Here is a 57,671-nt window from a genome sequence, read left to right on the forward strand (position 1 = left end):
AATAGAAAACCCGCCTCTCCACGGCTTCGTCTCACCATCTAATGGGAAAGTTTCTGGAATCCACAAAGGCATTTCTGTCCAAGGCTGCACATTGTGTTCACTCATAAACGATTCGTCTACCCAAACAAATTCAGCATCGCTATTCGTAACTTTTTTACACGTATTTAACAGCTCTTCCATCGTCAATTCATCATTCGGACCTGTTATATTGAATGTACCTGCTTTATTATTTTCTGCCATGTTGAGTCCAAATCTCGCGACATCTTTTATATCAACTATCTGCACTGGACGATTTTTTCTTCCTGGAACTAACACGTTACCTCCTTTTGCTACACGCCCGATCCAGTATGGAAGTCGATCTGTATAATCGAACATTCCTGAAAGAAGTCCTGCTCTTACGTGTAAAACACGCCCCGGCCAATACTTCTCTGCTTCTTTTTCGCATAATACTTTCAGCGCACCATAATGCTCATAAGGAGATATTTCACCATTCTCTACAGCCTTTATTTGCTCTTCCGTCGGTTCAGGTTGTAATATATAGTCTTCTTTTATGTCATGCGGAATCCAATCTTTATATACGGAAAGGCTTGAGATGAATATATAGTGTTCAATATTATCTTTAAGTACTTCTCCAACATTTCTAATGTGATGCGGAGAAAACCCACATGTATCCACAACAACATCCCATTTTCGATTTTCTAAACTTGATACATCACCATTTCTGTCACCGATCAGCTGCTCCACTTCAGGAAAAACTTCTTTGTTTGTTCCGCGGTTAAATAATGTAACTTCATGCCCTCTGTTCAAAGCCTCTTCTACAACAGCTCTTCCCAAAAATCGTGTACCACCTAGTATTAAAATTTTCATTGTTCTCCCCCATTCCTCATTAAAAATCGTTTCTTTTGTTAAACGAATTTCTATCATAAAAAGTTACGGGGGATTTGTTGTTTTACTTTAATCCTACAAATAAAAAGAATCCATCTTGAAAAATTAATCAATACGGATTCTTAAATTAGATATAATTGTTGAATTACTAACTCCGCACAACTTCCCCATCAACTAACTCAATAATTCTAGTACACTTATTCGCTACTTCTATATCATGGGTTACAATAATAATCGTTCGTCCTTCTTCATTCAGTTGTAATAGCAAATTCATAATTTCTTCTCCTGTTTTTCTATCTAAATTCCCTGTCGGTTCGTCAGCCAATATTAATTCTGGTTCACCTACTAACGCTCTTGCAATTGCGACGCGCTGCTGTTGTCCACCTGATAGCTCGTCCGGTGTTTTATGCATATGTTCTTTTAAACCTACTTTTTCTAAATAGAACTTCGCCTTATTTTCTCTTTCTCGTTGCTTTAGCTTTCTATATGTGAGTGGTAGCACTACATTATCTAGTACAGTATGTTCTTTTAACAATGCAAAATATTGAAATATAAATCCAATCATTTCATTTCTTGTTTTATGAACTTTATTTGCTCTAATTTCAGTTAATGATTTTCCATTTAACATATATTCACCCTCATTTGGCATATCAATTAACCCTATAACATTTAGTAATGTACTCTTCCCTGAGCCTGATCGCCCCATTACCGCTATAATTTCGCCCTTATTTATCGTTAAATTTATACCGTTTAACGCGAACGTATTATGATTCTTATTACTATACACCTTCTTAATATCTTTTAGTTCAATTAACCCCATTATTCCATCCCACCTATTAATGTTTTCGGTTCAAGCTTTCTAATAAATAAGAAGACAATTACATTCGAGACAACGATGATTAATAATAAGAATAGAAATACTAAAAACAATATAGGCATATCCAATTTAAAGTCTAATACCGTTGCTTCCTTTAAATCCTTCGACATTTGTAATAGAACCCCATACCTCCATGAAAAGTAAGTTATCGACATTCCTAAGCCAGTTATTGCTACAATAATGTTCTCTAAAACAATTTGAATAAACATATCAAATTTACTTTCGCCAAAAGCTATTTTTATACCAAATTCCCGCTTTCTCATCAAGATAGAAACAATGGTCGTTACTACAATTCCGACGATCGAGAATACAACGAATAAGATTCCTACTATAAGTTGAGGTATTTCCGAATAGCCGTTAAGAGTAACATCTTCATTTATTTCATCACCTAAACTTTTTAAATGAAACGTACCGCCGTTTCCTTTAAGTTGAATTGATTCTTCTAGTTTCTTTACATCTGCACCTTTTTGTAAATATAAAACTGTACTTTGATGTAGTCTTAAAAACATTGCTTCATATTTTTCAAATCTATCAAATGACATAGGCATTATCATTGCGTAATCCAACTTCAAATATGTGTTCGTCGTATTATTATTTACGATAAATTTATTTTCTGGCAAAAACCCTATAATTGTATATCGATCATTAATTGTATCTCCAACTTGAAAATATTTCTTAAAGTAAGAACCCATTAAAACTTTTGTTTTTTCTTCACTATTTTTTTGAAAGTCATCATGCGAGAAACCTTCTTCAGGTTTTAAAGGTAAACGTAACATTTTATAGTAATTTTCATCTACAAAAATTGTTTTAATAGTAGGTCTTTCATCGTGAAACGTTTTATGTTTCAAATCAGTAATCATACTGTTTTGAAATGGTCTATTACTTGACTCTATTTCAATAACTCGCTCCTCGTATGTACCATACGAAATCACATCTTTATTTTGATGAATTGTATTATAAACCGCTTGAATTTTCTCTTTATTAAATTGATTGCTTTGTAATCTATCTGTCGTCATTTCAAAAGTAACTAAATATGTTTTATCCACATTTAATACCGAGCTGGATTTATCGTTTAGATGGTGTAAATTATAAAATACATTAATTGAACTCGTTAGAGTTGCTAATCCAAATGTAATCTGTATTAGAAGAAGTACGGAAAATAGAAATCTCTTTTTTAATGCTATGAACGCACTTTTTATTCTCATCATTTTTACTCCTTTAATGCTTTAGCAGGTTCACTTTTAAGCACATATACAAATGGTATTACAGAGAGGATGAAAGCTATAGTAAGTGAAAGAAATACACACATTACAATATGAGTAGACTGTAAACTAATACTATAACTTGTAAACTCTATAATATTTTCACTCAAAATGCTAAAAATCCATTGTATGCATATTGCACAGGCTGATGCAGTGATTGCACATAAAAATAATTGACTAAATATAAAAATAAAAAGATTTATATTACTTGCTCCCAAAGCTTTCCTTAACGACAAACTTTTTTTCTTCGTATAAATCCAATAATAACTTACTATTATATTGGTAATGAAAGCTATACATAAAAGCCTATATGGAAAACTGAGTAACTCTTCTACGGCTTCACTTGAGTTTTTTTCCTTTTCATAGTTCTCTTTTTCACTAATCACTTTGGCATTTATATCTTTATTGTTCTGTTTCATATGCTGTATGAAAGTTTCTATTTCCTTGATAGGGTTTTCATTAGAACGAACAATCATTTGGAATGTATTATCTTTTTGTATCATCTGTTTCACCTCATCTGGCATGTCATTTAGAGAGACGAAAATTTTAATATTATACTCATATCCAGTATTTTCTCCAGCTACGCCTTTAACTGTATATTCCTTATTAAATAATTTTATTGTTGCCATATCCTTATAAATTTTCTTCCCCACTATTACACTATTTTTTTCATCTTGTCCCATCTGAGAACCTTTTAGCAAAGGTGGAGACCAATTTTTATTAAGGAGACCATTCATTATTACGTGGCCGATATCCGGAATAGTAATACGAATATCATTTGTAATAACACTAGCGTTTTTAAAATCAGATTCTATTAACGTCTGAAATTGTTCGAAATTGATTTCCCCCATATTAGTAAGTTGAACTGAATAGTAATAATTAAAATAACCATTTTTACTATCATAAAATTTCTCATCATAATAATCTCGCGTCGACATTGCGATCAGGATTGGCCATATTGTCAATACAAATCCAATAAATAGCATAATGAATATTGTTTTGTTCACCACTATTTCTTTTAATACTAGATTCATATATCCTCCTCATTTTAAAAACCGTGAAAAAGGTATGTATCCTTTTTCACGGTTTTTGTTGATTTTTATTTAATTACCATTTCCTTAGAAGTGTACGCACTATCCCCTACCATTATCCATTCATGACCCGAATAACCTCTGGTCACCGGTCCTTTGGATGCAACGCTAACGTTTATACGATCTGAAATTTTAGCATCATACAATGCTAACTCTTTAGAAGTCCCATCATCAAAGCTAGCTCTTACAGTCATCTTGTAAAAATGAGGTTCGTCCTTTTTTGCAGTATAGGCAGTTGCCTTAGCTTTTGCTCCGCTTCCTGTCCACGTTGCATTATTATCCCAACTAATCGAAGCAAATGAAACGGAAGAAACCATACCTAATAAAGAAGCAATTAATCCTGTAACAGCTAAAGTTTTTGGAAGTAAGCTTTTCATATATCCTTAATCTCCCTTTTTAAAATATTCACTTAAATATTTAAGTATTTTTAGGCCTTGTCCCCATTATACATAAAGAAAGACTTTTTATATTAAAAAACCCTAATATTTACACTTTTAACAAAACCCTTACATTCCCATGAACTTTACGTCACAAAACAAAAAGATGGTATAAAACCAAAATTCACCCCATCTTTTTACTACCATTATTGATTTGACTGTATGCCAGGAAGAATATATTTCACAATCAATTCCCATCTATCCCGTGCATTCGGCATAGCTTCAGAAGCAATTACTACAACCAAATCCTTCTCTGGAATACAACAAATCATATTCCCACCGTCACCCATAGCACAGTATGAAAAGATTCCATCTTCTTCTCGAAACCACCATAAGTAACCATATTGATTTTGGTTCATTTCTGTTGATTCTTTTATCCATGATTTTGATAGTATTTGTTTTCCATTATGAATACCTTCATTCAAATACAGCTGTCCAAACTTAGCTATATCCCTAACCGTTAACGTTAGTCCCCAGCCGCCCGTCGAAATGCCGTTTGGATCGTGAACCCATCCTTTCACATCTTTTCCGAATAAGTCATCGAATCCAAATGCTTTCATATTGTAGTTTGGAATTTCGCTCATGCCGAGTGGTTGAAATAAGTACTCATTCGCAAATTCACGTGCACTTTTCCCTGTTGCATTCGTAATCATTGCTGATAGTACATGCGCTCCTGCAGATGAATATTTAAAAGCTCCAATCTCTCCACCGTTCCCCATTCTATGAAGTGTATACTGTACCCAGTCTGGTTGTGTACATAATTCTTCTAACGGTTCCTGCCAGTCTACAAAAGGGTATGGAGCTGTCATTGTAAGTAGGTGTCGCACTGTTACTTCAGATGACTTTACTTTATATTCAGGGAAAAACTCTATTACTTTTTGATCAACACTTTTTATATAGCCCTTATCTATACATATTCCAATTAGCGCAGAGATTATCGTTTTTGTAACTGACGCTACATGAAATGTATCATTTTGTCCGTAATCGTTATAATATTTTTCAAAAATAACATTACCTTTCCGCACTACTAACATACCATTCATATTTTCATATTCTTCTTTTATAATCTGATCTAACTTTTCAGCAGTTTTCATTATTCTTTCCCCTTTAACCTATGATTAAAAAGGTTCGATAGGTACATATATATCAACTATATGTTTATGCTTTGGATTATTTCTATATACTTCAAAAGGATACGAGTCTCTCGGTTTATATCCGCTATTTGGCAGCCATTCACCGTATAAGAAATCCCATGCTCCTTTATATTCATCTTGGAATATTTCAAAATGTCCTACTGCATATTTTCCAGAAGGTATTACCATTATTCCAACGTCGTTCGTTTCTACTGTGGATTCATCTGAAATTGTTACACATAGACTTGTTCTTAAATGATGGTCCTCAGTAAATTCATGATGATCGTGGTAAATGGTTAATACTTTCGTATCCTCAAATACATGATCGTTTTTCTTCGCCGCGTAACGAAATAATTTTTCTATCATTTCTGGAAAAGCTATAGCTAACTCTTCATATGTACCTGTATGTCTTATGTATGCGACGTTTATATCGTCCGCTGTTACAATTTCAACATTTCCTCGAACCTTCTTACATTCATTGTATTGAGGAATTCCCCTTACGTCTTTGCAATTCTTGCTATTATCGTTTCGATATTGAGACGGACTTACACCGTAATAATTTTTAAATGTTCGGGAAAAAACTGCTGAATCTGTGAATCCGAAGTGATACGCAATATCTGTAATCGTCATGTCTGCGCGATATGTAAGTAGATGTGTTGCCCTTTCTAGTTTCAAGCGATTCACATACCGCGATAATGGCTCATCAACTATTCCTTTAAAAATCCGATGAAAATGATACTTCGAAAATCCTGCTATATCAGCTAGCTCTTCAATGGATAATGAACTGTCTATGTTTGATTCTATATAATCTTGAACCTTATGTATGCGTCTTACATACTCATTTCTACTCTGTTTATTCTCCATACTCTTTATCTCCTCACAACAAAAAGAACCATCCTAGAATACTTTTAGGACGGCTTTCTATTCGTAATAGATTCTTCCATATTCTATTGTTAAATCGATATAATTTCACTATATTTTTTAAATTGATGGTAATGTGGCAGCATCCCGATTTAATTGAAAGAAACAACTATTTTTTTATAGCCCTACGCAAATTAATAATATTATTGGGATTTAGCTCCCATTGTCTCATAAGTTCTTTTTGTCTTGTTTTTAAGTCTTCAAATGGTTCTTCCACTATGTCGATTTTATTAAATTTCCCTTCGAAAACTAAAGCATTTTTTATCTTTTTATATCCACCAAAACCTAAGTCATCATTTAGTAACCAGACTACTCTCTGTATTTTTGCGAATAAAATACCTCCTGTACACATTGGACACGGTTCCAACGTGCTATAAATAGTAAACTTCTCATTTTTTATTTTTGCATCAAACATTGCTTCCCCTGCATTGCGAATAGCGTCTATCTCTGCGTGAGCTGTTATGTCTTTTTGTGGATGCACTCTATTTCTTCCTCTTGCAATGACATTATTATTTCCATCAACAATAACTGCTCCTACTGGATATGTATTTTCTTTTAATGCCATTTCAGCTTCTTCCAATGCCATCTGTAAAAAATATCTATCTCTTTCAAAATGCATATAAATCCCCTTCTTTTGATGAAATTATTTTACAGAAATTGCTTTTGACATCCCACTCACTTCTATCAAATTAACAAAATAAAAAAAGATATCATTATGTCTGCAACAACAGGGCAAGAATGGTGTTTTGATATAAACTTAATTTAATAGAATTTGTGATACAATCCAATCGCCATTAAGCTAAGAAAAACAAATACCCTAAAACGAGAAATTTTAAGGGATCATAAAATTTTCAAATTTTTAATTCTTGTTTTGACGTTTCTTTTGTATGCTCCCTATAACCCCAAATACAATCGCTACTGCTAAACATACGATTGAGAAAGTTTGTAATACGTTTGTCGAAAAATAGCCTACCCCTAACACTACTGCTAAAACGATTCCTGCTACTAACATTCTCCGTTGCTGCATATCCATGCAATCATTCCCCTTTTATCTACACATTTTTCAAAAATAAAACTCTACTCCCGCCATTCCCATCATAATTTGTATGTACCGATACACCCTCTACCTCATCATCCCCAGCCTCAATTCGAAAACCGATTTCTTGATGAAACTGTATCGACTTTTTATTAGTTGGTGACGTAATTGCTTTTACAACTGTACGATTATTTGCACGAGCGACATCAAAGAAATAAGAATACAATGTCGATGCGATTCCTCTTCTTCTATACTTCGGATTTACACCGATAAAATGAACGTATGCTTCATCTTTATATGTTTGTGAAAAAAATCCGCATAAGAAACCTAACGTTTCGCCCTCTTCTTCAATGATAAAACTCGTTTCTTGAAAGTGAACAAAAAACAGTTTTGGCAACATGGCAACCATGTCTCTCCCGCCCCACCATTCATTTAAAACTGAATGAATCTTTACATAATCTTCCCCTTGGATATTTCTTACTCGCATATGTTTCTCCCTCTCACTCACTTCATTTTTTCATAAATTTTAATGACTGTTTCTACTAATAGGATGAATACCCATATCCCGCAAAATACAAGAACAGACTGGAATATGGATCCAATTATCATAACACCAACTGTACCTGTTATTGAAAAAGATATTCCACCAAGCCCTGGATCTTGTATAAATGCTCCAGCAGAAAAAGCAGTTATAATTGATACTATTAAATAAATAACACTCGTTATTTTTAATATCTTTATAGAAAGATACGAGGTTTTTTCTTGTTCCACTTGTGATAATTCGATTTCCCCGCTCTCAATTCCTTTTTGCAAACAGTCTTCACATAGAAATTCTTCCTTAATTTTTTTACCACCGTGCATCGTACCTGTTATTTCTTTACATCTTGAACATTTTCGATTTATCATGTTGTTATCACTCCAATCTGTTAAGATTATACTTATACAATTCTACGTTTACCTTAATATTCCTTTTATGTATTTTATAGAGAAAGGTCGTGTTTTATGATTTCAAAACTCACATTTGGCTCTAAAAAAATTAACGTTCATTATACATTAAGGCCTAGTTGTTATGCGATTATTTTTCAATCATCTTCTTCAAAGATTGCTGTTATCCAAAAAGGAGACCGTTACTTTTTACCTGGTGGCGGTATGGAAGGTAATGAAACAAAAGAAGAATGTTTGCACCGTGAACTACTAGAGGAATTAGGATGGGCAATTAAAATTGATCAGTATATCGGTAATGCTGCTCGATATTTTTATGCAGAAAAGGAAGATATATATTATTTAAACGATGGATTTTTTTATATTGCGAATATGGTGCAGAAACAAACTGAAAACTGTGAGGAGGATCATGTTCTAAGGTGGATGTCTCCATTGTATGCTATAGAGCTTCTCATACACGATCATCAAAAATGGGCCGTTGAACAAGCGCTTTTATTACAAAAACAAAAAGGATCTCCTTCTATATGAAAGAGATCCTTTTTACTGTTAACTTACTTTTTTCAAATTGAGAGCTGGCTTTTTGATTCCACCTTTTTTTACAACATATAAACCGATGAAGATAATAAGCCCGCCAACTAGTTGCATCATATTAATTTGCTCCCCTATTGTTACTGCCGCAAAGATCACTGCAAACAATGGCACAAGATACATATAAACCATTACTTTCGTTGAGCCTATTTTACTAATACCGACATACCACATTGCAAGTCCGAATATGGTCGCAAAGACGATTGAATATGCTAGTGATCCCCAGCTCGGCATATCTACTGGCCACGTTAGTGTGTTTACATTGAGTAAACAGTATATAACGAGAGGTACAATTCCAATTAAAGTAGACCATGATGTAACTCTCATTGCGGAGTATTTTGTAATGAGTGGTTGCGCTAAAATTGGATACCATCCCCACGCAATTGCTGCGACTAATCCAATTATATTTCCGAGCCACGCATACTCGTAAGTAGCTCCTCCTGTATGTCCTGTTAATAAAACGAATGCTGCACCAATAAAGGCTACGATTGAACCAATTTGTACTTTCATCGAAAAACGTTCTTGTTTGTGCAATACTGCTAATATCCCTGTAAAAATAGGTGACATTGCAATTAATAATGAAGCGTTCGTTGCTGAAGTATATTTCACAGATAGCATAAACATCGTTTGATACATTGTCGTTCCAACGATGCCGACTGCTACTAATCGTAACCAATCTTTTCTTTCAATACGTAATGAGCGTTCCATCATAAAAGTAATAAGTAATAATACCGGTGATGCTACTAAAAATCGTAAACTATTAAATTGAATGGATGACATATATGCCACGCCATACTTTCCTATTGTATAATTTGCTCCCCATACTAATGCAACAGATACTAGGAGCCATTCCATTTGCCATCGTTTCATCCGAATCTCCCCTTCCATATTTAGCATAGTAAAATTGGCTGGATATAACACCGTCCAATTGGCTGTTTTTTTACCCAGCCAATTTGTTATACTGAATGTATATAAGAGATGCGGAGGCGTTTGTATGGAATGGAAGCTAGATAACGACAGTAAAATCCCTATTTATCAGCAAGTTGTTGACTTTATTGAAAAACGTATTACATACGGAGAACTTCCTCCAGGAAGCTTCCTACCTTCCGAACGAAAATTAGCTACACAGTTAAATGTAAACCGAAGTACAGTAACGACTGCTTATAACGAACTACGTGCTATGGGAATTGTAGAAAGTACGACTGGTAAAGGTACACGTGTAAGTACACATATGTGGGGCGTTTCTCCAACATTAACGCCTAACTGGAGAAATTTCGTAGAAGGCGGTACGTTCTTACCAAACTTACCGTTACTTCGCCATATTCGGGCAGAAGTACAACAAAATGAAAATATTATTGATTTCGCAAACGGAGAACTCGGTTGTAATCTCTACCCACACGATCAACTACAAACAATTTTACGAGAACAACCGTTAACACATTCATTAAGTTATGATCATCCGCAAGGCTATCTCCCGCTAAGACAAGCGGTCGTAAAATATATGAAAGAATATTTAAAAGTTGAGGCGACTGAACAATCCATTATGATTACATCCGGCGCCCAGCAAGCACTTCACCTTATCGTGCAATGTTTATTAAATCCAGGTGATGCCGTCGCTTTCGAAAGTCCATCGCACTGTTATTCCTTACCCCTATTCCAATCAGCAGGTATTCGTATTTTCCCGTTACCTGTTGATGAACATGGTATTAATCCAGACGATGTGCAAGAATTATATAGAAAGCATCGTATTAAAATGATCTTTTTAAATCCAAACTTCCAAAATCCTACGGGAACGATGCTTCATCCAAACCGTAGAAAAAAACTATTATCACTTTGCGCAGATTTACGAATTGCAATTGTTGAGGATGATCCATCCAGCTTGCTGACGCTAGAAAAGAAACAACCTTGCCCTACTTTAAAATCGATTGATGAAAATGGAACAGTTATTTATGTACATTCTTTATCAAAAATGATTGCGCCAGGATTACGAGTCGGCTGGCTCGTCGCTCCACAATCTGTAGTAGAAAGGTTATCCGACGCAAGGCATCAAATGGAATTAGGAATGAGTATTTTCCCGCAGTGGCTTATGCAGCAGTTTTTCGAAACTGTACCATTTCAGTCGCATATCGTACCGTTACGAAAACAACTAGCAGAAAAAAGAGACGTTATTGTTCGAGCTCTAAACGAGCAACTTCATGATAAAATCTCTTTTTCAAATCCGACCGGTGGAATATACATATGGGGAAAATTAAAAGAACCGATAAACGAAAAACAACTTATTATGCAAAGCTTAAAACAAGAAATTGCTTTTATGCCAGGTAGTATTTTCGGCGCGAAAGATGGTTATATTCGTTTATCTTATGGAAAAGTGGATATTGATCAAATTGAGGAAGGTATTTCTCGTTTGCGGGAGGCTATTTTGGTTTGTGAAAAATAACTTTACATAAAGCTCTATCGTTTGACAAAAGAAAAATCTACCATTATTATCAACACGAACCTAGTTTTCCCGCATTAACGGGCAATAAAACTCCCACCTCAAAATTCAGCTGTAGCAAAGAAGTTAGGTGAGAGATCAACTGCCCGTAAATGCCCGATTGGTTCAATTAATAATCAGTGGAGGATGAACCCCCCACTGATTAAAGTTTCACTTTATAGGAGTGATAAAAATGGAAATTTATGTTGATGCAGATGCTTGTCCTGTAAAAGATGTAATTATTTTTGAAGCTACGAGTGCAGAAATTCCTGTAACTCTAGTTACTAGCTTTTCTCATTATTCTAATGCTCAGCAGCCTAAAGGTGTAGAAACAATTTATGTTGATTCCGGAGCAGATGCTGCAGATTACCGAATTATGCAGTTAGCAAAAAAAGAAGATTTAATCGTAACACAAGATTACGGTCTTGCTTCGCTCGCTTTAGCAAAAGGCTGTATCGTTCTACACCATAAAGGCTATAAGTATACGAATGATAACATCGAACAATTGTTACAAACACGATATTTAAGTGCAATGGTTCGAAAAAGTGGTAAACGTACAAAGGGACCGAAACCATTTACAGCAGAAGATAAAGAGAAATTTAGAGAGCTCTTTAAAAGTATGATCGCACTTTAAAAATGAATCGTCTATTTGCAAGGAAAACTTCGCAAAACAAAGAAGAGAATATCGTAATGAACATTCTCTTCTTGAGGTTTACCCTTTAAAATGAAGGTAAATTATCTAAATTATTTTCTTTTATTCCATCAGGTTCACTACGTATAATATCTCTGCCATACTTATGAAATACGTCCACATGAGCTAACTTCCCTGATTTTGCTTCACTAAGAGCAGTCATATAATCTAACTCTCTCCCGCTACTTGTTTTAAAAGCAATCAAATCACCTTCATCATTTTTACGAACAGCAACAATTTGTTCTGCTCCTGAAGTAACTTCCTGAGCTATTTCAAATTGAGCTTGCTCTTCCCCTTGATGTAAATAATCATTATATACTTTTTCAAAGTCTTTTTTGTCCATTAAACTCACCTCCAAAACATTTTATTAGTATGGTTGGGAGGTGTTGGTTTTATGTACTTTTCTGTTAGAAAAACGAATTTTTAATACCTACGCAAACCCTTTAAAGTCTCCAATATATCATCTGTAAAGGCTGTACTACCCTCTGTCTCTAAAGCTCTGAAATATAAACTTCTTAAGAAAGCTCTAATATTTTGTACTAAAATATCATATTGAGGATGCGGGATGTCTTCAACAATTGCTATACTATGTAACCAATTGCTCCACTCTTCTTCAGTTAAAAGATTTTGGTTACGTAACGACATAATTGGTGCTACTAATCTCTCATCCTCAAAGTGAATGTATACGTAGTCATGTAAGCGGACCTTCTGACGAACGGCAGCTAGTATTGCATATGAGAACTCACGATTTTGGATTGTACGTGCTAAAGCATCGAGTGCATCTGCTGCATGTGCAGTAGAGTGCGCCCAGCCTTTCCCTTCTACATAGCCCCTTACATCTTCTTCTAAATATACATATTCCAGCACTTGTTCTGCTACACTGTACAGTTGTTCTTCGGATAACAACGGTTCTCTTTCATGAACAGATAAAATAAGTGGTGGAATTAATACGGAGAATGCACGTTTAAATACAGAGTCTGTTCCCTTTTCACCAATTTTATAAAATAAATAATCAGGACTAATTGCTTGTAGCATTAACCCTCGTAATTCTTTTTGTCTAAACACATCATTTGTAATCCATGTATGAAGCGTACTATAAATTAAATCATCACGTAATTCAGCATCTGGTGATCCGATATAATCTAGCATCCACTGCGCATATGGATATGCATCTACGTCTTCTGGTACAGCATAATTGTTATTTTTAATTTGTAGTAGTTCTTCTTTTAGTTCTAGTACTTCATTCATTATATTTCTTGTCCCCTTTTTGCGTTTTTTATTGTCTTATCCCCTTTTATTTGCTTCATAAAATTAATTTAATTATAACAATAAACAAAAGGCTATACATATATTTCTGATTATGTATTACGCTCTTTCATGAAATATAACTTCTGGATTTCCTAAATCACTATTCTTAAATATAACATTCGTACACTCTTTCGGATTATGCTCATCTATATACATTTTACAAGCCGCGTGATACCTGTTTAAAAACATCTTCTCTGCTTCTTCATAACTTCCAAAAGCTTCAGTTTCCCGCTTAGCACCACGTTTTCTCGCAATCTCAAAATTTGTATCTACAAAGATTTTGTAATCAAATAAATGCGCAACGTCTTTTTTCAATAGAAACGTTCCATCTACTATTAATATCATATTTTGCGTGGCCAATAGCGGCTCATTATGTACAGGCATATCCGTTATTAAGTTATGAGAAATCGTTTCATACTGTAAATTTCCGTTAGGTCCTAAAGGCATTAATAATCTTTCTTTGAAAGCTATATAATCGTGTGCATCTTCATAATACCCTCTTGCAGATTCTTTTCCTTTTGCATAGCGAATCACTCTTGGATTATGAAAATCATCAATGCTGGCGCGTGTTACTGGTAATCCTCGTTTTTTTATTTCTTCCGCTAGTTCGTTTGCAAATGTTGTTTTTCCTGAGGCTGTAATACCGCTTACTCCAACTCTTATTGGATGGGTTAAGTTTAGCTTTACAATATGATCTGCAATTTCTTTGATTCGTTGTTTTCGGTTCATGATATCTCCCTTTATAATTAGTTGACATAATATAATTATAGATAATAATTCATGTCACTATTTGTCAGTAAATTGATATCCTTTCTCGAATCGCTGATATCTCGAAAAAATCATTGATATATTTTAAGTTATGATAGATATATTTGAAAAATCGTTGATATATTATTAGCTTACTTTCCCTTAAACCCTCGATATAAAGCAGTCCGTAATTCTTGTTTGTATTCTTCAATTTCTGGCATTTCGAGTTCTTCTGCTAGTCTGATAGCTAATTCAATATCATACGGTACTCGTACAAGTTGAATAGAAAAGCTCGCTGCTTCTTTTTCATTGTAAGTCCCTTCAAATATTAAATAGGAAGCTTGTGTTATTTCAAGTGGGTTTCCTACGCTACCGGCATTACATAACGTTTTCCCTCTGAAATTTTGAACGAATGCTTGGTGAACGTCACCGTAACAAACGACATCTGGTTTTCTTTCCCCTTCTATATTTTCCGTCAGATCACTATTTTCGAACATACTAATACGTTCTTCTCTTGAAGCGTGTGGTTGAATTCTTTCATATAAACTTCTCGGTGAAGCGTGAAACATACGAATGAATTTCCCACTCATATAAAACTCGATTGAAAATGGTAAGTTTCTTAAATAGTCATTTTGTTCTTCCGATAATTGTTTTTGATGCCATTTCAATGCTTCAAATTCAGTCGGCTTTGTAATAAAATCATCCCAGTTTCCCATTACGACTACTTCACATTCTTTACGAATGATTTCAATTGCTTCACTGGAATGAGGTCCTTTTCCTACTAAATCTCCAAGGCAAATAATGCGCTCGATTCCTCTTAATTTAATATCATTCAACACGGATTCTAATGCTTGAATATTACCGTGAATATCTGAAATTACTGCTATTTTATCCATATAAATTACTCCTTTATTTATTAAATTCACTTGATTGATACCATTTTGGAATATAAGATGAAAAATGATTATGATCTTCTAAAATTCCATTTAATCTTTCCTTCATATCATCTAATAAATATGGTGTGCTTCGGTTTGTCCATACGATATCAGCCGGGAATATCATTGCTGCATATAATGAGTACAGTTTCCAAAAATGTAGATCAGGTTCTCCTCCGCAATAACCGTGAACTTGTCCAATCGCGAATGGTTTGCTTATATTCGTTGTAAATAGTGCTACTTTATGAAAATCATGAATAGGATCACCAATATCGAATCTAGCAAAATCAATGACAGCCCGAAACTCATTTTGGTCAATCATTATATTAGCCGGATGAAAATCGTCATGTAAAAATACGATGGGACGATTTTTTAATAAATCTTTATGATTTCCTACAAAATCTATCACTGTATTTAAATGAAAAAAGTCTACTTCATATTCTTTCAACGCTTCTAAGTATCTCTCATATTTACTCCATATAGACATTTCCCATGAATTACTTTTATCTTCTTTTTCAACTAAATGAATCTTTTTTAGTACTTCTCCAGCCTTTTTTCCAGCCCTATACTGCTCTTCTGTAGACAACGTTCTTAATATATCTTCACCATCTAATCCATCAATCCATTCAAAAACTTGTACACATTTATTGAATTTTGTAAGACTAATAAAATGAATTAATTTTGGCATAGGAATATGTAAAGAATCTAGCTGCTGCATATATTCATATTCTTCCTGCTTCCGTTCAAAATATGATGAATCGCATACTTTAATAAAATACGAGGCCCCACTCTCTAATTCAATTTTATATTTCTCATCGAATGAAAAGCCTTTTGAAATAACAGTCGCTTTTAACATACGAGGCCATTCTAGTATTCTCTCTATCTCTCTAAGCATTTCTTCCACAACGTTCACCTCTATCAATATATGTACAAACTCCCTAACACTTCATGCTCTCGTTTATTTCCCCCTTTAAACTCTACTGCAAATGGATATTCGCCATGATTCTTTATGTATTCTTGCACTAGACCTTCTCCAACCGGTTCACAAAACTGTACTTGAATGTCACCAAACGATACACTTTGACACTCGGCATTCCATTTTTCATTTTTCACAACTGAGCTTGTAGATAGCTCCATTACTTCTTTCCATTTCCGTACTGTTTCTCGAACATTTTTTACTGCGTAATGAATCGTTTCAATTTGTTGCACTTTGTTTTTATGTTCAGTAATCGTCCCACTGTTACGTAAATCGTTTCTTCTTTCTTCGTCCGTTTCATTCCACTGTATAAAGAAAGGTAATTTCGGTCCGTTCTCTTCTTGCTTAACGAATAACATTTTCCATTCTAAAAGTCGGCCATCTTTTCTCATACGTTTCCCTTCAAATGGCCCTATCGTATGTAAGCCGTACTTATTAAAGTTAACTGCTAGCTCCTCAATTGCATCTGTTCGGATCGCGATTTGTAGCATTCCTTCTCCATTTTGTAGTTTCACCACTATTTCTTGTACTAATGGATTTTCTGCTTCTTTCGCTTTTTCTTCATGTTGAACTGCTAAAAATTCTATATATGATAAATCAAAATAACTTAAACTATTCCAAGTACCCCAATTCGTATGCTCTCCGCCTAATACAGTATGAAATCCAAGTTCCTGCATTTGTTTTGCCGCTTCCTCCGGTGTACCATGAACTGTGTGAACGAGATGATCAAATCGTAACATGTCTTTCTCCCCTTTCTCTCCATCCTTTTATTGTATATTTTATTTTTCTTTCATTCAATTCAAAAACTTTAAAACCTAGTTGATTTATACGATTAATATGTATTATAATGAAACAAATTTAATTATTGCTGATTGGAAAAACCAAAGGCACTTTTCTCATACGGGAAAAGTGTCTTTTTCATTTATTATTACAGGGGGATTATTTATGCAGAAATTAATTGTCTTTGCTATTATTGGATTTTTCGCTCAATTGATCGATGGAGCACTCGGAATGGCGTATGGGGTAACGTCTACTTCACTATTATTAATGTTTGGTATTGCACCGGCTGTAGCTTCCGCATCGGTTCATTTAGCTGAAGTCGTTACAACTGCAGCTTCTGGCGCATCTCATATCAAATTTGGAAACGTTGATAAATATACAGTTTCCAGGCTTACATTACCTGGGGCAATCGGCGCATTTATTGGGGCATGTTTTTTAAGTAATTTGCCTGGAGATGTAATCAAACCGTACATTTCCGTATTTTTATTTACTTTAGGGGTTTATATTTTATTACGATTCATCATTCAAAAACAAATTGTCACTTCAAATAAGCGTATGTCTGCCAAACAACTTGTGCCGCTTGGTTTATTCGCTGGATTCGTTGATTCAACTGGTGGCGGTGGTTGGGGGCCGATTACGACACCCGTTCTTCTAGCAAGAGGAAATGAAGCTAGAAAAGTTATTGGATCTGTAGATACGAGTGAATTTCCTGTTTCACTCGCTGCAACAATTGGCTTCTTCATCTCACTTGGCTGGGAACAAGTAAGCTGGGTTTGGGTATTTGCCTTAATGCTCGGCGGTATTGTCGCAGCTCCAATTGCTGCATGGTTAGTCCGCATCGTTCCGCCCCATTTACTTGGCGTATTAGTTGGTGGTCTTATTATCTTCACAAATATTCGTACACTGCTTACTACATTTAAAGTGGATCCAACTATTATTTCACTTTCTTACGTTGCAGTTGGTCTTGTCGTTATTATTTCTATTTTCATTGCTGTTCGAAATCATTCCAATCGTCCTAACGCATCAACGGCTGAGTATCCAAATGATCAGAAGCAAATGCTACCATAACTATAAAAAAATACCGCTCAATTTAGAGCGGTATTTTTTATTTTTCTATTTTCCAATTAATCATCGTTTCTGTAGCATTTACTCTCTTCATATGTAACTTTTCTAAAACACGCATCGAACTATAGTTATCTAGGAGTGTCTCTGCAATTATTGTTTCTACCTCTCCTGTTTTGAAAGCCCAATCGATTAGTTCTTTTACAGCTTCTGTTGCATAGCCCTGATTCCAATATTTCTCAATAAATCCATAGCCAATTTCTACTGTTTGATCCTCGTTTGGTTTCCCTTTAAATCCAATATCACCTAAAACGCTATCATCTTCTTTCCGAAAAACATACCACGCCCCCCATGGTAATAAAGCCTCATCTTGTTTCACATTCTCTACATGCACTACAATATGCGGACCGCTATTATATCCTTGCTCGTTAGCGACTTGAATCCTCTCTTCTGTACACGGCACTATATAGAGCCTTTTTGTTTCTAATTTCATTTTGATTTCCCCTTTTTGCTTAAACGTTACTCTAATTATAACAAATAATATGACTTTATTATGAATGTCGAATTATATTTTTCTGAATTTTCTTTTTATTTAGAGGGTTTTTCAATATTTTTTGCGAAACATTTGTATAACAATTTTTTCTTTGCTTATTGCTACATAATAGTAGGTTCGGGTGGAGTTTTGCAAGCGTTTCCTATACAATAACCGATATTTTTTGACTTTTCCTAACAAAATATCTTGCAATATATTCAGAAAGTCATTACAATTGCCATATATTAAAAATCTTAGCAATATATAAATCCTCATCAATCCGATGAGGTAGAGGTTGCGACTTTTAATAGTAAAACGGACGAGACACAGAGAATGTCACTGACTCCGTTTGAAAGGAAAAGTTGCCGAAGTTTATATTTCTTCTCTGGAAATATGAGCTGGGGCTGTCTCCGAAAGGAACAGAACTGTCACGTTTACAAAATTACCGTGTAAACGTGGGGTGCTATCTTAACGGAAGGGTATGATGGGGTGGTTATTTGTGAAACGTTCCGCCAAATTCCTTTGGCGGTTTTTTGTATTTTTCTCCCCCGCTCCTTCCTAACCTACAAGAAAAGGAGTGTTGAACATGAATAGCGCAACAAATCAATCTACCTCTAAAACGCAAACTACACAAGGACAAGGTGAATTAAAACGCGGATTAAAATCGCGGCACCTTACGATGATTTCTCTCGGCGGTACAATCGGTACCGGACTATTTCTTGCCAGCGGTGGTGTCATTCATTCAGCTGGTCCTGGCGGCGCATTAATTGCATACGCCGCAATTGGAATTATGGTATATTTCTTAATGACAAGCTTAGCTGAACTTGCAGCTTACATGCCTGTTACTGGATCTTTTAGTACGTATGCAACAAAATTTGTTGATCCATCACTTGGTTTTGCACTTGGATGGAACTATTGGTATAACTGGGCGATTACGATCGCTGCTGAACTTGCAGCCGTAACATTAATTATGAAATTTTGGTTCCCAGATACCCCTTCTCTTATTTGGAGCGGATTATGTTTAGCTATTATTTTCCTTTTAAACTATTTATCTGTTAAAGGGTTTGGTGAATCTGAATATTGGTTCGCACTTATTAAAGTAGTTACAATTATTATCTTTTTAATTGTCGGCTTTATGATGATTTTCGGAATTATGGGGGGCGAAACTGTTGGATTCAAAAACTTCACTGTTGCAGATGCACCATTTAACGGCGGTATCATGGCAATTATCGGTGTATTTATGGCAGCTGGTTTCTCCTTCCAAGGAACTGAATTATTAGGAGTAGCTGCTGGTGAAACATCTGATCCAGAACGTAATATCCCAAAAGCAATTCGTTCAATCTTTTGGCGTATTCTTTTATTCTATATCCTTGCGATTCTCGTTATCGGTTTATTAATTCCTTATACAACTGAAAGTCTTGCTGCAAGTGATGTAACAGTAAGTCCATTTACACTTATTTTCGAAAAAGCGGGCGTTGCCTTTGCTGCTTCTGTTATGAACGCTGTTATTTTAACTGCTGTACTATCTGCTGGTAACTCTGGTATGTATGCATCAACTCGTATGCTTTGGGATTTAGCTCGCCAAGGAAAAGCACCAAAGTTTCTTGGTAAATTAGATAGCCGCGGGGTACCTGTTAACGCATTAATCGTAACATCGATTGTCGGTAGTATCGCTTTCATTGCTTCTTTATTCGGTGACGGTGTTGTATACATTTGGTTATTAAATGCATCAGGAATGTCTGGCTTTATCGCTTGGGTCGGCATTGCAATTAGTCATTACCGTTTCCGTAAAGCATATATTGCACAAGGAAAAGATTTGAAAGACTTACCATATAGAGCAAAATGGTTCCCATTCGGTCCACTCTTCGCATTTACACTTTGTATCATCGTAATTTTAGGACAAAACTACGGGGCATTTATGGGTGAGTCAATCGACTGGAACGGCGTACTCGTTTCTTACATTGGTTTACCACTCTTCTTAGTACTATGGTTAGGATATAAATTTACAAAAAAAACAAAAGTGATTCCACTTGATAAATGTGAACTAAAATAAAGTGAAACGAGCAAACAAATTTGTTTGCTCGTTTTTTGTTGCAAACCTCTTTGCTTCCCTATTGCTCCTGTTTTTGCAATAATAAAGGAAATATAAATAAAGGTTGGGATACAATGAACATTCGCATTACTGATGAAGCAAAAGCAGCTATACATAGATTAGAACGTGAAGACAAAAAGATCATTCGCATTAGAGGGACAATGACAAACTCTTGTAGTATTTTCGTTGATGTCGATTTAATTTGGGATACATATAACGCAGATGATGTTGTATATGAAGATGCAGATCTTATCGTACAAATGGATTCATTCACGAAAGACTACACTGGTGATACGGTGAAACTTGATTATAAGACGACAGGTTTTAATATTACGACTCCGAGTGAGACGTTAGTTTATGGATTGTCGATTAAAAAATAAAAATTGTTTTCATTTGACCACCGAGGTGAAAAAATGGGTAAATATGTTCCGTTAAAATTTTTATTTAACGAAGAATTAGCAGAAAAAATGGCTGATTCTATTTGTAAACACGATCCTACTTTCTCTAAAAGAAACTTTGTATCTTCCGTAACATGTAAAGTTGAAAATTTAGAGTTAAAGCAGCGTATTGAAATAATAGCAGATGAATTACATAATGCATTACAAAAAGATTTTAATGAAGCAATACATATATTACTAAAAACATTAGGCCCAGAAAATACAACAGAAGTAGGCACATTTACAAACGGATATATGTACATGCCTCTTGCAAAATACGTTGAAAAATATGGACTTAACAATTTTGAATCCTCTTTCAACGCTATGTATGAAATAACGAAAAGAAATACTGCTGAATATGCCATTCGGCCTTTTCTTCAAACATACCATGAAGACACACTAAACATATTACAAAAGTGGATTCATGATAAAAACAGCCACATTAGAAGATTAGTTTCTGAAGGTACGAGACCAAGGCTTCCTTGGGCTAAAAAAATAGGAGCTCTAAAAGATGATTTTAAGTACAATTTACAGCTTCTTGAACCATTAATGAATGATTCTTCTAAATATGTCCAAAAATCAGTAGCCAATCATATGAACGATATTACGAAAGAAGATAAAGAACTTGTTTTTCAATGGTTGCAGCAGTTACGTGATAAACAACATCCTATTAACCCTTGGATTATAAAACATGGGTTAAGAACAGTGATAAAAAGTGGTACTTTGCCAAGAGATTTTTCTTTTTAAGTATTTTAAACGAAACCGCTTATGCTTCAAGAATGAAGTATAAGCGGTTTTCCTTTTGAATACAGAAATAACAAACATAAAAAGTACTTTAAATTTCTTTTTTATATCATTATTTTACTAACTCTTCTATGTTATTACTTTCCTTAATTTTTTCGGATGATAGCCAGAGTGAATAACTTGTTCCATCCTTGTTCCTTAAATATATGTTAAATTCCTTATTATATAGTTCTTCTTTAAGAATAGTGACTACCTTTCTCAAATCATCTATTACATATGGATCATTTCTATATTTTATCTCACTGTCATTGAAAACTAATGTCAATTCATACTCTAGACAATTGCCGTCTTTCGGGTGTGGACAAGTAATATCCTCAATTTCAAAACGATCATTTTGAATTTCATTTAACCTTACGCCTACTTTTGTTTCAGTTTGAACCAAATATGTCCAATAACCGCTTACTGTGTTTTTCATTGTTAAAAGCAGTTCTTCTTTCGTTATAGCTTTTTGCACATTTTGAAAAGGCAAGCCTATAGATTCACCATTATAATCCTCAATTTCAAGTGTTGTTATCTTTCTATTACTCTTCTGAATGAATTGGATTAGAGCATATAAACGATCTAATTCTTTTGATTCAAATTGACTGTAATCAATCTTGTCACTCATTTTTAAAGTTAATAATAACTTATCCGTTGGTTTCTCCTCTATATCATCATCCACTATATATTGAAAAACATTTTTATTTTCAGGTTCCACGTAACCTAATTTTTTAATTTCTTCTAGCATTGGTTTAAATTTCTTATATTCCTCATATGTTTTTTTCCGTATTGATATTCATCACCTTTTATTCTTGAATATAAGAAGCCATCTACCTCTACTCTAAATTGAATATTTTTGTTATTTTTTGCTTGAACAGTATGATATGTATGCCCCATATTCCCTTCGTTTATAGCACCCCAATGTGTTACAATCACATCAATTCCGTGCTTTTTTTTCACATATTTTTTCACCTGATCGTCATCTTTATAATTACACCCACTTAAACATAAGAAACATAACAATAGTAACATTACATTTTTCATTCTTTTCATATAGCACCTTGCCCTCTTTTCGCATAAACAAAATATTCCATATATAAAGAATACTAAATCGCTGAATGTTTTCAAAGAATTAAAATATTTTTACACTCGGTTTATATATCTATTTCTTTTATTAATGGCTCTAATAAGTTTTAATATTGATAATCGAATATAATAAAAAGAAACCTAAATTTAAGGTTTCCCATTTTTACCAACAATTTAAATTTTAATAGATATTTTTTAGCCAAGTAATAATTCGTAGTACCTGAAACGACTCAAACCAAGTAATGAAAAACAGGAAAACAAAGAAAGAGATAAGTGATATGAATTTTAATCTTCCATCTTCACGTCTAGCAATCGCTATAATACTCAGAACCACTCCAATTAAAAAAGAAATATACCCTAATAGGATAATAGGCTCAGAATAGCTATCTATTATCCTATTTAATCCAAATAATAACATTCCAAAAGTCATCAAGGTTATTGAAAATAAACTAAATTTTTTCATAATTCAACCTCCAATATAATTTTACTATTTTATGGAGAGAATAATTTTTTTATGCGTATGAATGAACAATTATACTATAAAAGTAGATAACTCAATTTATTTTTTCATTAAACAACTGCCTTCTTTTATACCCTCAAAGGATTTTCACTCAATTAACCCGAATATATAAATAACAATTCTCACAAGGAGTAACTTTATATGAATCTATTCGAACACGAAACATAAAACCGTTCCACTTTAATAAGAGGTCCTCCCTTTTTCTTTTCTCATCATATCATCCATTAAAAAAATAGGAGGACATAATTATGAAACGTGATCCATTATTTTTAACTTTATTAGAAAGTGCAAATACACATTTTAGCGGCTGGGATTTTTCTTTCATTTCAGAAACAGGTCGAATGAAGAGCGAGCCTTTATCGTGGTCATACGGCAGTACTGCTTTTCAGCTTATGCAACGTGCAGAATCAATGCTCGATATGGGTACTGGCGGCGGAGAGTTTTTATCTATGTTACAACCGTTCCCGTCAACTATATTCGCTACTGAGGGCTACGCTCCAAATGTGCCAATTGCTCGAAAGAAATTAGAGCCTTTAGGGGTTGCCGTTGTAGAAGTGACCGATGATACTGCTTTGCCATTTCAAGATGGTCAATTTAATTTAATTATAAATCAACATGAATCGTATGCTGCTTCTGAGGTAAACAGAATTCTTTCTCCAAGTGGCGTTTTTCTTACACAACAAGTTGGCGGTCTTGATTGCGCGGAACTTAATGAGCAGTTTGGCTCACCACTAAATAGCGAATTTGCAAGTTGGTCTCTCGAAACCGCATGCAGTGAGTTAAAGCAAAATGGATTTACTATCTTAGATGCAAAAGAGGAATTCCCTTTCCAACGCTTTTATGACATTGGCGCTATCGTCTATTATTTAAAAGCGATTCCGTGGCAAATTCCTGATTTTACTGTTGAAAGGTATTGTGAGGAATTATATCGTATACATGAAATCATCTTACAAAAAGGTTATTTTGATGTGAAGCAACATCGTTTTATGATTAAGGCGATTTGTAGCTAACAAAAAGAGGTGGCAAAGCCACCTCCTTTTTGCTCCGTTTACATATGTTCTCTACTCTTTCATAATAAGAAAAGTTATATCATGCATATTACAATTATGACCAATGAATTGTATTTCTGAAACATATAATCACCTCGCATAAGTGAAACTTTAATAAGTGGGGTTTTGCTCCTTTCCCACTTATTCTATTATTTTCATTTTGAAAAAGGATAATATACAAATTCCACCTTGCCAATTATGTTATCTTCTTCAATATATCCTAAGCCATTTCGACTATCTCTACTTACTTCGCGGTTATCTCCCATTACAAATAACTTATTTGGCGGAATTTTTGTCTTTTGAAAGTTATAAAACACTTGTGTGTTGTTAAATAAATCTTTGTTTGTATATGGTTCTTCTTGCTTTTTATCGTTCACATATACCTTTCCGTTCGTTATGTTAATTACATCACCAGGAAGCCCTATTACACGTTTCACATAATATTTCGATTCATCCGCTTCCTTTATAATGACAATTTCTCCGTGTTGTAAATTAGAAAGACGTACTACTGCTTTATTTACAAATACGTAGTCTTCTTCATATAAAGTCGGCTGCATCGATTCCCCTTCCACCTTACATAAAGTAAAAGAATGGTAGCCTATGACTATCACCAATATAAATAGTATGTACTTTCCCCAGCCTCTCTTAATCTCCTTTTTCATATCCATTCCCACCTTATAAAGCGCTTTTTAACTCAAAAAATATATCACTGCACAATATGTTTCCATGCAGTGATACTATTTTTACTGTGTCTTGTTCGGTTGTTCTACTGGAATTGAATTTGTATTTGATCTATTTGTTTTTAATTCAAAATACGCATCCAAAATCTCTTTACCAATCGCAGAATTAATTCCTGATTTATCATCATTCACCCATGGTACAACAACTGAAAAAGCTACTTCCGGATCAGCATCATATGGTGCATAACCGGCAAGAGTTAAATTATAACATTTTTTTCGGTTGTTGTTCTCATCTCTTCCAATATCACTTTCTCCACCATATACTGTCTCAGCTGTTCCTGTTTTTCCCGCTGGTTTATATGGTAGACCTTTAAACGTTCCGGTACCTGTTCCGTCAGCTTCTTGAAAAACTCTTCTAAATCCTTCTTTTACATGATTAATGTACGAAGTGTCCATATCCACTCTATTTAATACAACTGGTTCAATCGACCGAACGACTTTTCCTACATCCTCTGGTCTATTCGGTTGCTCTCTCACTTCTTGTACAATTTGTGGTTTCATTCGGTAACCGCCATTTGCAATGGTTGAAATATATTGCGCAAGCTGAAGCGGCGTATATGTATCATACTGTCCAATCGCGTAATCAAGTAAAAATCCAGGTATGTTATCAGTTCTACCTACTTGACCGATTGATTCATTTGGTAGGTCAATACCAGTCGACACACCTAGGCCAAATTGTCTAAAATAGTAGCGCATTTTATTAAATGTTTCTTGTTTAATGTCTAATGGATTGTTTGGGACATAATTAATGCCTGCCATTTTTAAAGCCGTATTAAACATATAAACGTTCGATGACACTTGCAAAGCTCTTAAATCATCAATATCCCCAAATTCTTTCCACGATTTCTTCGGCTTAGAACTTCCTTTAAAATACATTGGCGCATCAAAGAAATGTGTATACGGCTTAATCGCTTCTGTTTGATATCCAGTTAATAAAGTAGCACCTTTTACAGTTGACCCTAACTCATAAGAACTTGTCATCGTTCCTAATGCATAATCTTCTATTTGCATACCGCCATCTTTATTTACAATTTTCTTTCCTGCCATTGATAAAATTTGACCGTTTTTCGGATTCATCATTACTACGAACGCACGATCCATCATCGGCTCTGCAGCATGAAAGGCTCGTAAATTCTTTTCAAGGCTTCCCTCTACTCTTTTCTGTAAATCCATATCGACTGTTAACATCAAGTTATTTCCACTTTTTCCTTCAGTCACTTTTTCTGTTCGAACAATCTTCCCTGCTTTATCCATAATATTTTTAGACTGTTCTTTCGTTCCATGTAGTGCATCTTCGTATTGTTTTTCAATGTAACTTTTACCAATACGGTCGTTTCGATTATAATCACGAACTAAATAATAATCTAATTGTTCTCTTGGCAACCCTTCATTTTCATTAGAAACGCTACCTAGTATAGAGCGCAGTATTTTATCATTTGGGTATTCACGTTCCCAATCTACTGTCGTATCTACCCCCGGTAAACTTGCCAACCTTTCACTAACGACAGCATATTCATTTTGACTTACATCTTTTTTAACGATTTGCGGCGTCATTTTATATCCCGCATTCATTTTGCTTTTAATGGCTAGTACTTCTAGGTCTTCTTTTGAAAGTTCACTTAATTCTTCTTGTGTAATTCTTTCCCTCCGTAACTCTTCAACTTTTTTATCTAATTCTTTCCCTTCTATCTCCTGCTTTCTAAATTTACTCTCATCTTCTTTCGTTACTTTCGCTGCTGCCCGCTTTTCATTTAACTGCATCCAAAAATCCTTTTTATCTGTTTCTGTTAACTTGTCTATGTCCTCTTGCGACATTTCAATTAGTTTGGCTAAATCTCTTGCTACTTGTAAAACTTCTTTCGAGTCTACTCCTCTCATTTTCGTATATGTAACGGTTCGCAATGGTTTATTATTTACAATAACGTGACCTTGCCGATCAAACATTTTCCCTCTAGGAACGGGAGTGCTTACCGTTACATCTTCCTTTTTATTTACTTCATTTCTATACGTTTCTCCATCAATGATTTGTACTTTACCTAATTGAATTATAATAGCTGAAAATAAAAGAAAGACAATAAAAAATAGTACATTTAACCGAAATGGAATATGAGTCTTTTTCTTTTTCGATAGTTTTTTCTGCTCCTTTTTCTGTCTCATTTCGCTCCCTCGCTTCATTCTATTAACATTTCTACGCAAAGTCATTATGTATCAAATTTATTTATATGATATATATAGAATTTTATATTAATTATAAAAGAAATAAAAGATTTAATTTTCAGTTTTCTATTTTTATATCCTATTTATTACCATTCCCTGAATGCAAAATAAAATGAATATTATTCTAAAAGAAAAATGGGGCAAATTGATTTTTATACCATTAGTTTACATTTCTTTGTATACTAAAGAAATATATTCATAAAAGACATTACTTAAGGAGCGAACGAAAATGACAGATTCATTTACAATACATACTAATGCGTCCCATTGTTTAAACTTTATGATTTACATTCAAAATATGTATCTCAACCAAAAAGAGAAAAAAGGAAATTTACGTTTTCCTTACATAGCAAAAACATTACATTTCTCAAGTGACTTTGAAACAAATTTCAAAGAATTATGGCATTCACTTCGCAAACAAATTGCTAACAACCGATATGATTTACAAATTTTTCATGAAGAAAACCATATCTTCTATGAGAAGCTTTTTAACACCCAATTATGTAATGAAGACTCTTTTAAAGAATTAGTATGTAGTTTTCAAGTATGGTGGACTAGCATAGTAGGTCAACTTTCATTAGAACGTTCTGTAGATGAATATGGGCAACAACTTTTTAACGATTTAGTTTTATACTTAAAGCAAAACGAAATAGAACCTTTACAACAGCTACATATTAGCTTACTTTATGACGATTGTTTATTGGTTAAAGAAAACATTTCTTCCTATTCTGCTATTTTGCCGACTAAAACCTTTTTTATAAATTATAGAGATGTGGTTACTACATTATCGACCTGTTTTCATGTTGCTTAATACAGCGATTACCCAAATAAAAAACTGAGGTGGATACCTCAGTTTTTTCGATAATTTATTTTATTGAAGATAACCCTTCAACAAACTCACCAATCTTATTTTGAAAAACAAAATCAAAGTTATATTCTTGTCCTGTTAACTCTTCATTTACTAAAATTGTCGTTGCCCCGATTTCCCTCTTTGCGATTTGTGGGAATGAAGCGACAGGTTGTACTTTTAACGACGTTCCTAAAACGATAAGTACATCTGTTTCATATAAACGTTTCATCGCATTTTGATATTGAGGCAGTGTATCTCCGTATAAAACAACGTCTGGATTTAAAATGAAATTACACTTCTGACAACGCGGCACTTCATGATCAATGATATACTGTAAATCATATCCCGCTTTACACTTCGGACAATGTGCTGTTTGAAGTGTTCCATGTAAATCAATGACATGTTTACTGCCACCTAATTGATGTAAACCGTCAATATTTTGCGTTAAAATCGTAATATCTTTCCCTTGTTCTTCTAGCTCAGCAAAAAAACGATGTCCACGATTTGGTTTATATTGATGGAACGTATTAATTTGAAAGATTTCTTTATAATGCTTCCAAAATTCTTTCGGACTTCGGTTATAGTACCCTCTTGATAAATACATCTCCACATTCGCATCAGCATACAATCCATTTGCTGAACGGAAATCTGGGATACCACTTTCCGTACTTGCACCAGCGCCTGTTAATACTGTAATTTTCTTCGCTTTTTCTAAAATTAAACGTACTTCTTCAAATTGTTGCACAAAAATCACCTCTATGTATTTTCCTATTCTTATTATACCAGTTGTTTACAGGAGGTGTTGTACAATTCATTTTACTTAATGCGTTGCGCCCCCAATCTCTACAATATCTACTTCAACTGTCATCGTTACTTCAATTGCCAATTCTATTCCCTTACTAATAGTAGAAAGTGACATACTCGGTTGCCCTGGATAATTACTCGCTTGTTCTGGTAAAAACGGAATATGAATGAATCCGCCTTTTATTTTCTTATCATGTTTCTCTAATTCATGCATAAGTCCATAGAATAAGTGATTACAAACGAATGTGCCTGCCGTCTGTGAAACAGATGACGGTATGCCCTCTTCGCGAAGTTTTTTTACGATTGCTTTCATCGGAAGTGTAGACCAATACGCAATCGCTCCTTCTTCTACAACCGGTACATCTACTGGCTGATTCCCTTCATTATCAGCAATTCTTGCATCATCAATATTAATTGCGACACGTTCTATCGTAATATCTGGTCTGCCCCCAGCTTGTCCGATACATATAGTAATTTCCGGCACTAGTTCTTCTATATACTCTTTTAATACGCTTATTGATTTATGAAATACAGTTGGTATTTGTTTGCTTATTATCTTGTATTCTCCAATTGTTTTTTCATGCAAACCTTTTGCTACTTCCCAAGCTGGATTGATATTTTCTCCGCCAAACGGATCAAACCCTGTTAATAATACTGTTTTCATAGTTTTATCCTCCTAATTAAAAACGATATACAAGGCCGTACATAATAAACATATTTATGATAAAAATTGAAAGAGCAATTGGTACTTGCGCTTTAATAACCGCATTTTTATCCTTTAGCTCTAAAAGCATCGCAGGTACGATATTAAAGTTTGCTGCCATTGGCGTAAGCAGTGTTCCGCAATATCCAGCAAACATACCGAGTGCTGCCATAATTGCTGGGTTTCCGCCGTGCATTTGAACTATTAAAGGTAAGCCAATTCCGCCAGTAATAACAGCAAACGCTGCGAATGCATTTCCCATTACGACTGTAAATAGCATCATGCCTAAACAGTACGCCATAACAGCAACGAACGGATACTCTGTCGGTAACACTTGTCCGACTAAATCAGAAACGACTTGTCCAACGCCCGACTTCGCGAAAATACCGCCAAGTGCCGCTAACATTTGTGGTAAAATAACAGCCCAGCCGACAGCTTGTAATAGTCTGCTTCCTTCTTGAACAGGCGTTGTTATTTTCGATTTTGTAATACGCATCGCCGCGACGAATGCGAGTAATGCACCAAGCGCTAATGCAACTAAAGTTACTTTATCTGGATCAACAAGAGAGACATTTCCCCATTTAATTTTCCCTAACGTCAACGTACCGATAATTGTAAAAATAGGAATTAATAGTGCAGGCATAAAAATTTTATTTTTTAATTTCTCAGCATGTTTTACACGTTCTTGTACTGGAACTTCTTTTTCCTCTGATTTTGTCACTTTATTTAGCGAAGCTAAAACGACCATAGCGAGCACGATACAGCCAACGTAAAACGAAGGAATTACATTTCCAAATAAAAATGTAACTGCAAACAATGCCCAAAATAAACTAGAACCGAATCTGTTTGGATGTTCACGATCGAATGCGATACGAACAGCGATAAAAGCAACAATTATCCCTAATACATAATAGATTGTATCCATTGTGATGATGTTCATATTAGATTGCCTCCTTCTCTTCTTTTCCTTCTGCCTTCATTGTTTTCTCTATATATTTATCAAACCTTCTAAATCTAATCCAGCTTACAATAAGTGCAGATATTGCTGTCGGAATGCCCCAAAGTGCCATATCCCATACACCGACATGCATACCTACTGAATCGAAGAATCCTTTCATTAATAAAATAGCACCAGTTGCGATGAAAATATCTTCTCCGAAAAACCAAGCTGTATTTTCCGCAGCAGCTGCGTTTGCTTTAATCTTTTCTCTTAATTTTTCAGGAAGTTTACCGTATTTACCTTGCGCAGCCCCTTCTGCCATCGGTGCAACGAGCGGCCTTACTGTTTGCGCATGCCCACCAATATTAAGCCCTAGTGCTGCTGATGATTCTCTTATCGTAAAATATGACATTAATACTCTTCCAGTTGTTGCTCCTTTTGATTTCGTTATAAGTGCTTCGGCTCTTTCTTTTAAACCGTAACGCTCTAAAATTCCGATTACCGGTAAAGTTAATATAATTGGCATAGACATATATCTATTTTCTATGAAAAATTTACCGAACATGCTGATCACATCATAAAAACTTAATCCTGAAACCATACCAGTAACAATACCTGCAACCATAACTACTAAAAGTGTATTTAATCTAAATAAAAAGCCCACTGCCACTAATAATATCCCGATTAATTTCACCAATTCCAACACTTCCCCTCATTTTTTATTTCGGTGCACATATAGAAATACCATAATACCCGAATGTTCTGTATATTCTTTCTGCAAATTGCACTGCTTTTTCCCCATCACCGTGTAAACAAATCGTTTGCGCCTGAACTGCTACTTTCTCTCCATTGATCGAATTTACATGGCCTTCTTTCACCATTTGAAGTACTTGCTTTATCGCTTCGTCTTCATCTTTTATAAGCGCATTTTCTTCTGTACGGCTCGTTAATGTACCATCTTGCTTATACGTACGATCCGCAAAAGCCTCTTGTACGAGAGTTACATTGTATTTTTCTGCAGCCTGTATAAACGCCTCGCTATTTGCTAATCCGTAAAGTAATAGACTTGGATTTATATGATAAATTGCCTTTGCGATTGCATCTGCAATTTCCGGATTAGACGCCGCCATATTATATAAGGCACCGTGCGGCTTTACATGATGCATCTTCCCACCAGCCACTTTTACAAACCCGTCTAATGCGCCGATTTGATATAAAACATAATCGTATACTTCACTTGCTGAAACATTCATGTTTCTTCTACCAAATCCAATTAAATCAGGAAATCCAGGATGCGCCCCTATTGCTACGTTATACTCCAAAGCTTTTTCAACAGTTTGACGCATAATAGACGGATCACCCGCATGAAAACCGCAAGCAACGTTTATAGAGGAAACGAACGGAAGAATTTCATCATCATTCCCCATTTTATAAGCTCCAAAACTTTCTCCTAAATCACAGTTTAAATCGATTGTAGTCACAATGTATTCCTCCTAATTCCAGCTTCGTAAAGCAATGAATTTCTTTAATAGATTCATATTTACTTCTTGTTCTATGTACAATTGTTCCGCTTCTTCAAGCGTAATTTTCTCAAAAGAAACATAGTCCCCCGGCTTTAGCTGGGCAAGAAGAGGTAAATCTACTGAAATGATATTTCCCATTCTCGGATAGCCACCTGTCGTTTGCCTATCTGCCATTAATATAATCGGCTGTCCACCATTAGGAACTTGAATGGTTCCAAATGTAACAGGACTCGATAAAATCTCTTTTTCTTCAATCCTATTTAAAACTTCTCCCTCAACCCTGTAGCCCATACGGTCAGCATAATTAGATACCTTATACTCTTTCGTAAAAAATGCCTTTCTACTTTCTTCTGTAAATTGATCGTATTCAAAGTCAGCTATGACACGAAGCTTAGGATGTTTCTTATACTTTGGTAGTACGCTGTTGTTAATTGCCCATTTCGTTTTTATACGCTCATCTTTTTGTAAGTCTTGAATGAAACGATTCGCCATTTCTGATTGTGCACCAATTTGGAAGTAGTCACCCTTTTGCAGCATTCTTCCTTCTATACCACCAATCGTAGCACGTATGTACGTACTTTTGCTTCCCATTGCACGCTCAATATGTATACCACCCGCAAAAGTCACATACGCTCTACAACCATTTTTCACTTTTCCAAAACAAAGCATACTACCTTCTTCCGCTAAAATGGGACGCCATAATGGGATACGTTCTCCATTTAACAACGGTTCCATATCAACCCCACCAATTGCGAGTAAAGTCGTTTTCTTTATTAACAAATTAGGACCTAAAATCGTCATTTCTAATCCTGCTTCATTCTCTTCATTACCGACTAACATATTGATGAGCCTAAGCGCATTTTTATCCATAGCACCCCCAACAGGTACACCAAACTGTTGATAATAAGATCGCCCTAAATCTTGGACTGTTGTAAACATTCCTGCATGCAAAACTTCTACATCCATTCTTTAGCCCCCTCAAGCGATACGTACTCTTCCTTCGTTATCGGGATAAATCGTAAATACATACCACTTTGAATATATGTTGGTATTTCTTCTTTCGGATTAAATAGAGTAATAGGTGTTCGGCCGATAATATTCCATCCACCTGGTGTTTCAAGCGGATAAATACCTGTTTGATTTCCCCCAATACCTACTGAACCAGGAGAGATTTGTAATCGTGGTGTTTCTTTTCTAGGTGTTTCTAATTCTTTTGATAGTCCTCCTAAATACGGGAACCCTGGTGTAAAACCAAGCATATATACAAAATATGTAGTTTCACTATGTATTCGAATCACATCTTCTACTTGTAAACCGTGATAATGCGCGACCTCTTCTAAATCAGGTCCATATTCTCCCCCGTAGCACACTGGTATAGAAATATGTTTCACATCCTGTTTTACTTCTTCTTTATAAGAATCACACAGCTCCTTTATATACTGGCGAACGTAATCATATGACCTTTCACTTCTCTCATTTCTCTTCCATACTTCGTATACATTGTAGTAAACAGCTAATGAAGTAAACGACGGAACACACTCAATCATTCCTGCAAACGGATGTTGCTGCAGTGCTTTAAATAACCGCTGTACTTTCTCATATATACCCATCTTAATTTCTTCACCAAATGTAACAATAATTGCTTGATCCCCTAACGCAGAAAATTTCATCCTACTCCCTCTTTCTATGCCAAAAAGCCGAGTTCTTTCGAAATGCGATGCGCTGTTTCTTTCACCTTCGCAATAAAATATGAAATGTTACTTTCGCTGTACTCAATTGCTAATCCTGAAATACTAATGCCTGCCACAACCGTTCCATCGCTCGCGAAAATGGGTGCTGCTATCGCGGCTGTATGATTTTCTAACTCAGAATAACTAATTGTGTAGCCTTCCTTTTTTGCCATTTGCAACACTTCTAACAATTGTTCCTTATCCACGATTGTTCCATCTGCAAACTGTTTTAAATCCACTTCCTCTATGTATCTCCGTTTCTCTTCCTCAGAGAAATACGATAGTAAAATTCTTGGACATGCACCAGCATAAAGCGGTGCTCTTCTTCCAACCGCCGTATACACGCGTACCGGCTGAACACCCTCCATCTTTTCAACGTAAATTGCGTCATTATCATCTTGAATTATTAAATTAACTGCCTGTCCTAAACTATCTCTAAGTTCTTTCATATAAGGAATTGCTATATTTCTTACTGATAATCGGTGTGAAACAAGTTGACCGAACCGTAAAAATACGACCCCTAAACGATATTTCCCCTTTTCGTTTTTTTGTAAAAACGCCATCTCTTCCAACGAACCAATTAAACGATAAACAGATGTTTTCGGCATATTTGTAAGCTGAACCATCTCAGTTAAACTTAGCTCTTCATGCTCATAAAACAACTCTAAAATATCCATTGTCTTAACTGCCGTTTTATTTATACTCATTCTATCTCCCTTTCGTTCCAAATTACGGAACTTAAATTCCGTTTTTCGAAACAAACATATAATTTAAAATTATAAAATATTCTTTCAATTCAATCAATAGATTTTAAGCAAATAAAAAAGTATGGAAGAATATCTCTCCCATACTTCACCACACTTTATAACGCTCTTACTTGTTCCAACGGCCAGAAAACAGCTTGTCCTTTTCCGACAATTTCATCTTCTGAAATAAAGCCAAACATGCGACCATCCTTAGAAACTTCACGATTATCCCCTAAAACAAATACTTGGCCTTCTGGCACTTTCGTTTTCCCAGTGATTTGTTCTAACGTAAAGTCTGGAGTTAATACACGACCTACTGCTTTTTCTTTAAACTTTTTTAAATATGGTTCTTCCATCGCTTTTCCGTTTACATATAAAACATCATTTTTATACTCAACTGTATCGCCTGGCAAACCAATTACTCGTTTTACTAAATCGTATCCTTCTTTTCCGTGGAAGACGATAATATCAAAGCGATCTAATCCACTTATACTATAACCAATCTTATTCACGAGAACTCGTTCGTTATTTTTTAAAGTGGGCATCATTGATTCACCTTGCACTAAAGAAGGTGTAAATAAAACACCGCGAATAATAGCAATTAATACAAGGGTAAAACCTATCGTTTTAGCCCAAGAGAATAATTCTTTCTTTGTATTTTCCTTCATCGTTTCTCCTCTTTCTTAAGCACTTATTTTATTATTTCAACTAATTCTTGTACTAAATTAGGATCTATTTCAGAAAAACATGATTTTCCTTCTCTTACCGCTGTACCGACATGCGCCTGCGTGATTCCAGTTTCATCTAGCAATCGCTTTATATTTTCTTTCGTCACGCCAGCTCCAGCTACAAGCTGAATTTGACCATCACTTACCTTTTGCATTTCTGTAAGCACCGGAATATTCTCTACTATATTTCCTTGTCCACCTGAAGTTAAAACGTGAGTCACTTTATGAAACTTCTTTAAAGTTCTCATCGCTTCTACTGGATTTTCTATATCATCTATCGCACGGTGGTACGTTACATTTATTCCATCTACAACAGATAGTAAGTCCGCTAATTTCTCTTCATCCACTTCATTTCGTTCATTTAATACGCCCAATACTACACCAGCTGCTCCTAACTTCTGTGCAACTATAATATCTTCTTTCATCATTTCAATTTCTTCTTCCTTATATGTAAAAGACTTCGCATGCGGACGAATCATAACATGAATTGGGATACTTACCGCTTCTACCGCTTTTTTTATAAAAGCATAACTCGGTGTTAAACCACCTTCTGTATAAGATGAAATTAATTCAATCCGCTTCCCGCCAGCGCTTTCAATTCGTTTTACATCTTCTAAACATGTTGCAATAACCTCTAGCATGAGATGACCTCTTTTCGTGCTTTTTTCTTATTATAACATTAGTAAAAATAAGAAGCCTAGCTTTCTCCTTTAAAACTTAAAAAAGAAGAATGAAAAGAAAGATTTTTTAATCAATATGTAAGAACATAGCTTTTTCTTTTATAGTTTTTATTCTATCTATGAAAAGTGTTAATATATTTCTTATGAAAAAGCCTCCCTTTATACTTACTTTATTTCAGTTTCTTATTTTTTACATTTTACCATTTAAAAATATACACCAAGTTTCCCATACATCTATCCCTAACGACTCAATTTATTACTATTTCATCAATTCTAAATGTAAAAATACCTATTAATCTTTAAATTTTGTTGATAACGATAATTATATTATCAACTTCAAATTCATCAATATCCCCTGCTTATTTTGAGTTAAGCAAGGGATCTAATTAGCGAATCAATGAATAACTCTTCCATCTTCTTATAATGTTTAATATTAAATGTTCTCTATTCAAAACCCACAACAATTTATAGCATCAAATAAAATGTTCTAAATCATATCGTACTACATCTGGTATATACGTGGATTTATTTAATATAGTATAAGAAATTTGACGACTATCTCTACAAACAGAATATTTTTTCTCTTCTTGTATTGACATTAAATCATAAACTAGGAAATAATCACTATCTTTTAATGAAAGTGCACATCCTATTTCCATAATAAGAAATGGGTCAATATGATAAGGAATAAACAATTCAAATCCCGCAGAAACTACAAAAGAATTCTCATTCCAACTAGGGTGACTTATACCTTTAGCTAAACACCATCCTTCCGGTGTTAACCGTACAAATTTTCGACTTTCCTTCTCTATCTGCTCAACCAATCCATACCGAATTGCCAAACTATACCCTAAGTTTTCAACTGATAAAATATTTAGGTCAATCCATTCCTCTGGACTCTCTTGATATTGCCCTACGCTTTGTAGCCAGGATACAGAAAAGTTAGGACTTAGTTTCTGATAGAATCGTTTTAAATTTGTAGCAATATCTCTTTTTCTCCAAATCAATAGCCCATCATCATCTACACTGTACTTCGAATCTTGTTTTTGTAGAACTCCAGTACACACAAAATAGTCTAGGAATTTATAAATCCACACTCGTTCCTCCTCGCAAAAATATAAGCTTTGTATTGCTTTTCTAACAAATTTATCATTCTTTGTTTGCTTGCATACAAATTGTGGAACCTTTGCAACATAAGAAAAAAACAACATACATTTCAAAAAAGGTGTATACATTACCTTTTTTGTTTCTTCTGCGAAAACTTTTATCACATACGTCCTACTTTGTTTTCGTATTTCTTCTTGTATATCTGATGGGATTTTTTTATTAATTACTATACCAAAACGAGATAACTCTCGAATACTTACCTCCGATAGTAACTGACTCCTATAACTATAAAATATCATTTCGTTCTGCACCTCACTAGAGAGACAAGGAAAAACAAACTTTTGCAAATAATTTATGCCCGTTAGTTTATTTGCAATTTGTGATATTATCCACTTTGTTGAAAAATTATCATTTTCATTCATAAGCTTCAACTCTTTGGCAATACTAATAATAACTGATTGATCTAACTGCTTTAATGCCTCGGTTAGATTCATATCATTTCTCCTCCTGTTTTCCTATCCATCCCGCTTTGTGTACCTTATATGGAAATCCATAATGAAGAAGACTAACCCTCCTCTTTCTATAATCGTTTTCTTCAATAGTTCCATCTGACACAAGAGAATATAAAAATCCCTCTTCTTTCCCCTCCTCCTTCGGGAGAAGTTTTCCAACCCTTAAATATTCTTCCCTTTCAGATCCTTGTTGATACGATGTGGCAATAATAACCTCCACTCCTTTTAATAGGACTTTTTCCGCTTTTAAAGAAGAAATATTGCAACAACTAATCTGCCTATCATTGAACTGCTTAATCAATACTTCGTTTTGTTTTTCATCACTCTTCCCATATATACTATCTATGTCAAAAAGTTTTCTATACTTCTCTATTAACTCTGTACGATAGGATGTAATTACCGTTTGTTTTTTTGTATATTTCATTAATAATTCTTTAACAATATTATCTTTTTGGGTATTAAACGCAGCTAATTCCCTTTTTTTATTTGTATTATTACCATAACTATTATATTGTTGCTTCATTTCTGTAGAAAGTGGTATACGCATTTCTATACAAGTAATAGGGACACTATACCCTTTTCTAATCAATTCTTGATGCAATATTTCATACCATTTTGGTCCAACTAAAGCAAAAACCTTAGCCCCTTGTTCATCCGCTCTTGCTAGCGTAGATGCTAGTGCCAACCTATAACGTGTTTGAATCTCAATTGTCCTTTCATAAGTTTTAGCAGGTAACTTATGCGCATCATCATAGATGACAAAACCATAACCATTAAATATATCCATATTTTTAACAATATCTGCGTATGTACCAATAGTAACAGGATATTTTTTTTTGTTTTTCAGTTCATATATCCCAATATAATGTTCTGTAAGATCCGTCTTGTCTAATAACTCTTGTTTCCAACGTTCTGCACTTTCCTGATTTTCAACAAGTATTAAGGTCATAGTCTGAAAATATTCCATTATCTTAAGCGCTACAATCGTTTTTCCAGCTCCAGGTGGCATAATAATTGTCCCACCTCCACTAGCTTTACTCTCATATTTCCGAAATGCTTCAGCAGCATCTTTTTGATAATCTCTTATTATGAAAGTCTTGCCACCATATGTTCGAGAAACTAAGTGAACACCTAATGGCTCTCCTGGGTTGAAAGTATAATCTTTGACGAACAAATCATGATTAAATAATATTTTTTTTATTTGTATTCGATGACGCATTGCAAACAATTTGGAATAAGAGTTTGGATTCCCAATTACTTTAGATTCAATAGATTTAATACCTTGAATTTTCTTGATAACACTTTCATGTTTGGCTACAAGTAATAAATCACCACACTCTTCATGAAACTCCAGTGTCCCATACGCTTGCATATATCTCCGAATTTCCTCTTTAAACGTAACCGAAATTTTCGTATAAGAGTATTCATCTAATACTTGCAGAATATCCTCAGTTACTAAACCTTTGGCAGCAGCCGTCCACAAAGTAAAAGGGGAAATAAGAAAAGTGCTTACTCGCTCAGGGGTTTGAATTACATCAGTAAATGGTAAAAGCTTATTCATTACTTCTCGCTCGGGATCAAGCCAGTCTAACACATATAATTTTTTACTTTTTGCATGAACAATAAGCGGTTTGTTATACATTTCACATCGCTCCAATTCTTATAATCATGCTACTGAGTAATTGGATTGTTGAGTATACAAAGGAAAGGGCCAATCCATTTATTAATAATAAAACAAAACTAAACATAGCTATCCAAAAAATCACATTTTCAAAAGAAGAGCCTACCTTAAAAGTAAATGGAGCTTTATAACGCTTATTATCAAATGGAAGAAATAAACGTACTCCTTGATGAGTAAAATAATCTCCCATAAGATGAAATAAATATCCCATGCTTATTCCTAGCAAAAAAGAATACTGGAAAATAAAATACAAAAGAGAGATAATAATCCAGGCCACAAAAGAGTGAGTAAGACCTCTGTGTCCAAGTTTCTTTTTTACAAATTTTGCAACGCCCAAAGAACGTCGCCCTATGTATGAATTTGGTTCATCAATATCTGGCAAAAGACTTCCTAACAATATTCCTGTTACATATCCAAATGAAAAAGGATAACCTGATATAAATGAAAGTGTAGCCCCTATTGCAACAGATGTAGCCATATGTGTATCATAACGCACTACTCTTTCCTCTCCCTTATAAGAAAATATAGTAATACTTTTATTACAATATGAATGCTACATATATACTATGACAAACACTATTTATACTGTACTTTTAAGTTGTATCTTATAAAAGTATTCAGCAGCGTTAAGTAAAAACAGCAACTGATTTAATTCCTAAACATATTTCAACAAAAATAAAATACATTTTCCATTGTTACTTGTATCTAACAATCGAAAATGCATTTTATCTAGAGGTTACTTTACTTTTAACTAATAAATAGTAACCTTTTATTTTTTCTTCTATTTGTAATTCTCTGCATTCGATTTTTTAATCGCTGATAACCATGGGTGAATCATTACAAAAATATCCATAAATTCACAACGATATTTTTGTAAGTTTGTACTTTACCAAATTTTATTTGTTTGCAATTAAAATTTATTTCAGCTGCCTTTTTAACTTAAATACAAAAAACTAAACTCAATAATTATATCAAGTTTCTCATCACCTTCTAATGTGACTTCCATAATTATTCTATACTACATATAATAAATAAACCCTGAAGTACAGCGAAACAGAACAAAAATAGCAGAACCTAAATGAATTAGGTCCTGCTATTTTTGTTGAATCCCTAAAACATCACGACCGAAACGCCGCATCCGCCAGCATAGACAATGTTGCATCATCCATCGGTGGATTATGCAGTCCTGCTCTGACGTTTAAATAGTAACGATGGAGCGGATTTTTTTCTGATAAACTTTTTGCTCCTACGATGCGCATCGATTTATCCACTATAGATATCGCCGCATTTGTTGCAGCATATTTCACGGCTGCTAATTCTGCTTGCAGTGATAGTTTATCTTCTGCCTCATCGTACTTTTTCGCAATTTGATATAAAAAGACGCGAGCTTGCATAAGCTCGAGTTCTAATTCTCCAACTAATCTTCTAACATTCGGCAATAAACTAATAGAATGGTTTAAACTGTTTGGCTTGTATGATTCCGCAAATTGAACTGCATAATTTCTTGCTGATTGTGCAATTCCTAAATAACATGCTGGTATATGTAGCAACCAGCCAACACCCTTTTGTTTTACTTTCCCGCCTTTTATATCTGTAAAAAAGCGACTTTCTATCTCTACATTTTGTAAGACAAGGTCGTGGCTAGCAGTCCCTCGCATTGCAACGCTATCCCACGTTTCTTCAATAGATACACCGAGTGTATTTCTTGGAATAACAAACTCACCAACTTCTTCTTGGCCTTCCATACTTGCTGAAATAATAAAATAATCAAGTACTGGCGCCATCGTTGTAAAAGTTTTTCTTCCATTTATAACCCACTTCTCGCCTTGTTGAACCGCTATTGTTTCTGGTTTGCCGCCACGCGTCGGACTCCCTGTTTTCGGTTCTGTTGCTGCCCTGTTAAAGAGCGCACCATTACGTACTTCTTCGCAAAACCATTTGAACATCTCATCATTCCAAGAGCGATTTTCCGCTAGCTCTTTCACAATGCCAAGATGCCAGCCAATCGATAATGCAGTAGCTCCGCAGCCTTCCGCGATTTTCTCTTGAAATAAAACAAAGTCATATAAAGAAATCGCACTACCACCAAATTCCTTCGGTAACGTTAATTTCGTATATCCGATATCTTTCAAATCATTTATATTTTCATACGGAAATGATCCCAATTCACTTAGCTGATGCTCCCTTTCCATGAACTTCGGAATCAATTTATTTATTTGTGCAATAATGAAAGATTGTTCTTCTGTTTCAACAAATGAGAGTGCCATACTATAATCTCCTTTATGTTCGATTCATCAACCGCTCACTTTTTCATTATGATTATATGAAGCTACCTCTCTATTGTTTCACTATTCCGATAAAAATACAATGTTTTTGACTAATAAGAAAAGTTCCTATTTAAGGATAGGTTCTTTTCTTATGTTAATCTCCCTTCAATGCCTTTAATGGCAAAGAGGTTACATATCCAATATACGAGAATAATTCTTTAAAGAAGAATGGAATTTCTGTGTCTAACGTTTTATATGCTGATGTCGGCGTTGGTGAAGCATACGCTTCAATATTAATATGTTTTGCAATTCTCATTGCGCGTTTCATATGAAGTGGATCACTTACAATCGTGTATGTGCGTATTCCGTTCTCTATTCCAACTTGCTTCGCATTTTTTAAATTTTCTTCGGTGAAAAGGGATTTAGTTTCAATTAAAATATCTTCCTCTTTTACACCTTGTTTCATTGCATATACTCTTGCAGTACGTGCTTCCTCAAGTTCTGCCTCGAACTTTGTACCACCTGTAAAAATAATCTTTTTAATATTTCCGTTCTTATATAAAGAAATCGCATGATTAATTCTTTCTTTAAATACAGGAGATGGTTTTCCGTTCCACGAAGCTGCTCCTAGTACGATACCAGCATCCGTTTTCACGTCATCATTTGCTTTAAAACGATAACTCCAAATATCGTAAGCTGCATAACTTACATATAAAATAGCAGAACAAATCATTAGTAAAAATACTTGAAAGATTCGTCTTTTCTTACTCTTCTTATTTTCTTTCATTTGTAATTGCCTCCGTACATCATCCATACTTCTATAAAAACATTTATATCAAATCGTTTTGTTTGAGTTTATTTAAAAGAAGGAACTTTACTTGTTATTTATGTATAAAAGGGTTTTCATTTAAAATTGAGGATTATCAATTCATTTTCATTTGCGGTTTTCATTACATTTTTTAAATTCCTAAGTTTATTACCATACAACTACATTGTAACGAATTTTTTCTCAGAAGGGAACGATGAAACAAAAGGAATTAAAATAAAGTAGCATTTTGTAAGAAAAAAGGTATATTTTTCATGTCTCACGAACAATATACCTTTCAAAACACGAATTATAACTTTTCTTTATATAACTCTAATTTTTCTAACAATTGTTCTTTTACGCCTGGCCATTCACTCGAGATAATACTGTACACCACCGCATCTCTCACATAACCATTCGGTAATTTTCTTTCATTTCTAAGCACACCTTCTTTTACTGCGCCTAATCTTTCAATTGCTCGTTGTGCTTTTTCATTTCTTGCATCCGTCTTAATTTGCACTCTCAGCATATGCAGTTTTTCAAAAGCATACTGGAGAAGCATATACTTACACTCTGTATTTATACTCGTACGTTGTACACTCGGATGATACCACGTTTGCCCTAACTCAACTGTCTTATCTTCTACTGAAATATTATATAAACGTGTACTTCCTACAATCTTATTCGACTGTTGATCTACGGTTACGAAAGGTATTTGATTACCTCTTCCGTAACCTTTTATCGCTTTTTGAACGTATTGTTGCATATCTTGCACACTATCCATTTTAGAGATTAAATACGCCCAAATATCCCGATTTCCTTCTACAATCGAAAACAAAGTTTCGACATCAGTATTATCCATTAACCGCAACTTTGCTCTTTCGTGAATAATTTCCATTTTTAAGCCCCCTTTGTTGTTACTATATCACAAGAACAAAAAACGTATTATAATAATATAAAAATATAGAGCGAAGAATTCTTTTCAAATATATTCTTCTCGTATAAGGTAGGAAGACTCATCAGTAACCCTCAAAAAAATAATTTTTTGATAATTTCCAATAAATTCTATATAATGATAAACGGGAGGGGATAAAAAATGCTAGATCAAATTACTTGGGGAACGCCAGGCAGCTTATTATGCTTAGGGTTCTTTTTTGCGGGACTAGGAATCTTCTTAAGAAGCGTTACGTCGTATACGAAAAATAAATAAGAATATCCCGCTTTTAAACAAAAGAAGCCCTCTTTTTACAGACGGCTTCTTTTTTATAACTTTATCTTATTAAAACTTTAAAGCAATAAATAAGCAATCGGCGTAATAATAAGTAACGTTAAAATCGTTCTCTGCACATATAAAATAATAAGTTCAGATACTTTTAATGGAATATCTGTTGATAATATACAAGGAATGGAAGCGGAGAAAAACAAAATAGATGATACGGAAACAACTGCAATGACAAACTTTGTCACAATTGGTGCACTTACTACTAATAATGACGGTAAAAACATTTCTGCAATACCAACTGATGCGGCTTTAGCAGCTAATTCTGCTTCCGGTAATTGTAATAGCCATGTAAATGGATAGAAACTATAACTAATCCAATCAAATATTGGCGTGAACTTCGCTAAGACGATACCAATTAATCCTACTGACATAATAGATGGTAAAATTCCCATCGTCATAATAAATCCATCTTTTAAATTCACTGCAATATTTTTCATAATGCTCGGTGCAGACTTTGATACTTCTAACGCATCTTCCCAAGCACGTTCTAACATTTTCTCTTTATAAACAGGCTCTGGGAACCCTTCTTCTGTTACATATGTATCTGGTTTTCTACTGAGGGGCGGGATTCTTACGGTGATAGCAGTCACGATGAATGTTACAACAAGTGTAGTCCAAAAATAAACATTCCATAAATGCATAATATCTAATGTTTTTGCGATGATAATCATAAATGTAGCGGATACTGTAGAAAATCCTGTAGCGATAATCGCCGCTTCTTTTGTCGTATACTTTCCTTCTTTATACACGCGGTTCGTAATAAGAAGGGCAAGCGAATAACTTCCAACGAAGGACGCAACTGCATCAATCGCCGATCTCCCCGGCGTATTCCATAATGGCCTCATAATCGGCCGACAAAATGTACCGATAAATTCAAGCAATCCATATCCGACTAATAACGCTAAAAACGCCGAGCCAATTGGAACGAGCAAACTTACTGATATGACTAGCTTCTCATACAAAAACGGTCCAACATCTGGCGCAAAGAACCAAGCTGGTCCTACTTTTAAACAATATAATATGCCAAAAACAACGCCAACTACTTTTAAAATAGAAAAACAAATGTCTATGATAGATGCATTCCATTTCTTCGTATAAAATGGATAAATCGCACCAATCGCCATAACGAACAATGCATAATAAGGTACTACGCCTGGAACCGAAGCCCTAATCCACGATACGATATGATCAATCATAATAGACGATGCACCGTTTATCGTAACAGGAACGAAAAACATAAACACTCCAACGAGACTAGCAAGTATAAACCGAAGAATAATTCCCTTCTCTCTCCCTGTCTTAATTACATTACTCTTTAATTCAATTTCACTCAAAATTCGACACCTCCTATTATCTAAATATTCTGTATAATAATGTTATATTCCTTCTTTCCATTTCTACTATTTAATCATATGAAAAAGCCTATTTTAAAATAGGCTTTTCTATTACCTCTCATAATCATCCACAATCACTTGAATGATACGATGCGATTCTTCTGCCACCTTCTCATTACTATCCCTATTTGCGTCATATGTAATTAACGCCTTCCAAAGTGCCCATCCTCTTGCTCTATTCCATGTTTCTTCATTCATACGTAACACTTCTTTAAATACGTTTCTGCTATTCTTATCAAAAAAAGTCCACGCCATCGCTGCATCACAAGCAGGATCTCCTACACCTAAAATACCAAAATCAATTACAGCACAAAGTTTTCCCTCTTTAACGAGTAAATTCCCCGGTGCTACATCTCCATGAATCCAAACTGGCTTACGGTCCCATGTTGAACTAAGTGCTACATTCCAAAGGTGCTTTAATAATGCCTCGTCAAAAACATCCTTATTATTTTCAATAGCAACTCTCGCCTCTTCATCATATATAGATATAAGTCCGCCGCAAATTCATTTAAATCCCGAACGTTTTGTTTCGTAACTGTTTCTCCCTCTATCCACTTATTAATAGACCAAGGCAATGGATACGCTTCAGACGGATTTCCTTTCGCAAGTGGGGTAGAAATCGGTAAAGAAAGCCCCTTACTTAATATAGGAAGCCAACTATTTTCTTTCTCTACTTGCGGTGCATATGTCACATCACTTGGCAATCTTACACTCATCTCATCCCCTAAGTGAAACGTCCTATTATCATGCCCACTAAACTTTACAGGTTTCACTTCTAAATGGGCCCATTCGGGAAACTGTTCCTGTATTAACTTTTCAACTAAACTTACGTTAATTGGATGCATTCACATTCTCCTTTTCTTTTGAAACTTACTAAGCCCATCCGTACTTCCAACATATTCAAAATTATTTTTCTTATAAAAATCATTCAACGTACGATTATGCCCCACGCAATCTAACTTCAAATACTCTTTGTCATGTTGTACATTCTCTTCTATCCACTGTAAAATCCATTCTCCAATTCCGTTCCCCTTATACTTCCGTTTCACCGCAAATCTATGAATATATAATGAATTAGAAACTTCCTCTTTACCAAAAATATGTTCATCCCATTCATTTTGTTTAGGAGAAACTGTAACCGTACCAACTATTTCATCTTCTTTCAGAACAACATACGTATATTTCTCTCTTATACATTCTAGTATTTCAGCCGTAGCTTCCTCTCCTAAAAGATACTGCCACTGATCCACTTCTTTATATTGTAGCCATTGTGCTACTTCTTTTAATAGAGTAATAATGCTATCGCTTTCCTCTTCAGTAGCAGTTCGAATTGTATATTCTTTAACTGTATTTCTCTCCATATCGCTGTTCCCCTTTCCTATCGCTATCATACTGATAAACGCGTTCTACCGTCATTTTCGTCGGTAACGTATTCAACATAATAACCTTGATTCCTTGCGTTTTCATACATCAATTCAATCTGTTTTTGATCTTTAGCGTAAATTGTGACGTATGTACAATCCGCAACTAGTAAAACTAATTCACACTTACTCTCTTTAAATTCTTCATATGTTTCAATATCTACTACTTCCTCTCCTTTTGAATACGCTTTTAAATCTGCAAAAATAACATAATATATATTGTCTTTAAATAATATTTTCAAATCTGATCCTTCCACTATACTTGGTCCTTCTGGAAATAATGCCTCATCCAATCCACCACGTGCTATTAAGTATGACTCCTCACTCCCTACCCACCAATCATATGAAGAAATATCAATTGGCTTTAACACTTTCCAAAGTAAATTATCATATTCATTTGGAATATCTACTGTAATTCCTCTTTTCATTTATTTGCTCCTAGCTTATTTATTTTCGTTTTCATTTCATACATTATATACCAAATTAAATTACCATATTTTGTCGATATCTATGTAACTTGTATTTCACCGCGAAAAAAACCGTCCCACTACTTATGAAACGGTTTCTTTATGCTTATTAAGTTTTTCATGCAATTGTTGCACTGCGCTTTAAAATAACTTCTAATATATTCACCACATCAGTCATTCTTAATGCTCACTTCGACTTCACAAAATAATATAAAAACCATACCGCATGATTTTGTTCATCCGCAGCTATTCTCCGTAACAAATCTTTCAGATGTGCATCCGATGTCTCATCTGAAATTTCCAAATAAAAATCTACTGTCTTTTGCTCATCTTGTATAGCGAACTCTAATCCTTGTAAGTAGGTATTCGGACAGTCTTCGGTAATCTGTGGTTTCGGCTGCCTGCCAGTTAAATTCGTATAAATTTGTACAAAGTGATGAAAATGTTTTATTTCATCATTACGAATTTCAAGAATTTGTTTTTTCTCTGCTTGACTTGGAGCCATATTCGCTAATTTTGCATAGCAGCTTATGGCGCTATACTCTCCATTTATAGCTTTTTCAATATCACTTATCAACTTATCATTTTGCCTATACCAATCATAATAATTTGAATTATACATCGTATCCCCCCATACTTTCGCTTAACATTTTATGCATTTAGAAATAGTAGGAGCCTGTGTATTTAACGGGACGGCTTTAGATTGAAAGAAAAGTTTGAGAAAAGGGTCTATTTTGGAAAGGAATTGCTTATGCATAAAATAATACTATTGTATACTGTTGCTATAAACTCTCGCGGGAGTTAGGAAAATAAATTCGCGAATCAACGATTGGTTCAACATGATGCGGTGCGAAGCTATTACGAGTTAAGTGACATAATTAGGAGGTTCCACTATGCCATCTTTATTTAAAACTATGGAGTTCCAGCTAAAAACCGAACGACTTGACCTGAGTATGTGGGAGGAATCCGACTCAGTTTGGATGAGGAAATTAATTGGCGAACGTGGTGTGGACATGCCGACCCTCGACTCCGTTCGTAACCGGCTTATTGAGATGCGTAAGAAAGCAGATGAAAATGGCATTTCCCTTCTCACTATTCGAAGAAGAGACGAAGGCGATTTCATCGGATACTGCGGCTTGATTATCGGTCGTTCCACACTTGAAGAGCCAGAGATTGCATACGAGTTGTTCCGCAGCGCTCATGGTAAAGGTTATGCGACTGAGGCGGCATCTGTTGTACTGGACGCGGCGATTGCTACTGGACGCCAAAGACTTTGGTCGACTGTAGGCGCTTGGAATATCGCTTCCCTCCGGGTACTAGAAAAGATAGGATTTAAGCGTCATCACAGTACGTGGGATGACGAACGTGGTGAGATTGTCTGGAATGTACGTGACCTTTAGAGATCCCGACTTAATTCTAAACATAACACTTTTCAACAATTAGGTGTTTACATTGAGGAAAAGCCAGAAAAATTAACAAACTTTATTATCAGCAAATATTCATTCTTCAGCTTATAGATTTCATCAAAAAAAGCCGTTTCACTAATTAGTGAAACGGCTTTTTTTTAAGCGTTCAATTCTGTTTTATGCCCTTTTACTACACTACGTTTGAATGCAGTTGCTAATATAGTAACCATACTTACTATACCAATCCAAACGAGTACAGTAACAGGAGTATTCCAACTTAACCCTTTTCCGAAGAAGAAGATTTCTCTTAGGCCTTCAATCATAAATTTCATTGGTAACCATGAGTAAACCCAGTCTTGATAAAACGGAGACAACATCTCAGGTGCTAATGATAGTAACGGCGCCCCGAAGAATAGTAATAAAGCGAATAAACCGATTCCTTTTAGCCCAACCAATGAAAGTACCGCAGATATCATTAAGAAGAAACTAAAAGAAGTAATGGATAAGAATAGAGCTGTATCCGTGAAGTTCGAAATATTTAACCCTACCATCCCATCCGCAATCCATGTAAGACCAAATCCAATTACAAGTGTCGCAATAGCTCCTGTTACGATTTGGTTTACTTTTAACAGAAAGTTTTCTTTTCTTGAGCTTACTGGCATTTTACTAATCGCAATAAAAATAATCGCTGCACTAGCTAAACTTGCAATCCATAACGGCTGGAACAATGATATTGGTGAGTTACCGTTCGCACTATTTTTGCCGACCTCATTCATATTTTTCACGTTCTTTACAATAGGTGTTACTAATTTCGCAGCTTGATCTGTTGTTACAGTAGCTCCTTTTGCTTTCAATCCTTCTAATAGTTGTGTACGAACAGTATTGTTCATATTATCAACAATCGCCTGTAATATTTGTCCTGCCATAGTTGATGCAGCCGTATTCATTCCTTGATTAATATATATTTCTATCTCAGGTGAAGATGGCTGTGGTGTTCGTAACGACGCTTGTTTTGCGCTAAATTCTTTCGGGATGACTAATGCCGCGTAATACTCTTTATTGTTTAATCCCTTTTGAACGGCTTCTTTATTTTTTACTTCTACCCACTTCACTGCGGGTTCTTCCTCTGATTTCGCTGTTTTTTTCATGTTATCAACGATCGTTTGCCCCATATTCATTTTCGGTTGATTTGGAATTTCTACACCTTGATCCTCATTTACAATTGCAATTGGCAAGTTTTTCGGCTTTGGTTGAACAGTTGGAAATAACGTTAATGAAAAAATAAAAACAACAAGTAGTGCAATAACTGGTGATAACAATAAAAGTTTATTTTTAAACATTTTCTTTTCTCCTCCCTTAATTCGATCTATAATAACCAACAACGTGTTGTTTATTTATATTTTGAATTATATGTTCGAGTTGAACCTTATACAATAATCAAAAATCGTGAATGTGTTGGTTATAAGACACATTTTCTAAATGTGTTGAGTAAAATTAAGGAGGGATATGCTTTGCGCGATAATAATTTAGATTTGCGTGTTGTTCGTACAAAAGCTGCCATACGAAATGCATTGGTGGAGCTAATTGAAGAAAAAGGTTTTGACGCCATTACAGTGAAAGATATTACAACGAAAGCAAACATTAATCGCGGTACTTTCTATGCGCACTATCAAGATAAATTTGATTTAATGACAAAATGCCAAGAAGACATTATGTACGAGTTTTCTAACATTGCTAAACAGAAATTCCCAGAAGTTATTGCTGACCTTGGATCAAATCCTTCTCCAACAATGCCATTTATACTTATCACTTCTATTCTTGCATTTCTAAATGAAAATAGTGATTTTATGAGAGCTGTACTAAGTCCGAAAGGAGATTTATCTTTCCAAACAAAACTGAAAGACTTTATGTGGAAAACATTATTTGAAGATACGAATGGTCCTCTCATTAATAAGGAGAATTTACTTGTTCCAAGCGAATACTTAACTTCTTATATGGCATCTGCGCATATAGGTGTCATCCAACAATGGTTAAATAATGGACAAAAAGAAACACCTGAGGAGATTGCTCGCTTTTTATCAACAATCGCAGTTCATGGACCTTTTTATGCGGCTGGCTTAAAGAAATAAGTCAGCTATATAATAAAAGAACATCCACTATAATAGCGGATGTTCTTTTATTTCATTACAACACTTCAATATACCCTTCTGTTCCATGTACCCGAATTCGTTGTCCGTCTTTTATTAATTTCGTAGCATTCTCTACTCCAACGACTGCTGGTAATCCATATTCACGTGCGATAACTGCTCCGTGCGTCATAAGTCCGCCAACTTCAGTGACTAACCCTTTTATAGACACAAACAATGGTGTCCAGCCCGGATCAGTAAAAGCTGTAACTAATATATCGCCCTCTTCTAAATTCGCTTCTTCCATGTTTAAAATAACGCGAGCTCTCCCCTCAATCACTCCTGAAGAAACAGGCAAACCTACAATCGCATCATCTGGGAGGTTTTCTCGTTTATATTTACCTGTAATGATTTCTCCATCGGACGTCATTATACGAGGAGGCGTTAGTTTTTCGTATAATTTATAATCATTTTTTTGTTTATGAATAAGCTCATAATTTAGTTTATTCGTGCGAACAACTTCGTGAAGCTCTTCAAAAGTTAAATAGTATATATCATCAACTTCATGAATGACACCGCTCTGCACAAGTTGCTCAGCTTCTTTCAGTAACGCTTGCTTATATATGAAATAACGATTAATCATACCGTATTTTGGATATTCACGATAACCGATAAAATTACGGATATTACGAATCATTCGCTTCGTTTCTTCTACTTTTTGTTTTCCATCTGGTAAGTGCTGTAATCGATCTACTAACTCTTCTTCTTTTTTCAAAGCTTCTTGCAGTCCTTCTTCAAATTTCCGCTTACTCGCACCATATTCAAAATCTCTTATATTATTTAAAATCATCGGGATAATTGTAGTTGGCTTTTCACTCCAGCGCGTTTTCGTAATATCTATTTCTCCGCTACATCTCATTCCGTATTTATTTAGAAAAGTTAGAATAGCATCTCGAGCTTCTTCTCCACCTTTAAACTGAACTAGTTCATTTAAAAAGCTATCATCTTCTACATGTTGTAAATAAGTAATAACTTCTTTGTACGGCCGAATCACATCAGCGACATCCATTAATGCTAAACCCATTTCAGATGTAATATTATTTTGTACGGATTGAGAAAGCGTGTCTGCTGCATTTTTTTCACCTAACCATTGCTCCATCTTTTCATTTATCCATGTTGAAGCATTCATACCAGCCATAATGACAGCGATACTTTGCGGGTTAAACAATACTTTCTTTAATTGCTGAATATCTTCCAAAATAAAATCAAGTACGTCCACTCCTGATTTCAGTTGCATATTTTGTTTTAACTCTTCAAGTGATGCTTGACTATTCTGTATTAAATTTGTAACGATTGCCGGATCATTTTCAATTTCCGGTTGAGAATTTGCAGGTGGCACACTTTTACCAACACTCTTCCCTTTTTCATCATCTGGTAATAATTTAATAAAATTATCTCGCTTAACTATAGTCGTTAATGCATCTCTTACGAGTGGATCCGATTTTCCTAAAGTGTTTATTAAGTAATCTCTGCTAGCAGGTAAAGCTAATTGTTGCGTAGCATCGACAAATAACCTACCTCCCGCTTTACGCATAGGGGCACTAGTCGTTAACAGGAAAAAAGATAAACCTAATGGTTTCATCGCATCGGTCATCATTTGTTGATGGCCAACGGATATATACACATGATTTCCCTCATCATTTTCTTCAGGAATTGGATATAAAGTCGTAATGGGGCGACTTTGGACAATATAAAATGTATCATGGGCTAAGCACCATTCAATATCTTGCGGACAACCAAAATAAGCTTCGATTTGTCTTCCGATGCGTGCTAGTTGTAAAATCTGTTGTTCAGTAAGTGTTTGAACTTTTTGCTTATTAGGAGCAATTTTCTTTCTCTCTGTTCCGCCTTCTTTTCGTCCATAGATGGCTAATTTTTTCGTTGCGATGATCTTTTCGACGATTCCCTCTTCTTTTACCTTATAATTATCGGCAGAAACCAATCCAGATACTAGCGCCTCACCAAGTCCAAAGCTGGCATCGATTGACAACACCTTCCTATTTGAAGTAATCGGATCCGCAGTAAATAAAATCCCTGAAGCCTCAGGGAAAACCATTTTTTGAACGACAACACATATAGAAACTTGATTATGATCAAAACCGTTTTGCATTCGGTATATAACCGCTCGATCTGTAAATAAAGAAGCCCAGCATTTTTTAATATGCTGCAAAATGTTTTCTTTTCCAATAATATTTAAATACGTATCTTGTTGACCAGCAAACGAGGCATACGGTAAATCTTCAGCCGTAGCACTAGAACGCACTGCATACGCATGTTCATTTCCAAAACGCGAGAGATAATGAGCTACTGATTCCACTACATCAGAAGGGATTTGTACTGCCATAATCACTTCTCTAATCTTCTTACTCATTTCACCAATTTGAGCACGCTCTTCCATTTTCAACTTTGTTAGCTGCTGCAACAAAGTTTGAAGCTCTTCATTTTGCTCGATAGCCTTTTCATATCCTACCGTTGTAACACAAAAACCTTCGGGTACTTGTATACCTTGAATGTTTGTTAACTCCCCTAAATTCAAACCTTTTCCACCGACGAGCGAAAGCTGCGTGTTTTCTATTTCCTGAAAATTGAGAACGAAAGAACTCATATAACATCTCTCCTTACTATGCATGTGTTCTTGATTGTAGCAGTAGTCAATACGAATAAACAGTCTATTTCGAACTTGATTTACATGATATAATTAAGTTAGGAAGAGATAACTATTTTTATTTCTCCCCCTCTAATCCACTTCAATTACATCTCCAAACTTAAACATTCTTTGATTATGAAAAGCATCCTACAAGTAATCGTCTTATTTACTGGATTTATACCAGCTACTGTTATGTAATTTTTATATAGATAGCTATTTTTATAATATGTAAGTAAAACCTCTTCTTCACCTAAATATGAAGTTAACAGCTTATTTTCAATCCTTTCTTTTGCATCTTGCGTTAAGATTGGGCGTGAGATCTTTGTTTGCTCCTGTATCATTTCTTTAATACAGACGAACTGCTCTGGCATACTAGCAAACGGTTAAATATACTACAGTATTTTTCCTATCATTTGGTTAGCTGTTATTGAAGTATATACGTTCGTATTTTAATGATGATATGTAATGATTGGTTGAATGTTTCTTACACTAATAAAAAAGCCAATTCCCTTAGCGTACAGGGAATCGGCCTTTTCTATGTTAAAAATTGCTTAGCGTACGAAATTCACGTTTTGTTGATGCTTTCCCTCCAAGTAAAAATGGACAGTTTTGTTTGGAGGCGTTATATAATTCTTAAATTGATGGACATATAAATTTAAACTAAATTATATACTCGACACTCTTCACTAAATAAATTTGTATCATATGTATGTTCTATATAAATTTGATGCCATACCATAAAGGTTAGTACTGTCCAAATTTTACGACTATGATCACCTTTATCTGTGCGATGTGCCTCCAGTAAGTTTAATACATATTTTTTATCAATTAAATGTTCGGTTTTACTCTCTTTAATAATATTCAGAGCCCAGTCATACATTTCATCTTTTAACCAATGACGGATTGGCACTGGAAAACCGAGTTTCTTACGATCTAGTACATGATCTGGAACGATACCACGTACGGCTTCACGTAAAATAGCCTTTGTAGTTCTATTGGCAATTTTTAATTCGGTTGGGATTTTAGAAGCTACATCAAAGACTTCTTTATCTAGAAATGGAACACGTAATTCTAGTGAGTGAGCTGTAGACATTTTATCTGCTTTTAATAAAATATCTCCACGTAACCATGTGTACATATCAATGTATTGCATTTTACTTACATCATCATAATCCTTAATTTCATTATACAGTGGTTTGGTTACATCCTTATAGTTAACACTTTCATTGTAAGACTTTATTAACTTAATTTTCTCTTCTTCACGGAAGATCTTTGCATTACCATAATAACGTTCTTCAATTGGTGTACATCCACGCTCTAGAAAGCTTTTCCCTTTAAACCCTTCTTTAAGTACTCCACTTAAAGCTTTTAAAACCGTTCTCCCAGAAGTGGGAATGTATGAGAACATTTTTAAAGAGTTTGGCTCACGATAAATATTATATCCGCCAAATAGCTCGTCTGAACCTTCACCAGACAGAACAACTGTTACATGTTTACGTGCTTCTTTTGCAACAAAGTACAATGGTACTGCTGCTGGATCTGCTAATGGATCATCCATGTGCCACATGATTTTTGGGAATTCATTCATAAATTCTTGTGGTGTTACCAACACACTATAGTTTTTTACTCCTAATTTCTCAGCAGTTTCTTTCGCTACATCTATTTCACTAAATCCACGGTGCTCAAAACCAACAGAGAATGTTAGGAGATTTGGATTTATTTCTTTTGCAATAGAAGCAATAATAGATGAGTCAATCCCACCAGATAAGAATGCACCTACTGGAACATCGCTGCGCATATGTACTTTTACTGAGTCATATAATACATCACGAATTGCTCGAATGTGTTCCTCTTTTTTGTTATCTGAAGCATTGAAATATGGTTTCCAGTAGCGATAAACCTCTATCTCTTTTCCAATTTCTTTTATGAAATAATGACCAGGTTCAATTTTATTAATATCATTTGTTAATGTTTCTGGTTCTGGTCCGTATTGGTATGTAAAATAATGTTGGAGAGCAGTTGGATTTACACCCTTATCTTGCATTACATGTAGGATACTTTTCTTTTCAGATGCGAAGAAAGTTATATCGTTCTGTTGTGCAATGTAAAGTGGTTTAATTCCAAAATGATCGCGAGCACCAAATAATTTTTTCTCTTGACGGTCCCAAATTACAAAAGTATACATTCCACGAAGATAATTTACACATTCTTCTTTTACTTGGGCATATAATGCAACAATAACTTCCGTATCTGACTGAGTTGAAAAACATGCTCCCTGTTTAATTAACATTTCACGTAATTCTATATAATTATAAATTTCACCATTGAACATAAGTATATAGCGTTCATTATCATATGCTAGCGGTTGATGTCCCGCATCCAAATCAATAATACTTAACCGTCTAAACCCAAATTGAACATGCTCGTCACGAAAATATCCTTGGTCATCCGGACCACGGTGGTATAACAGATTCGTCATATTTTCAAATTTTATTTTTTCTGTTTCTGAATATCTTTTTGCAGTATTATACAAGCACCCTACATAGCCACACATTTTTTTACCTACTTTCAAATTATCTACTCTCTAAAATTTTTATAGTGTAATCCACTTTCAATAAAAGTCAAAAAAATACGCTCGTCAATTAAAGCTTCACAAATAAGTTCTAAGAAATTTAGATAAAAAAGACATTTTTTTGATGATCTAAACTAATTGAAACTTTAATTAAATTATATATCTATAACAAGATAGAGCAATGTTACTTTTTCTATTATAATGATAGATATGTTCTATCTCCCCTCTAATAGTTATTCGAAATTCAATCACTATTTAATTAATTTTCTAATCTGTTCTTTACTTTGTTCAGAAATAGGAAATCCTAATTTTATAATTTCATTTGTAAGCAATTCAATAAAATTTCTAGTGCCAAACCCAATAAATTTATCTCTACGTAAAATAAGGTTAACTTTCCTACTAATTGTAGGATTTACTATAGGAATTGCTAATACATCATTATCTACAGTAATATCAAGTAAAGTTTTAGAGACAATTGTCACTCCAAATCCATTTCTAACAAGATCAAATAACGATTCGATACTAGAGGTCTCAATAATTGGAGACAAGTTTATTTTTTGTGGTAAACATGTATAATTCAATAACTTTCTACATTCATGACTGTCTGGGAACAAGATTAATGGTAATTTATTCAATCCTGAGAATTGTATTTCTTGTTCATTAACTAGTGAGTGGTTATTTGATACCACTAAAAATAACTCTTCTGTGTATAATGGTATTTTTACAATTTTTTCATCTTCGAATACGTACTCGGAAGAATCAATTGTAACAGCAAAATTAACCTGATTCTGGTTTATTAATTCTAGTATTTCATCTGAACTTATAATTTTTACTGTTACCTCCGGATAATTTTTATGAAAATCTAATAATAAAGTGGAGACTAAGTCTGTTAGTTCGCCAGGCAAAGTAGCAATTGCAATGTTACCTCCTTTTATCTCCTTTAATTCACTGATTTGTTCTTTTACATTATCTAATGCATTAAAAATATTTTTACATTCGTTGGCTAAAATAGAACCAACGTCAGTGATGGCTATTTTCTTTCCCATGCGGTCAAATAACGGCATACCTATTTCGTCTTCAAGAGCTTTAATTTGATGGCTTAATGTAGGTTGCGTAATACCTAGCTTATCTGCTGCTTTTGTAAAATGAAGTTCTTTATAAAGTGTCATGAAATACTCTAACTGTCTTAATTCCATATAAAAATAATCTCCTTTTTAAAAAAATAATTATATTTTTTTGCATATCTTTATTCATATTATAAGAAATCCTTAATTTTTCAGCCTTATAAACGCTCCATACTCTCCCTTTACTGTATTATTGCCTAAATGTTCTATTCCTTCATTTATAAAAAAACGTAATTTTCTCTAATTAAATTTACTAGAGAAAATTACGCTTTTGTTATTTGAGATTCGATAATAATTTTGCTTAGTGGGTATATTTAATTTCCTATAGCCTTTCCCTTACAAAAATTTTGTTGGCTATATATGATTTATTTCACCTTTCAGCTTAAAGATTTCTATCTATTTAACAATGAGTACCCTTATTTTTCAATTTCTAAAGGGATGTTGTGACTATAAGTTTGACTAGAGCTTCTAATTTGAAATCCTTCAAAGAAATCAA

58 protein-coding genes, 3 pseudogenes and 1 riboswitch (2 of these 62 only partly in view) are annotated in these 57,671 nt (G+C 34.6%); of the genes and pseudogenes, 11 read left to right on the forward strand and 50 right to left on the reverse strand.

Annotated features, from left to right (window positions below; all coding sequences use genetic code 11):
• The 11 genes from BHV55_RS15090 to BHV55_RS15140 form a co-directional block, all read right to left on the reverse strand.
• Positions 1-867 carry the 5' portion of an SDR family oxidoreductase gene (locus BHV55_RS15090; RefSeq protein WP_000697753.1) on the reverse strand. Its footprint begins 159 nt before the window's first position, so 867 of the gene's 1,026 nt are visible here — the first part of the coding sequence; it begins with the start codon at positions 865-867; the stop codon falls past the left edge of the window.
• Positions 868-1,033: 166 nt separating this feature from the next.
• Positions 1,034-1,705: an ABC transporter ATP-binding protein gene (locus tag BHV55_RS15095; RefSeq protein ID WP_000522859.1), complete on the reverse strand. Its 672-nt coding sequence runs from the start codon at positions 1,703-1,705 to the stop codon at positions 1,034-1,036.
• On the reverse strand, positions 1,705-2,970 hold the full coding sequence (locus BHV55_RS15100; protein WP_246874066.1) for an ABC transporter permease: 1,266 nt from the start codon (positions 2,968-2,970) through the stop codon (positions 1,705-1,707). The genes BHV55_RS15095 and BHV55_RS15100 overlap by 1 nt, the downstream gene beginning before the upstream one ends.
• 2 nt (positions 2,971-2,972) lie before the next feature.
• A complete protein-coding gene (locus tag BHV55_RS15105; protein WP_001055055.1) occupies positions 2,973-4,058 on the reverse strand; it encodes an FtsX-like permease family protein in 1,086 nt (361 codons plus the stop codon).
• A gap of 65 nt (positions 4,059-4,123) precedes the next feature.
• Positions 4,124-4,492, reverse strand: a complete 369-nt coding sequence (locus tag BHV55_RS15110) for a hypothetical protein (RefSeq protein ID WP_044584588.1) — start codon at positions 4,490-4,492, stop codon at positions 4,124-4,126.
• 206 nt (positions 4,493-4,698) lie between these two features.
• Complete coding sequence (locus tag BHV55_RS15115; protein WP_048568592.1) at positions 4,699-5,646, reverse strand: serine hydrolase domain-containing protein; 948 nt, start codon at positions 5,644-5,646, stop codon at positions 4,699-4,701.
• A 24-nt stretch (positions 5,647-5,670) separates the two neighbouring features.
• Positions 5,671-6,549 (reverse strand): AraC family transcriptional regulator, encoded by an 879-nt coding sequence (locus BHV55_RS15120; RefSeq protein WP_070756625.1) that lies wholly within the window; start codon positions 6,547-6,549, stop codon positions 5,671-5,673.
• Positions 6,550-6,715: 166 nt separating this feature from the next.
• Entirely contained in the window at positions 6,716-7,225 is a 510-nt protein-coding gene (locus tag BHV55_RS15125; RefSeq protein ID WP_000545361.1) for a nucleoside deaminase, read from the reverse strand.
• Between the two features lie 240 nt (positions 7,226-7,465).
• Positions 7,466-7,639 (reverse strand): hypothetical protein, encoded by a 174-nt coding sequence (locus BHV55_RS15130; protein WP_000367555.1) that lies wholly within the window; start codon positions 7,637-7,639, stop codon positions 7,466-7,468.
• Between the two features lie 19 nt (positions 7,640-7,658).
• On the reverse strand, positions 7,659-8,129 hold the full coding sequence (locus BHV55_RS15135) for a GNAT family N-acetyltransferase (RefSeq protein ID WP_070756627.1): 471 nt from the start codon (positions 8,127-8,129) through the stop codon (positions 7,659-7,661).
• Between the two features lie 17 nt (positions 8,130-8,146).
• A complete protein-coding gene (locus BHV55_RS15140; protein WP_000610500.1) occupies positions 8,147-8,548 on the reverse strand; it encodes a DUF3980 domain-containing protein in 402 nt (133 codons plus the stop codon).
• 96 nt (positions 8,549-8,644) lie between these two features.
• On the opposite strand from BHV55_RS15140, the gene BHV55_RS15145 reads away from it, so the two are divergent.
• Positions 8,645-9,112, forward strand: coding sequence for an NUDIX hydrolase (locus BHV55_RS15145; protein WP_000624001.1), 468 nt, complete (start codon positions 8,645-8,647; stop codon positions 9,110-9,112).
• Between the two features lie 18 nt (positions 9,113-9,130).
• Here BHV55_RS15145 and BHV55_RS15150 read toward each other — a convergent pair whose 3' ends face one another.
• Complete coding sequence (locus BHV55_RS15150) at positions 9,131-10,042, reverse strand: DMT family transporter (RefSeq protein ID WP_000832986.1); 912 nt, start codon at positions 10,040-10,042, stop codon at positions 9,131-9,133.
• Positions 10,043-10,166: 124 nt separating this feature from the next.
• Between BHV55_RS15150 and pdxR the strand changes: the two genes are divergently transcribed.
• Entirely contained in the window at positions 10,167-11,609 is a 1,443-nt protein-coding gene (gene pdxR / locus BHV55_RS15155) for a MocR-like pyridoxine biosynthesis transcription factor PdxR (protein ID WP_000454896.1), read from the forward strand.
• A 229-nt stretch (positions 11,610-11,838) separates the two neighbouring features.
• Positions 11,839-12,279 (forward strand): YaiI/YqxD family protein, encoded by a 441-nt coding sequence (locus BHV55_RS15160; RefSeq protein ID WP_065703788.1) that lies wholly within the window; start codon positions 11,839-11,841, stop codon positions 12,277-12,279.
• Between the two features lie 85 nt (positions 12,280-12,364).
• Here the strand turns inward: BHV55_RS15160 and BHV55_RS15165 are convergent, their stop codons facing one another.
• The 6 genes from BHV55_RS15165 to BHV55_RS15190 form a co-directional block, all read right to left on the reverse strand.
• Positions 12,365-12,679, reverse strand: coding sequence for a DUF3892 domain-containing protein (locus BHV55_RS15165; protein ID WP_000358163.1), 315 nt, complete (start codon positions 12,677-12,679; stop codon positions 12,365-12,367).
• Between the two features lie 80 nt (positions 12,680-12,759).
• Positions 12,760-13,584, reverse strand: a complete 825-nt coding sequence (locus BHV55_RS15170; protein ID WP_001006672.1) for a DUF2785 domain-containing protein — start codon at positions 13,582-13,584, stop codon at positions 12,760-12,762.
• Between the two features lie 117 nt (positions 13,585-13,701).
• Positions 13,702-14,373 (reverse strand): nucleoside/nucleotide kinase family protein, encoded by a 672-nt coding sequence (locus BHV55_RS15175; RefSeq protein ID WP_001080548.1) that lies wholly within the window; start codon positions 14,371-14,373, stop codon positions 13,702-13,704.
• 170 nt (positions 14,374-14,543) lie between these two features.
• Entirely contained in the window at positions 14,544-15,287 is a 744-nt protein-coding gene (locus tag BHV55_RS15180; protein ID WP_000357653.1) for a metallophosphoesterase family protein, read from the reverse strand.
• A 13-nt stretch (positions 15,288-15,300) separates the two neighbouring features.
• Entirely contained in the window at positions 15,301-16,230 is a 930-nt protein-coding gene (locus BHV55_RS15185; protein WP_016110239.1) for an aminoglycoside phosphotransferase family protein, read from the reverse strand.
• A gap of 14 nt (positions 16,231-16,244) precedes the next feature.
• Positions 16,245-17,042: a VOC family protein gene (locus BHV55_RS15190; protein ID WP_070756629.1), complete on the reverse strand. Its 798-nt coding sequence runs from the start codon at positions 17,040-17,042 to the stop codon at positions 16,245-16,247.
• 205 nt (positions 17,043-17,247) lie between these two features.
• Here BHV55_RS15190 and BHV55_RS15195 point away from each other — a divergent pair, with 205 nt between their 5' ends.
• Entirely contained in the window at positions 17,248-18,150 is a 903-nt protein-coding gene (locus BHV55_RS15195) for a sulfite exporter TauE/SafE family protein (RefSeq protein ID WP_001170728.1), read from the forward strand.
• A gap of 37 nt (positions 18,151-18,187) precedes the next feature.
• Here BHV55_RS15195 and BHV55_RS15200 read toward each other — a convergent pair whose 3' ends face one another.
• The gene (locus tag BHV55_RS15200) at positions 18,188-18,637 is read right to left on the reverse strand and encodes a GNAT family N-acetyltransferase (protein WP_048568586.1); all 450 of its coding nucleotides are present in this window, start codon (positions 18,635-18,637) and stop codon (positions 18,188-18,190) included.
• 320 nt (positions 18,638-18,957) lie between these two features.
• Positions 18,958-19,150: riboswitch (Lysine riboswitch) on the forward strand.
• A 112-nt stretch (positions 19,151-19,262) separates the two neighbouring features.
• Here BHV55_RS15200 and BHV55_RS15205 point away from each other — a divergent pair.
• The 3 genes from BHV55_RS15205 to BHV55_RS15215 all read left to right on the forward strand — a co-directional run bounded on the left by BHV55_RS15205 (position 19,263) and on the right by BHV55_RS15215 (position 21,952).
• Positions 19,263-20,729, forward strand: coding sequence for an amino acid permease (locus tag BHV55_RS15205; protein WP_001083384.1), 1,467 nt, complete (start codon positions 19,263-19,265; stop codon positions 20,727-20,729).
• A 113-nt stretch (positions 20,730-20,842) separates the two neighbouring features.
• Positions 20,843-21,148: an iron-sulfur cluster biosynthesis family protein gene (locus BHV55_RS15210; RefSeq protein WP_070756631.1), complete on the forward strand. Its 306-nt coding sequence runs from the start codon at positions 20,843-20,845 to the stop codon at positions 21,146-21,148.
• A gap of 33 nt (positions 21,149-21,181) precedes the next feature.
• A complete protein-coding gene (locus tag BHV55_RS15215) occupies positions 21,182-21,952 on the forward strand; it encodes a DNA alkylation repair protein (RefSeq protein WP_070756633.1) in 771 nt (256 codons plus the stop codon).
• A gap of 109 nt (positions 21,953-22,061) precedes the next feature.
• On the opposite strand, the pseudogene BHV55_RS15220 reads toward BHV55_RS15215, so the two are convergent.
• Positions 22,062-23,041 (reverse strand): annotated as a pseudogene (locus tag BHV55_RS15220) (hypothetical protein).
• 214 nt (positions 23,042-23,255) lie between these two features.
• Positions 23,256-23,537 (reverse strand): hypothetical protein, encoded by a 282-nt coding sequence (locus tag BHV55_RS15230; protein ID WP_070756637.1) that lies wholly within the window; start codon positions 23,535-23,537, stop codon positions 23,256-23,258.
• 305 nt (positions 23,538-23,842) lie between these two features.
• On the opposite strand from BHV55_RS15230, the gene BHV55_RS15235 reads away from it, so the two are divergent.
• Positions 23,843-24,604 (forward strand): class I SAM-dependent methyltransferase, encoded by a 762-nt coding sequence (locus BHV55_RS15235; protein WP_000817569.1) that lies wholly within the window; start codon positions 23,843-23,845, stop codon positions 24,602-24,604.
• A 194-nt stretch (positions 24,605-24,798) separates the two neighbouring features.
• On the opposite strand, the gene lepB (BHV55_RS15240) is transcribed toward BHV55_RS15235, so the two are convergent.
• Positions 24,799-25,305, reverse strand: coding sequence for a signal peptidase I (gene lepB / locus BHV55_RS15240; RefSeq protein WP_047225414.1), 507 nt, complete (start codon positions 25,303-25,305; stop codon positions 24,799-24,801).
• 81 nt (positions 25,306-25,386) lie between these two features.
• Entirely contained in the window at positions 25,387-27,540 is a 2,154-nt protein-coding gene (locus BHV55_RS15245; RefSeq protein WP_070756640.1) for a peptidoglycan D,D-transpeptidase FtsI family protein, read from the reverse strand.
• A 289-nt stretch (positions 27,541-27,829) separates the two neighbouring features.
• Between BHV55_RS15245 and BHV55_RS15250 the strand changes: the two genes are divergently transcribed.
• Positions 27,830-28,411: a hypothetical protein gene (locus BHV55_RS15250; RefSeq protein ID WP_000132284.1), complete on the forward strand. Its 582-nt coding sequence runs from the start codon at positions 27,830-27,832 to the stop codon at positions 28,409-28,411.
• A gap of 55 nt (positions 28,412-28,466) precedes the next feature.
• Here the strand turns inward: BHV55_RS15250 and BHV55_RS15255 are convergent, their stop codons facing one another.
• The 21 genes and pseudogenes from BHV55_RS15255 to BHV55_RS15355 all read right to left on the reverse strand — a co-directional run bounded on the left by BHV55_RS15255 (position 28,467) and on the right by BHV55_RS15355 (position 47,862).
• A complete protein-coding gene (locus BHV55_RS15255; RefSeq protein WP_070756642.1) occupies positions 28,467-29,195 on the reverse strand; it encodes an NAD-dependent protein deacylase in 729 nt (242 codons plus the stop codon).
• A gap of 75 nt (positions 29,196-29,270) precedes the next feature.
• On the reverse strand, positions 29,271-29,918 hold the full coding sequence (gene pcp / locus BHV55_RS15260; protein ID WP_070756644.1) for a pyroglutamyl-peptidase I: 648 nt from the start codon (positions 29,916-29,918) through the stop codon (positions 29,271-29,273).
• Between the two features lie 16 nt (positions 29,919-29,934).
• On the reverse strand, positions 29,935-30,897 hold the full coding sequence (locus tag BHV55_RS15265) for a DUF979 domain-containing protein (protein ID WP_001021658.1): 963 nt from the start codon (positions 30,895-30,897) through the stop codon (positions 29,935-29,937).
• A gap of 1 nt (position 30,898) precedes the next feature.
• Positions 30,899-31,594 carry a DUF969 domain-containing protein gene (locus BHV55_RS15270; protein ID WP_000239809.1) on the reverse strand — a complete coding sequence of 232 codons (696 nt, stop codon included), beginning with the start codon at positions 31,592-31,594 and terminating at the stop codon, positions 30,899-30,901.
• 22 nt (positions 31,595-31,616) lie between these two features.
• Positions 31,617-32,378: a 5-oxoprolinase subunit PxpA gene (gene pxpA, locus BHV55_RS15275; protein ID WP_070756647.1), complete on the reverse strand. Its 762-nt coding sequence runs from the start codon at positions 32,376-32,378 to the stop codon at positions 31,617-31,619.
• Positions 32,379-32,390: 12 nt separating this feature from the next.
• The gene (locus BHV55_RS15280; protein WP_070756650.1) at positions 32,391-33,386 is read right to left on the reverse strand and encodes a 5-oxoprolinase subunit C family protein; all 996 of its coding nucleotides are present in this window, start codon (positions 33,384-33,386) and stop codon (positions 32,391-32,393) included.
• Entirely contained in the window at positions 33,377-34,090 is a 714-nt protein-coding gene (pxpB, locus tag BHV55_RS15285; protein ID WP_000672276.1) for a 5-oxoprolinase subunit PxpB, read from the reverse strand. The genes BHV55_RS15280 and pxpB overlap by 10 nt, the downstream gene beginning before the upstream one ends.
• Before the next feature lie 14 nt (positions 34,091-34,104).
• A complete protein-coding gene (locus BHV55_RS15290; RefSeq protein WP_061655639.1) occupies positions 34,105-34,857 on the reverse strand; it encodes an IclR family transcriptional regulator in 753 nt (250 codons plus the stop codon).
• Positions 34,858-35,012: 155 nt separating this feature from the next.
• Positions 35,013-35,564, reverse strand: coding sequence for a signal peptidase I (lepB, locus tag BHV55_RS15295; protein WP_000662498.1), 552 nt, complete (start codon positions 35,562-35,564; stop codon positions 35,013-35,015).
• A 23-nt stretch (positions 35,565-35,587) separates the two neighbouring features.
• Entirely contained in the window at positions 35,588-36,265 is a 678-nt protein-coding gene (locus tag BHV55_RS15300; protein ID WP_048568578.1) for a copper homeostasis protein CutC, read from the reverse strand.
• A 512-nt stretch (positions 36,266-36,777) separates the two neighbouring features.
• Positions 36,778-37,905, reverse strand: coding sequence for a hypothetical protein (locus BHV55_RS15305; RefSeq protein ID WP_065703778.1), 1,128 nt, complete (start codon positions 37,903-37,905; stop codon positions 36,778-36,780).
• Position 37,906: 1 nt separating this feature from the next.
• A complete protein-coding gene (locus tag BHV55_RS15310) occupies positions 37,907-39,565 on the reverse strand; it encodes a DEAD/DEAH box helicase family protein (protein ID WP_070756653.1) in 1,659 nt (552 codons plus the stop codon).
• Position 39,566: 1 nt separating this feature from the next.
• Entirely contained in the window at positions 39,567-40,100 is a 534-nt protein-coding gene (locus BHV55_RS15315) for a metal-dependent hydrolase (RefSeq protein WP_065703774.1), read from the reverse strand.
• A gap of 622 nt (positions 40,101-40,722) precedes the next feature.
• Entirely contained in the window at positions 40,723-41,871 is a 1,149-nt protein-coding gene (locus BHV55_RS15320) for an acyl-CoA dehydrogenase family protein (RefSeq protein WP_048568576.1), read from the reverse strand.
• Positions 41,872-42,025: 154 nt separating this feature from the next.
• Entirely contained in the window at positions 42,026-42,658 is a 633-nt protein-coding gene (locus tag BHV55_RS15325) for a YdcF family protein (protein ID WP_000662216.1), read from the reverse strand.
• Positions 42,659-42,986: 328 nt separating this feature from the next.
• Positions 42,987-43,574: a GNAT family N-acetyltransferase gene (locus BHV55_RS15330; RefSeq protein ID WP_000402584.1), complete on the reverse strand. Its 588-nt coding sequence runs from the start codon at positions 43,572-43,574 to the stop codon at positions 42,987-42,989.
• A 389-nt stretch (positions 43,575-43,963) separates the two neighbouring features.
• A complete protein-coding gene (locus tag BHV55_RS15335) occupies positions 43,964-45,292 on the reverse strand; it encodes a YjiH family protein (protein WP_048568575.1) in 1,329 nt (442 codons plus the stop codon).
• Positions 45,293-45,403: 111 nt separating this feature from the next.
• Positions 45,404-46,197: pseudogene (locus BHV55_RS15340) on the reverse strand (aminoglycoside phosphotransferase family protein).
• Positions 46,198-46,713 carry a GNAT family N-acetyltransferase gene (locus tag BHV55_RS15345; RefSeq protein ID WP_000440851.1) on the reverse strand — a complete coding sequence of 172 codons (516 nt, stop codon included), beginning with the start codon at positions 46,711-46,713 and terminating at the stop codon, positions 46,198-46,200. It lies immediately after the preceding pseudogene.
• 26 nt (positions 46,714-46,739) lie between these two features.
• Positions 46,740-47,201 carry a DUF2691 family protein gene (locus tag BHV55_RS15350; protein ID WP_048568573.1) on the reverse strand — a complete coding sequence of 154 codons (462 nt, stop codon included), beginning with the start codon at positions 47,199-47,201 and terminating at the stop codon, positions 46,740-46,742.
• Positions 47,202-47,427: 226 nt separating this feature from the next.
• Positions 47,428-47,862 (reverse strand): ferritin-like domain-containing protein, encoded by a 435-nt coding sequence (locus BHV55_RS15355; RefSeq protein ID WP_000282836.1) that lies wholly within the window; start codon positions 47,860-47,862, stop codon positions 47,428-47,430.
• A gap of 271 nt (positions 47,863-48,133) precedes the next feature.
• Between BHV55_RS15355 and BHV55_RS15360 the strand changes: the two genes are divergently transcribed.
• Positions 48,134-48,640, forward strand: coding sequence for a GNAT family N-acetyltransferase (locus BHV55_RS15360; protein ID WP_001139531.1), 507 nt, complete (start codon positions 48,134-48,136; stop codon positions 48,638-48,640).
• A 164-nt stretch (positions 48,641-48,804) separates the two neighbouring features.
• Here BHV55_RS15360 and BHV55_RS15365 read toward each other — a convergent pair whose 3' ends face one another.
• Positions 48,805-49,986 (reverse strand): YhgE/Pip domain-containing protein, encoded by a 1,182-nt coding sequence (locus tag BHV55_RS15365; protein ID WP_065703768.1) that lies wholly within the window; start codon positions 49,984-49,986, stop codon positions 48,805-48,807.
• 171 nt (positions 49,987-50,157) lie between these two features.
• Here BHV55_RS15365 and BHV55_RS15370 point away from each other — a divergent pair, with 171 nt between their 5' ends.
• A complete protein-coding gene (locus BHV55_RS15370; RefSeq protein WP_048568571.1) occupies positions 50,158-50,775 on the forward strand; it encodes a TetR/AcrR family transcriptional regulator in 618 nt (205 codons plus the stop codon).
• Between the two features lie 55 nt (positions 50,776-50,830).
• Here BHV55_RS15370 and ppsA read toward each other — a convergent pair whose 3' ends face one another.
• The 5 genes and pseudogenes from ppsA to BHV55_RS15395 form a co-directional block, all read right to left on the reverse strand.
• The gene (gene ppsA, locus BHV55_RS15375) at positions 50,831-53,437 is read right to left on the reverse strand and encodes a phosphoenolpyruvate synthase (RefSeq protein ID WP_065703766.1); all 2,607 of its coding nucleotides are present in this window, start codon (positions 53,435-53,437) and stop codon (positions 50,831-50,833) included.
• A 132-nt stretch (positions 53,438-53,569) separates the two neighbouring features.
• A pseudogene (locus BHV55_RS15380) lies at positions 53,570-53,850 on the reverse strand (YolD-like family protein).
• 284 nt (positions 53,851-54,134) lie between these two features.
• Positions 54,135-56,033 (reverse strand): asparagine synthase (glutamine-hydrolyzing), encoded by a 1,899-nt coding sequence (asnB, locus tag BHV55_RS15385; RefSeq protein WP_048568606.1) that lies wholly within the window; start codon positions 56,031-56,033, stop codon positions 54,135-54,137.
• Between the two features lie 269 nt (positions 56,034-56,302).
• Positions 56,303-57,247 carry a LysR family transcriptional regulator gene (locus tag BHV55_RS15390; protein WP_000423360.1) on the reverse strand — a complete coding sequence of 315 codons (945 nt, stop codon included), beginning with the start codon at positions 57,245-57,247 and terminating at the stop codon, positions 56,303-56,305.
• 344 nt (positions 57,248-57,591) lie between these two features.
• A protein-coding gene (locus BHV55_RS15395; RefSeq protein ID WP_001166648.1) for an iron-sulfur cluster biosynthesis family protein crosses the window boundary here: on the reverse strand, positions 57,592-57,671 show its 3' portion. It continues 241 nt past the right edge of the window; 80 of the gene's 321 nt are visible here — the last part of the coding sequence; its start codon lies off the right edge, out of view; its stop codon occupies positions 57,592-57,594.

This window comes from Bacillus sp. RZ2MS9 (assembly GCF_001816185.2).
In the GTDB taxonomy this organism is placed as follows: domain Bacteria; phylum Bacillota; class Bacilli; order Bacillales; family Bacillaceae_G; genus Bacillus_A; species Bacillus_A cereus.

Bases quoted from the DNA above. Each gene is read 5' to 3' on its own strand.
- BHV55_RS15135 (WP_070756627.1), bottom strand. From the start codon at position 8,129: ATGCGAGTAAGAAATATCCAAGGGGAAGATTATGTAAAGATTCATTCA.
- BHV55_RS15355 (WP_000282836.1), bottom strand. From the start codon at position 47,862: ATGTATAATTCAAATTATTATGATTGGTATAGGCAAAATGATAAGTTG.
- BHV55_RS15290 (WP_061655639.1), bottom strand. From the start codon at position 34,857: ATGAGTATAAATAAAACGGCAGTTAAGACAATGGATATTTTAGAGTTG.
- BHV55_RS15180 (WP_000357653.1), bottom strand. From the start codon at position 15,287: ATGGATAAAATAGCAGTAATTTCAGATATTCACGGTAATATTCAAGCA.
- BHV55_RS15175 (WP_001080548.1), bottom strand. From the start codon at position 14,373: ATGAACCGAAAACAACGAATCAAAGAAATTGCAGATCATATTGTAAAG.
- BHV55_RS15130 (WP_000367555.1), bottom strand. From the start codon at position 7,639: ATGGATATGCAGCAACGGAGAATGTTAGTAGCAGGAATCGTTTTAGCA.
- BHV55_RS15230 (WP_070756637.1), bottom strand. From the start codon at position 23,537: ATGAAAAAATTTAGTTTATTTTCAATAACCTTGATGACTTTTGGAATG.
- BHV55_RS15280 (WP_070756650.1), bottom strand. From the start codon at position 33,386: ATGGATGTAGAAGTTTTGCATGCAGGAATGTTTACAACAGTCCAAGAT.
- BHV55_RS15250 (WP_000132284.1), top strand. From the start codon at position 27,830: ATGACAGATTCATTTACAATACATACTAATGCGTCCCATTGTTTAAAC.
- pcp (WP_070756644.1), bottom strand. From the start codon at position 29,918: ATGAAAACAGTATTATTAACAGGGTTTGATCCGTTTGGCGGAGAAAAT.
- BHV55_RS15345 (WP_000440851.1), bottom strand. From the start codon at position 46,713: ATGGAGAGAAATACAGTTAAAGAATATACAATTCGAACTGCTACTGAA.
- BHV55_RS15100 (WP_246874066.1), bottom strand. From the start codon at position 2,970: ATGATGAGAATAAAAAGTGCGTTCATAGCATTAAAAAAGAGATTTCTA.
- BHV55_RS15105 (WP_001055055.1), bottom strand. From the start codon at position 4,058: ATGAATCTAGTATTAAAAGAAATAGTGGTGAACAAAACAATATTCATT.
- BHV55_RS15365 (WP_065703768.1), bottom strand. From the start codon at position 49,986: ATGTTTAAAAATAAACTTTTATTGTTATCACCAGTTATTGCACTACTT.
- BHV55_RS15305 (WP_065703778.1), bottom strand. From the start codon at position 37,905: ATGAATCTAACCGAGGCATTAAAGCAGTTAGATCAATCAGTTATTATT.
- BHV55_RS15120 (WP_070756625.1), bottom strand. From the start codon at position 6,549: ATGGAGAATAAACAGAGTAGAAATGAGTATGTAAGACGCATACATAAG.
- BHV55_RS15110 (WP_044584588.1), bottom strand. From the start codon at position 4,492: ATGAAAAGCTTACTTCCAAAAACTTTAGCTGTTACAGGATTAATTGCT.
- BHV55_RS15360 (WP_001139531.1), top strand. From the start codon at position 48,134: ATGCCATCTTTATTTAAAACTATGGAGTTCCAGCTAAAAACCGAACGA.
- BHV55_RS15170 (WP_001006672.1), bottom strand. From the start codon at position 13,584: ATGAATGAAGTACTAGAACTAAAAGAAGAACTACTACAAATTAAAAAT.
- BHV55_RS15245 (WP_070756640.1), bottom strand. From the start codon at position 27,540: ATGAGACAGAAAAAGGAGCAGAAAAAACTATCGAAAAAGAAAAAGACT.
- BHV55_RS15330 (WP_000402584.1), bottom strand. From the start codon at position 43,574: ATGGAAATTATTCACGAAAGAGCAAAGTTGCGGTTAATGGATAATACT.
- BHV55_RS15205 (WP_001083384.1), top strand. From the start codon at position 19,263: ATGAATAGCGCAACAAATCAATCTACCTCTAAAACGCAAACTACACAA.
- BHV55_RS15310 (WP_070756653.1), bottom strand. From the start codon at position 39,565: ATGTATAACAAACCGCTTATTGTTCATGCAAAAAGTAAAAAATTATAT.
- pdxR (WP_000454896.1), top strand. From the start codon at position 10,167: ATGGAATGGAAGCTAGATAACGACAGTAAAATCCCTATTTATCAGCAA.
- BHV55_RS15350 (WP_048568573.1), bottom strand. From the start codon at position 47,201: ATGAAAAGAGGAATTACAGTAGATATTCCAAATGAATATGATAATTTA.
- BHV55_RS15095 (WP_000522859.1), bottom strand. From the start codon at position 1,705: ATGGGGTTAATTGAACTAAAAGATATTAAGAAGGTGTATAGTAATAAG.
- BHV55_RS15215 (WP_070756633.1), top strand. From the start codon at position 21,182: ATGGGTAAATATGTTCCGTTAAAATTTTTATTTAACGAAGAATTAGCA.
- BHV55_RS15160 (WP_065703788.1), top strand. From the start codon at position 11,839: ATGGAAATTTATGTTGATGCAGATGCTTGTCCTGTAAAAGATGTAATT.
- BHV55_RS15165 (WP_000358163.1), bottom strand. From the start codon at position 12,679: ATGGACAAAAAAGACTTTGAAAAAGTATATAATGATTATTTACATCAA.
- BHV55_RS15210 (WP_070756631.1), top strand. From the start codon at position 20,843: ATGAACATTCGCATTACTGATGAAGCAAAAGCAGCTATACATAGATTA.
- BHV55_RS15390 (WP_000423360.1), bottom strand. From the start codon at position 57,247: ATGGAATTAAGACAGTTAGAGTATTTCATGACACTTTATAAAGAACTT.
- BHV55_RS15200 (WP_048568586.1), bottom strand. From the start codon at position 18,637: ATGAAATTAGAAACAAAAAGGCTCTATATAGTGCCGTGTACAGAAGAG.
- BHV55_RS15195 (WP_001170728.1), top strand. From the start codon at position 17,248: ATGCAGAAATTAATTGTCTTTGCTATTATTGGATTTTTCGCTCAATTG.
- asnB (WP_048568606.1), bottom strand. From the start codon at position 56,033: ATGTGTGGCTATGTAGGGTGCTTGTATAATACTGCAAAAAGATATTCA.
- ppsA (WP_065703766.1), bottom strand. From the start codon at position 53,437: ATGAGTTCTTTCGTTCTCAATTTTCAGGAAATAGAAAACACGCAGCTT.
- BHV55_RS15125 (WP_000545361.1), bottom strand. From the start codon at position 7,225: ATGCATTTTGAAAGAGATAGATATTTTTTACAGATGGCATTGGAAGAA.
- pxpB (WP_000672276.1), bottom strand. From the start codon at position 34,090: ATGAAATTTTCTGCGTTAGGGGATCAAGCAATTATTGTTACATTTGGT.
- BHV55_RS15265 (WP_001021658.1), bottom strand. From the start codon at position 30,897: ATGAACATCATCACAATGGATACAATCTATTATGTATTAGGGATAATT.
- lepB (WP_047225414.1), bottom strand. From the start codon at position 25,305: ATGAAAAAGGAGATTAAGAGAGGCTGGGGAAAGTACATACTATTTATA.
- BHV55_RS15320 (WP_048568576.1), bottom strand. From the start codon at position 41,871: ATGGCACTCTCATTTGTTGAAACAGAAGAACAATCTTTCATTATTGCA.
- BHV55_RS15190 (WP_070756629.1), bottom strand. From the start codon at position 17,042: ATGTTACGATTTGATCATCTCGTTCACACAGTTCATGGTACACCGGAG.
- BHV55_RS15115 (WP_048568592.1), bottom strand. From the start codon at position 5,646: ATGAAAACTGCTGAAAAGTTAGATCAGATTATAAAAGAAGAATATGAA.
- BHV55_RS15150 (WP_000832986.1), bottom strand. From the start codon at position 10,042: ATGAAACGATGGCAAATGGAATGGCTCCTAGTATCTGTTGCATTAGTA.
- BHV55_RS15300 (WP_048568578.1), bottom strand. From the start codon at position 36,265: ATGCTAGAGGTTATTGCAACATGTTTAGAAGATGTAAAACGAATTGAA.
- BHV55_RS15140 (WP_000610500.1), bottom strand. From the start codon at position 8,548: ATGATAAATCGAAAATGTTCAAGATGTAAAGAAATAACAGGTACGATG.
- BHV55_RS15235 (WP_000817569.1), top strand. From the start codon at position 23,843: ATGAAACGTGATCCATTATTTTTAACTTTATTAGAAAGTGCAAATACA.
- lepB (WP_000662498.1), bottom strand. From the start codon at position 35,564: ATGAAGGAAAATACAAAGAAAGAATTATTCTCTTGGGCTAAAACGATA.
- BHV55_RS15145 (WP_000624001.1), top strand. From the start codon at position 8,645: ATGATTTCAAAACTCACATTTGGCTCTAAAAAAATTAACGTTCATTAT.
- BHV55_RS15325 (WP_000662216.1), bottom strand. From the start codon at position 42,658: ATGAAAGAAAATAAGAAGAGTAAGAAAAGACGAATCTTTCAAGTATTT.